We start from the raw sequence: 54789 nt of genomic DNA, 5'->3' as shown, positions 1-54789 counted from the left end.
GCGGTGTTGGAGCCGCCCTCCTCGGCCGTGGCCGAGGACTCGACGGCCTCCAGCGAGTAGAACGGCCAGAAGCTGCTCGCGCCGTACAGGATGCCGTCCTGCTCGGGCACGGACGTGATGCTCTTGATCCGGTCCTTGCGGTAGCCCTCGAGGTCGTTGGTGTAGTAGATCGCGATGACCGGGGCGTCGGTGTAGAGGCGCTCCTGCATCTGCTTGATGAGGTCGGCCCGCTTGGGCCGGTCGAGCTCCTTGAGCTGCTCCTGGTAGAGCTTCTCGAAGGTGTCGTCGCAGTAGAACGACTCGGTGCCGCCGCCCTCACCGGACGGGGTCGGCCGCCGGCTGCACAGGTGCGTCGCCAGGACCTCCTCCGGGTCGGGGTTGACCGACCAGCCGGAGATCGCGATGTCGAACAGGCCGGTGACGCCGGTCTCCTCGGTGAACTTGCTGGAGTCGAGCTTCTTGGTGGTCAGCGTGACGCCGATCTCCTTGAAGAAGCCGGTGAGGTACTCGGCGAGCTTGTCCTCGATCGGGGTGTCGGTGTGGATGCTGAAGCGGAACTCCAGCTTGCGGTCACCGTCGGGCATGGTGCGGACGCCGTCGGCGCCCTTCTTGTAGCCGGCGTCGTCGAGGATCTGGTTGGCCTTGGCCGGGTCGTAGGAGACCTTGGTGTCGCCGGCGGCCTCCCAGAAGAAGTCGGTGTACATGGGCGGCACGATCGAGCCGTGCGCCGGCTTGGCCAGGCCGTTCTGCACCTCGGCGACGAGCTTGTCCTTGTCGATGGCCTGGTGCAGCGCCTGGCGGACCTTCTGGTCCTTCAGCGCCGGGTGGCCGTCGCCCACTTCCTTGTCGTCGGTGGTCGTGGCGCCGTGGTTGATCTGCAGGTAGACGGCGCGGCGGCCCTGCTGGTTCCACTGCACGATGTTCGGGTCGCCCTTGAGCGACTCGAACTCCGGCGGGTTGAGCCGGCCGATCAGGTCGATCTCGCCGTTCTTCAGGCCGATGATGGACGCGGCCGGGTTCTCGTAGAAGACGACCTGGAGCTCGTCGATCTTCGGGGCGCCACGCCAGTAGTTCGGGTTGGCCTGCAGCTTGACGTACTGGTCCTTCTTGTGCTCGACGGCGATGTACGGGCCGCTGGTCACGGCCGGATACTGGTCGCCGGAGAAGTCCGCCAGGTTGCCGACCTTCTCCCAGACATGCTTGGGCATGATCGGGATCGGGTTCTCCAGGATCGAGGCCTGGGGGTTCTTCAGCTTGATGACCAGGTCCTGGCCGTTGGCCGTGACGCTCTCGAAGTTCTCCGCGGCCGGACCGTTGGCGGTCTTGGCCGCGTCATCCGTCATGATCTTGTTGAACGTCCAGGCGGCGTCCTCGGCGGTGACCGGCTGGCCGTCGGACCACTTGGTCTCGCGGATCTTGAAGGTCCAGGTCAGACCGTCCTCGGAGCTGCTCCACGACTCGGCCAGGTCCGGGCTCGGCTGCAGCGTCTTGCTGTCCGGAACCGTCAGGAAGCCGTACATCCAGCGGTGGATCGAGGTCGACACCAAGCGGACGGCGAGGAACGGGTTCATGGAGTCAACGGCCTGGGTAGCGCCCACGCGGATGATCTTCTTTCCCGCCGCGGGGTCCTGGGCCAGAGCCACCTGACCCTGACCGGCCACCAATAGCGCGAAGCCCAGCACTGCCAGGCGTGCGAGCCATTTCCTCATGTGTGCCTCACCTTCAGGCGGGGGGTTATCTGTGTAGAGCACGGCACACCATAGGAACTACGCATGTCAACGAGATACGGAGAATTGTTTCATCTTCGTATCTTTGTGCGGTGTAAATTTTCAGTGGGACTCGGACACGCGTCCCTGGTCCACCACGAGCCTCCTGCCGACGCTGACCGCCTCCAGCATGCGGCGGTCATGGGTGACGAGCAGGAGCGTGCCGGGATAGCCGGCCAGCGCCGACTCCAACTGCTCGATCGCGGGCAGGTCGAGGTGGTTCGTCGGCTCGTCGAGCACCAGCAGGTTGACGCCCCTGGCCTGCAGCAGGGCCAGCGCGGCGCGGGTGCGCTCGCCCGGTGAGAGCGTCGAGGCGGGCCGCAGCACGTGGTGCGCCTTCAGCCCGAACTTGGCCAGCAGCGTGCGCGCCTCACCCGGCACCAGGTCGGCGTGCGCGGTGAACGCGTCGAGCAGCGCCTCCTCCCCCTCGAACAGCCCGCGCGCCTGGTCGACCTCGCCCACCACCACGCCGGAGCCGAGCGAGGCGTGCCCCTCGTCCGGCGGGACGCGCCCGAGCAGGGCGCCGAGCAGCGTGGTCTTGCCCGAGCCGTTGGCCCCGGTGATCGCCACCCGCTCGGCCCAGCCGATCTCCAGGTCGACCGGCCCCAGCGTGAAGCCGCCCCGCCTGACGACCGCGCCGCGCAGCGTGGCCACCACCGCGCCGGAGCGGGGCGCGACGGCGATCTCCATGCGCAGCTCCCACTCCTTGCGCGGCTCCTCGACCTCCTCCAGCCGCTCCAGCAGCTTCTCCGTCTGCCGGGCCTTGGCGGCCTGCTTCTCGGTGGTCTCGACGCGGGCGTTGCGCCCGATCTTGTCGTTGTCGGGCATCTTGCGGCGGGCGTTCTTGACGCCCTTCTCCATCCACGCCCGCTGCCTGCGGGCGCGGCCCTCCAGGTCGGCGCGGGTCTCGGCGTACTCCTCGTAACGCTCCCTGGCGTGCCGCCTGGCGACCTCGCGCTCGTCCAGGTAGGCCTGGTAGCCGCCGCCGAACAGGTGGATCCGCTGCTGGGCCAGGTCGAGCTCCAGCACGTCGGTGACGGTCCTGGCCAGGAACTCGCGGTCGTGGCTGACCACGACCGTGCCCGCCCGCAGGCCCTTGACGAAGCCCTCCAGCCGGTCGAGCCCGTCGAGGTCCAGGTCGTTGGTGGGCTCGTCGAGCAGGAACAGGTCGTAGCGGCTGAGCAGCAGCGAGGCCAGCCCGGCGCGGGCCGCCTGACCGCCCGACAGCGAGGTCATCGGCTGCTCCAGCGCCACCGGCAGGCCGATCGCCTCGGCGCGCTCGTCCAGGTCGGCGCCGCCCAGCGCCAGCCAGCGCTCCAGCGCCACGCTGTAGGCGTCGTCGGCGCCGGGCGCCTGATCGGCCAGGGCCTGCGCGGTGGTGTCCAGGTCGCGCTGCGCCCGCGCCACGCCGGTGCGGCGGGCCAGGAACTCCATCACGGTCTCGCCCGGCCTGCGGTCGGGCTCCTGCGGCAGGTAGCCGACGGTGGCGGCGGCCGGGCTGAGCCGGATCTCGCCCTCCTCGGGCCGGTCGAGGCCGGCCATCATGCGCAGCAGGGTCGACTTGCCCGCGCCGTTGGCCCCCACCAGGCCGATCACGTCGCCGGGGCTCACGACCAGGTCCAGCCCCGTGAACAGCACCCGCTCCCCGTGACCGGCAGCCAGCCCCCGTACCACCATGGTCGCGCTCATGTACGGCGATGCTACTAGGCTCCGCTGAATGTCCCGTTTGCCGGTTATGGTGGCCGCCCTCGTCACGGTCGTCCTCGGACTCGGCGTCCGGCTGCTCTGGGACGGCCCGGTCCCCAAGTACGCCGGCGACGCGCTCTACACGGTGCTGATCTACCTGCTCGTCCTGCTCGTGTGGCCGCGCGTGCGCCCCTGGGCCGCCGCGCTCACCGCGGCCGGGCTGAGCTGGGCGATCGAGTTCGCCCAGCTCCTCGGCATCCCCGAGGTGCTGCGCCCGCTGCTCGGCAGCACGTTCAACCCGCCCGACCTCTTCTGGTACGCGGCCGGCGCCGCGACGGCGTGGGCCACGCACGCGCTGTGGCCGAGTAGGGTGCCGCAATGGCAACGACATGGCGGGCCGGGCTCGTCCTAGCCGCCGTCACCGGGATCACCTGCCTGGCCGTCTCCATCCGGCACCCGTGGGCGTTCTTCACCGTCCAGAGCAACGCCGTGGCCGCGCTCTACTACACCTGGCGGCTCTTCGGCCGCCGGACCTCCGGCGACCTCAAGGGCGCGGTCACCGTGTACCTCGTCGCCACCTGCGCCGTCCACGCCGTCTCCCGGGCCGGCGAGAACCCGTTGGAGCTCATCGGCGACAACCCGCGCCTGATGGGCAACCTCCTGCTGCACTACGTGACCCCGGTGATGGCGGTCGCCGACTGGCTTGCCTTCGACCGCGACCGGCCCGCCCGCTGGGCGGCCCCGGTCGCCTGGCTGGCGTTCCCGGTCGCGTACGGGATCTTCGTCCTGCTCCGGGCGCCGTGGCTGCCGGAGGGGACGGCCCGGCGGTACGTGTACCCGTACCTGAACGTCGACCGGATCGGCTGGGACGGGTTCGCGCTGATCGCGGGGGCGCTGCTGGCGGCGATCGCGGTAGCCGGGTACGCGCTGGTCTGGCTGCATCGGATGGTCGGCGCGTATAGATCGGGAACTCACGGATAGGGGGTGAGAAACCACGAAATAGGGGGTTTCATCATGCTCCAGGACAAGACCATCGCTTTCCTGGTCGCGCCCGAAGGCGTCGAGCAGGTCGAGCTCACCGAGCCGTGGAAGGCCGTCAAGCAGGCCGGTGGCACGCCGAAGCTGATCTCCACCGAGCCGGGGCAGATCAAGGCGTTCAACCACCTGGACAAGGCCGACACGTTCGCCGTGGACGGCACGGTCGAGGAGGTGTCGGCGGCCGACTTCGACGGGCTCGTGCTGCCCGGCGGCGTCGCCAACCCCGACTTCCTGCGCACCGACCCGAAGGCCGTGCGGTTCGTCCAGGACTTCTTCCAGGGCGGCAAGCCGGTCGCGGCGATCTGCCACGCGCCGTGGACGCTGATCGAGGCCGACGCCGTCCGGGACCGGCAGATGACGTCCTGGCCGAGCCTCCAGACCGACCTGCGCAACGCCGGCGCGAACTGGGTCGACGAGGAGGTCGTGGTCTGCGACGCCGGGCCGAACAAGCTGGTCACCAGCCGCAAGCCGGACGACCTCAAGGCGTTCTGCCAGGCCACGGTCGAGGTGTTCGGGGACTGACGTGACGGGGGCGGGCCGCGGCCCGCCCCGCTCGCCCGAAACTCCTTGCGCGGGCCGCGGAAATGGTCTGGACGTATACCAAAGAATGGTCTAAACCTAGACCAAAGAGAGCGTCCTCCGCGCCCCCCAGGGAGACCTCAGTGAGCACAGAAGAGGATTCCAAGCGACTCGCCGAGCTCGGCTACAAGCAGGAGCTGGCCCGGACCTGGAGCGGATTCTCCAACTTCGCCATCTCGTTCTCCATCATCTCGATCCTCGCCGGCTGCTTCACCACCTTCGGCCAGGCCTGGAACAACGGCGGCCCCATCGCCATCTCCTGGGGCTGGCCGCTGATCTCCCTCTTCATCCTGATCATCGGCTTCTGCATGTCGGAGCTGGTCTCCGCGTTCCCGACCGCGGGCGGCATCTACTGGTGGGCCGCCAAGATGGGCAAGCCGATCCACGGCTGGTTCACCGGCTGGCTCAACCTGATCGGCCTCATCGCGGTCACCGCGTCCGTCGACTACGGCTGCGCGACCTTCCTCAACATCACCCTCACCCGGCTCACCGGCGGCGCCTGGGAAGGCACGCTCTCGCAGGCGTTCCTGCTGTTCGTGATCGTGCTCGGGTTGCACGCGCTGATCAACATCTTCAGCCACCGGCTCATCTCACTGCTGCAGAACGTCTCCGTCTGGTGGCACGTCTTCGGCGCCGCCATCGTGGTCGGGATCCTGGTCTTCGGCCCGTCCGAGCACCAGTCGGTGGGCTTCGTGTTCACCGAGACGATCAACAACTCCGGCTTCGGCGACGGCTCCAACGGGCTGACGTTCTGGCTGTACGTGCTGCCGCTCGGCTTCCTGCTCACCCAGTACACGATCACCGGCTTCGACGCGTGCGCGCACGTGTCGGAGGAGACCCAGGGCGCCTCCACGGCCGCCGCCCGCGGCCTGTGGCAGTCGATCTTCTACTCGGCGATCGGCGGCTGGATCGTCCTGCTGGCGTTCCTGTTCGCGGCCACGAACGTGGACGCGATCAACGAGCAGGGCGGCTTCGTCGGCGCGATCTTCGAGACGGCGCTCAGCTCGCCGCTGGCCACCGCGATCTTCGCGATCTCCACCATCGGCCAGTTCTTCTGCGGCATGAGCTGCGTGACGTCCATGTCGCGGATGACGTACGCGTTCGCCCGCGACGGCGCGGTGCCCGGCTGGCGGCTCTGGTCGCGGGTCGACCGCAACCGCACGCCGGTCAACGCCATCCTGGCCGGTTGCGGCGCCGCCGCCTTCATCACCCTGCCCGCCCTCTACGCCCCTCCCGGCCTGACGACCCCGGTGGCCTTCTTCGCCGTGGTGTCGATCGCGGTCATCGGGCTCTATCTGGCGTTCCTCATCCCGATCTGGCTCCGGCTGCGGATGGGCGACCGCTTCGAGCCCGGCCCGTGGACGCTCGGGCGCAGGTACAAGGTGCTCGGCTGGATCGCGGTGATCGAGATCGCGGTCGTCTGCGTGTACTTCATCATGCCGTTCTCCCCTGCCGGGGTGCCCGGCGACGAGGACTTCACCTGGACGTCGGTCAACTACGCCCCGATCGCGGTGGGCGTGGTGCTGATCGGCATCGGCCTGTGGTGGTGGCTGTCGGCCCGCCACTGGTTCACCGGCCCCCGCCGCACCATCGACGAGGTCCCCATGGACGCCTGAAGGCAAGGTCTTCGCCCCGGAGGCGCTCCGCGCCGAAGAGCTCAGGCTGTGACTGCGGGGGCACGCCCCCGCACCCCCGGCGAGGGGGCGCCGCCCCCTCCCGCTCCCCCGGCCGAGGTGCACCGTCTCGGCCGGGGGAGCGGGAACTGCGAGAAGAGGCGGATCCCTTCGCCATGTCCGCTCAGGGAACAAAACCCACGGCCATGCCGCGAAATCTTGCTAGCAACTTGCTAGCATCGCCATCATGGCTACTCTCTACATTCGCGACGTGCCCGAACCGATCGCTGAACAACTCAAAGCACGTGCGGCTGAGGCCGGCCTGTCTCTTTCCGCGTACGTCGCCAGAGAACTAGCCGATATCGCCGCTCGGCCGACCAACGCCGAAATCGTCAAGCGCCTGAAGGCCCGCGATCGCTCCCAGGGGCCGTCGAGTGAGGAGATTCTGCAAGCAGTAGCCGAGGGCAGGCGATGATAGTCATCGATTCCTCCGCCATGGTGGAGGCCCTCGTGGGCCGCGACGCTGACATGGAACTTCTCAGCGCGCTGCAAGCCAGCGTCCACGCTCCACACCTCCTTGACGTGGAGGTCCTATCGACGTTGCGCGGACTGGTGCTCGGCGGCAAGCTGCCCGCCGCGATCGCCGAGCAGGCCCGGGCCGACTACCTGGCTCTCAACATCACGCGCTACGAGATGAAGGGGATAGCAGAGCGGATCTGGGAGCTGCGGCACAACTACACCGCTTACGACTCCTGTTACCTGGCCCTCGCCGAAGCACTGGAAGCGCCCCTTCACACCTGTGACGGCAAGCTCAACGGCTCCGGCCATGATGCCGGGGTGCAGGTTTTCCCGCGCGTGTGAGTCAGGACGCCTCGAAGGCCGCCGCCACCACCGGGCGGACCCGGTCCATCGAGGCGTCGCCGAGCTCCCGCTGGAGCGAGGTCATGTCGACGTCCGGCATCCCGCAAGCCACCGCCCAGTCCCACGGCATCAGGTCGCCGTCGACGTTGAGTGCGAAGCCGTGGCTGGTGACACCGCGGCTCTGCCGCATCCCGATGGAGACGATCTTGCGGCCGCTCTCGACGGTCCACACGCCGGTGAGCAGCTCCGAGCCCGGCGGGGTGTCGCGCCGCTCGGCGGGCAGGCCGAGCTCGCCGAGGGCGGCGACCAGGCGCAGCTCCACCTCGCGCACGTAGTCGACGATGCCCTCCTCCTCGCCCAGCTTGACGATCAGGTAGCCGACGAGCTGGCCGGGGCCGTGGTAGGTGAGCTGCCCGCCCCGGCCCGTCTCCACGACCGGGATGCCGCGCGACGGGTCGGGCAGGTGGGCCGACGGGGTGCGCCGGCCGACCGTGTAGACCTGCGGGTGGCTGAGCAGCCAGAGCGTGTCCGGCCGCGCGTCGCGCTGGCGCTCGTCGACCAGCTCGGCCATGCGCTCCATCGCCTTGTCGTAGTCGACGAGCTCGTCCTGGATCAGTGTCAGCGGCCTTGCCCTCATGCCTTAGAGGATAATCCTCAGTACTTCTTCGGCTCTTCGGGGACCAGGATCCACATGACGACGTAGACGACCCACATCGGGCCGGGGAAGAGCGAGAGGATCAACCAGAGGACTCGGACGAGGGTGGGCGACAGGCCGAACCTGTCGGCGAGGCCTCCGCAGACGCCGGCGAGCATCCGGTGCTGTCGTGAGCGGTACATGGTGTCCCTCCGTGTGATGACGTTCTACTGAGAAGAACGCACGAGCCTCGCTCTCTTCTCCCACTACTGACCCTGAGAAAACCCTGTAAGGGTCAGCCACTCCCGCGCGGCGGCCAGATGTCGGCTGGTCAGACCCACTCTGCCGGGCACGTGGACGAGCAGGAATTCGCCGAGACCCTGACGAGCCCTGAGGTAGTCCTCGTCCTCCTGGTAGACCTGGTCGTCGAACCAGACGAACGGCCGGTCGCCGACGTAGTCGGCCACGTGGCGGGTCTTGAACATCTCGCCGTGCCGGCTCCCGTTCTCGCCGGGCGCCATCTCGATGACGGGCAGCGGCGGCAGGCCGAGCCGGGGCGCGATCCACTCGTTGGCGTGCTGCTCCCAGGTCGTCGCCCACACCAGCTCGGAGCCGGTCTCCAGCGCGAGCTCCATCAGCCGGGTGCCGTGGCGCTGGTTGAGGTGCACGGTGTAGACGGTGCTGCCGATCGTGCACCGGTAGCGGCGGAAGTCGGGGGACGGGCGACCGGTGGGGTTGAGCACCCCGTCCACGTCCAGGAGCAGCAGCGGTTTCACCGGCCGGCCCCCACCCGGTGTTCCTGCGGGCTGACGCCGTGGGCCCGTTTGAAGGCCGCGCTGAGCGCGAACGGGCTGCCGTAGCCGACCTTCCTGGCGACCGAGGTCACGGTCGCCTCGGGCTCGCGGAGCAGGTCGGCGGCCAGGGCCAGCCGCCACCCGGTCAGGAACGCCATCGGCGGCTCGCCCGCCAGGTCCGTGAACCGCCTGGCCAGCGAGGCACGCGAGACCCCCACCTCGGCGGCCAGCGCGGCGACCGTCCACGGGTGCGCGGGGTTGTTCTGCATGATCCGCATGGCCTTGCCCACGACAGGGTCGCTCTGCGCCCGGTACCACGCCGGCGCCTCCCCGGTGGCGAACCACCCGCGCAGCGTGGCGATGAGCAGCAGGTCGAGCATCCTGTCGAGCACCGCCTCCTGCCCGGGCTCGTTCTTGACCACCTCCTCGCCCAGCATCTCGATGAGCGGCCCGCCGGGCTGGACGAGCAGCGGCGGCAGCGCCCGCAGCAGCCGCCCGCTGACCTCCCCGGCCATCAGGTAGGTGCCGACGATCATGGAGCTGGCGCCGTCGGGGTCGTTGCCCCAGGTGCGCACGCCCAGGTGCATCGCCTGGTAGAGCGACTCGCCGTCGAGGGTGGTGCACCGCTCGCCGGGATGGATGACGATCTGCGGCGGGGTGCCGGGCCGGTCGGCGACCACGTAGGGCTCCGGCCCGCACACCACGGCCACCTCGCCCGGCCCCACCCGCGTCAGGCCGTCGCGGACGATCCACGCCTCGCCGCGCACCATGGCCAGCAGCGTGAGCGGGGCCTCGTCCTGCACGCGCATCGCCCAGGGCGGGTCGAGGAGGACTCTCAGCAGGAACGCGCCACGGGCGCGCGGGCCGTCGAGCAGCGCCGCCAGGTGATCCATGGTTAGACGATCGCATATGCCATTGCGCTTCTCAACCATGGAGAGTCTCACCGGCAGACGGCTTACTAGAGGGCATGACCATCCTGGTAACGGGCGGGACCGGCAAGACCGGCCGCCGGATCGCAGACAGGCTCTTCGGACAGCCCGTACGGGTCGGCTCCCGTACCGGCACCCCGCCCTTCGACTGGGCGGACCGCGGCACCTGGAAGGCCGCCCTCCACGGGGCGCGCGCCGCGTACATCTCCTACTATCCCGACGTGGCGGTCCCGGGCGCGCTGGACGACGTGCGGGCGTTCACCGAGCACGCGGCGGCGGCCGGCGTCGAGCGGCTGGTCCTGCTGTCGGGCCGGGGCGAGCCGCTCGCCGAGGCCGCCGAGCAGGTGGTGCGCGAGTCGGGCGTCGCCTGGACGATCGTGCGGTGCGCCTGGTTCATGCAGAACTTCTCGGAGGGCTACCTGCTGGAGCCGGTACGCGACGGCGTCATCGCGCTGCCCGCCGGAGAGGTGGCCGAGCCGTTCGTGGACGTGGACGACATCGCCGACGTCGCGGTGGCCGCGCTCACCGAGGACGGGCACGCGGGCAGGCTGTACGAGCTGACGGGGCCGCGAGCGCTCACCTTCGCCGACGTGGCGGCCCAGCTGTCCAAGGCGACCGGCCGCGACATCATGTACGTGCCGATCACCACCGAGGAGTACGCGGCGGGCGCGGCCGAGCACGGCGTGCCGGAGGACGAGATCGAGATGCTGACCATGCTGTTCACGGAGACACTCGACGGCCGCAACGCCCACGTCGCCGACGGCGTGCGGGCCGCGCTGGGCCGCCCCGCCAAGGACTTCGCGGACTTCGCCCGGGACAACGCCGGAGCCTGGGTGACCAGCGGGTGAACTGCGCGCGGCGACCAGCCGCGACTGGCCTTGGCGGGCCGCCGTTTCCGCTAGCCTCACCTCGTTACATCGTGCGCTCCTATCGGGGGAAGGTGCAGGCGTGATCGGCTGGATGGAAGCCGTGGTGCTGGGATTGCTGCAGGGGCTGACGGAGTTCCTGCCGATCTCCTCCAGCGCCCACATCCGCGTCGCCTCGGCGTTCTTCGGCTGGAAGGACCCCGGTGCCGCGTTCACCGCGGTCATCCAGCTCGGCACGGAAGCGGCGGTCCTGATCTACTTCAGGAAGGACATCTGGGAGATCACCTCCACCTGGACCCGTTCCCTGTGGACCCCCGCCCTGCGCTCCCACGTCGCCGCCCGCATGGGCTGGTACGTGATCCTCGGCAGCATCCCCATCGCCCTGCTCGGCCTGCTGCTCAAGGACCAGATCGAGGGCGTCTTCCGCGACCTGCGGCTGGTCGGCACCACGCTCATCCTGTTCGGTCTCATCCTGTGGTTCGCCGACCGCACCGCGCGCAACAAGCTCACGCTTGCCAAGCACCTCAACGTGCCGCACTCCGTGGTGTACGGGTTCGCCCAGGCGGCGGCCCTCATCCCCGGCGTCTCCCGCTCGGGCGGCACCATCACGGCCGGCCTCCTGCTCGACTACCGGCGCGAGGAGGCCGCCCGCTACTCGTTCCTGCTGGCCATCCCGGCCGTCCTGGCCTCGGGCCTGTACGAGCTCTCGGAGATCGGCGGCGCCGAGACCCCGGCCTGGGGGCCCACGATCCTGGCCACGGTGATCTCCTTCATCGTGGGCTACGCCGCCGTGGCCTGGTTCCTGCGCTACATCAGCACCCACAGCTTCACGGGCTTCGTCGTCTACCGGCTCGCCCTGGGCTTCCTCGTCATCCTCGCGGTGACGCTCGGCTGGATCCCCGCCCTGGGCTGACCGCCCACCGCCGGGCGGTAGGTCGCGAGGGTGAAGAGCACCGTCGCCAGGCCGAGCCCGGTGGCCAGCGCGATCACGCCTGCTCGCCCGTACCCGTCGAGCACCAGCCCGCCGGCGACGCCCGCCAGCACGAGCCCCGTGTACTGCGCAGACGACAGCAGGCCGAGCCCGACCGGCACGTTGCCCGGCAGCGCCGCGACCACCCGATACTGCTGCGCGGGCGCCACCAGCCAGCCCAGCGCGCCCCACAGGAACGCCCAGACCAGGGCGACCGGCAGGGCCAGATTGGCGACCGGGATCAGGGCCATGAGCAGCGTGGACGCCGCCAGCCCGCCCAGCACCATGCGGCGCGGCCCGTACGCGTCGGTGAGCCGGCCGCCGAGCTGGTTGCCCACGATGGCGCCCACGCCCCACGCCCACAGCACGGCCGGCAGCGGCAGGTCGAAGAGCGCGCCGATGTAGGTGTAGGCGGCGAAGGCCGAGGCGAACATCAGCAGCTGCGTCGCCAGCACCGCGAGCACGCCCCGGTCGGCCAGCGGCGCGAACCGCTCGCCCAGCCTGCCGGAGACCGCGATCCGCACGTCGGGCACCAGGGCCGCGATCCCGGCGAAGCCGAGCACCGCCAGCCCCGCCACCAGCCAGATGGTGGCCCGCCACCCGTACGCCGCGCCCATCCACGTGCCGAGCGGCACGCCGATGGCGGTGGCCACGCTCAGCCCGCCCATCACCAGCGCCAGCGCCCGCCCCCGATGCTCGGGACCGGCCAGCGCGGCCGCCACCCCCGACGCGGTCGGCGTGAACATCGCGGCCCCCGCGGCGGCGAGCACCCGCGTGGCCACCACCAGCGGGTAACCGGGCACCACGGCGGTCAGCACGTTGCCCAGCACGAACACACCCAGCCCGAGCAGCAGCAGCGTCCGCCGCGGCATCGCCGCCGTCACGGCGGCGAGCAAGGGCGACAACACGGCGTACGCCAGCGCGAACACGGTCATCAGCTGGCCGGCGGCGGCCACGGACACGTCCAGGTCGGCGGCGATCGGGGTGAGCAGGCCCGCGGTGACGAACATGCCGGTGCCGACGGCGAAGTTCCCGGCGGCGAGGGGATAGAGCCGGCGATTCACTGGTCCTCCGATGGATCAATTGGATGCCCATCAAACTGACGCACTGTTGGATCGTTGTCAAACAATAAAACCCGGTATCTTGGGGTGCATGCGCGCCCTGCCCCATCCGGCCACCGATGACATCGAGCTCACCGAGGTGCTGCGAGCGCTGTCCGACCCCGTACGCCTGGAGGCCGTCGCCCGCCTGGCCGCGGCGGGCGAGATGACCTGCGGCGACGTGGGCCGCAACCTGGGCGTGCACAAGTCCACCGCCTCCCACCACTTCCGCGCGCTGCGCGAGGCCGGCGTGGTCATGACCAAGCAGGACGGCAGGCAGAAGCTCATGAGCCTGCGCCGCGACGACCTCGACGCCCGTTTCCCCGGCCTGCTCGACTCGGTGCTCTCCGCCGCCCATGCCACCGTCTGAGACGCCGCCTGACACGTTGCCGATTCGGCGTGTGCTGCCGGATCTGCTCGCCGCGCTGGACGCGCACGGCAGTGCCGTGCTGACCGCTCCGCCCGGTACGGGGAAGACGACGGTCGCGCCGCTCGCCCTGGCGGAGGCGGGCATGCGGGTGGTGGTGGCCGAGCCCAGGCGGCTGGCGGTGCGCGCGGCGGCCCGGCGGATGGGCGTCAGCTACGCGATCCGGGGCGAGCGCCACACCGGCGCCAACCCGATGGTGGAGGTCGTCACCACCGGCGTGCTGCTGCAACGGCTCCAGCGGGACCAGGAGCTGACCGGGGTGGACGCCGTCATGCTTGACGAATGCCACGAACGCCACCTGGACGCCGACACGGCGCTGGCGTTCCTGCTGGACGTCCGCGAGACGCTCCGGCCCGGCCTGCGGCTGATCGCCGCCTCCGCCACCGCCGACGCCGCCCCCTGGGCCCGGCTGCTCGGCGGGCCGGTGGTGGCGGCGTCCGCCGTCACGCACGCGGTCGACGTCGTGTGGGCGCCGCCGCCGCGCCCGGTCGCCCCGCCGCACGGACTGCGCGTCGACCCCGCCCTGCTGTCGCACGTCGCCGGGGTCGTCCGGCGGGCGCTCGCCGAACGGGACGGCGACGTGCTCTGTTTCCTGCCCGGCGTCGGCGAGATCGCCCGGGTGGCGGCGATGCTCGACGGCGTCGAGGTGCTCCAGGTGCACGGCCAGGCCCCGGCCCGGGTCCAGGACGCGGTGCTCTCCCCCGGCGCGTCCCGGCGCGTGGTGCTGGCCACCTCGGTCGCCGAGTCCAGCCTGACCGTGCCCGGCGTGCGGGTCGTGGTCGACTCCGGTCTGGCCCGCGAGCCGCGCACCGACCACGCCCGCGGTCTCGGCTCCCTCACCACGGTGCGGGTCTCCAGGTCCTCGGCCGGCCAGCGCGCGGGCCGCGCCGGGCGTGAGGCGCCCGGCGCCGTCTACCGCTGCTGGTCCGCCACCGACCACGACCGCCTGCCCGACCAGCCGAGCCCGGAGATCGCCCTCGCCGACCTGACGTCGTTCGCCCTCCAGGCGGCCTGCTGGGGCTCCCCCGACGGCTCCGGCCTGGCCCTTCTCGACCCACCCCCGCCCGCCGCCCTCGCCGCCGCACTCACCACCCTGCACACCCTGGGCGCCGTCCAACCCACTCCGGCCCGTACAACCACCCCAACCGGGGGAAACAGCGCACCTCAAAGGGACGTGACGCGGGCGACGCCCCCTGTCTCCCAGGGAGATGGCGCGCCTCCAACGGACGCGTCGACGCAGAGGACCTCCCCCGCCACCCAGGATGACAACGCGCCTCGAACGGACACGCCAGCACAAGGAACCGCCCAGAGAGACAGCACATCTCGAAGGAACGCGGCGCAGGCGACGTCCCCCGTCCACCAGGGAGACGGCGCGCCTGGAAAGGACGCGGTGCAGAGGGCCTCCCCCGGTGGGGCGGTCATGTCCGTGCGGGTTACTGAGCGGGGGCGGCGGATGGCGTTGGCGGGGGTGCATCCTCGGCTGGCACGGGCTCTGCTCGACGTGGGCCCCGAGGCCGCCGAGGTGATCGCCCTGTTGTCGGAGCAGCTTCCGCGCGACGCGGGCGACGATCTGGTGGAGGTCTGGCGTGCGGCCCGTCGCGGGCGTGACGCCTTCACGGCTCGCTGGCGCGCCGAGACGCGGCGCCTCTCCCGTACTGCGGGCCACCGGACCCGGGAAAGGGACGCCGCCCCCGACCGGTCCTCTCCGGACGGCAGGGGAAGGGCCCGCACGGAGGGACGGACGGCCACAGAACCCACCAAGAACGACGCACCCGCCCCGAAAACCCAGGACGAGGTGGCCGGGCTGGCCGTGGCGCTGGCGTTTCCCGAGAGGGTGGCACGGCGGCGAGGGGGCGGGTACCTCATGGCGTCCGGCACGGAAGCCCAGCTCGCGGAGGGCTCCAAGCTGGCGTCGGCGCAGTGGCTGGCCGTCGCGGTGGCCGACCGCCCGACCGGGTCGGCGTCGGCGCGGATCCGCCAGGCGGTGGTGATCGACGAGGAGATCGCCAGGCAGGCGTACCCGGTGACGGTCGGGGAGGAGGTCGCCTGGAAAGCGCCGCCCGGATCGAAGCGGGGTGACGTGACGGCGCGGCTGGTCGAGCGGCTGGGCGCCGTCGAGCTGTCCGCCACGCCGCTGCCGGACGCCGACGTGCGCGACGCTCTCCTGTACGGGCTCCGTACCGAAGAGGTGCTGACCTGGACGAAGGAGGCACGCGCGGTCAGGGACCGGCTGGCGTTCTGCCACCGCGCGGCGGGTGAGCCGTGGCCCGACGTGAGCGACCTGGTAGCCCTGGCCGACCGGTGGCTGGAGCCTGAGCTGTCCCGCGCCCGCCGCCGCGCCGACCTGGAGCGGATCGACGTGGCCGCGGCGCTGCGCCGCCTGGTGCCGTGGAGCGAGCGGCTGGAGGCGGTGGCGCCGGAGCGGGTCGAGGTGCCCACCGGTTCGCGGGTCAGGATCGACTACTCGGGCGAGCAGCCGGTGCTGGCGGTGAAGCTGCAGGAGCTGTTCGGCTGGCAGGAGGCGCCCCTGATCGCGGGCGTGCCGCTGCTGATCCACCTGCTCTCGCCCGCGGGCCGCCCGGTGGCGGTCACGGCGGACCTGGCGTCGTTCTGGCGCGACGCCTACCGGTCCGTACGCGCCGAGATGCGCGGCCGCTACCCGAAGCACCCCTGGCCCGAGGACCCCCTGACGGCCACCCCCACGAGGAGGACCCGATGACCGCCACCCAGGGCGCCAGATGATCGAGGAAGCGGCGCTGAACAACGCCGCCTGGTGCGATGCCCTGTGTCGCGCGCACGGTCTCCCCGGCGCCTTCACCCCACGGGCCTGGACGAATCCGCGCCGCACCCCGCCCTACTATCCCGACGCCGTCACCCTGTCCCCGGAGGCGACGGACGCCGACATCCTCCCCTTCATCGACGACACCCCCGGCGCCTCTGTCAAGGACAGCTTCGCCGCACTCACCCTGCCCGGCTTCGAGCTGCTCTTCGAAGCCACCTGGCTCCACGCCGGGCCGGATGCTCGTCAGGGAGCCGCACGCGACATCCGATGGCGCGTGGTGCGGGACGCGGAGACGCTGCGCGCCTGGGAGGAGGCGTGGGGGGGCCAAGGCGGCCTGTTCACCGCCGCCCTGCTCGGCGACCCGTCCGTCAAGCTCCTGTGGGCGGAAGAAGGGACGGCGTCCGGGTTCGTCCTCAACGAGACGCCGGGCGGCAGGACCGTGGGCGTGTCCAACGTGTTCGGCGACGACGCCTGGCCGCACGTCAGGACCCAGGCCGCCGCTCTCTTCCCCGGCCGCGACCTGGTCGGCTACGAGATCGACCCGGCACCGGCCGCCGAGCACGGCTTCACCCCGCTCGGCCCACTGCGGGTGTGGCTGAAAAACTAGAGGAGCACCCACGGCGTAGGGGAAACTCTCGCCTACCTAGCCAGGTTCACGAACCCGCGGGAAGGTTCGCCGCCACCTCGTCGAAGGTCGTCGCCACGGCGATGTCCGCCGACCCCACGCCGACGTCCTTGAACCCGCTGGACGTGCCCACGCACACCACAGGCCCGTCGAACACCGCCCCCAGCTTCCGGTAGCCCGCCAGCCCGGCCGCGCCGGACAGCTCCTGCCAGAGCCCTTCCCGACCGAGGTCGCGCTGGGCCGCGCGCAGTTCCTCGTCGGTGACCAGGACCGTGCCGCCGCCGCTGTCGGTGACCGCGCGCACGCCCCGGTGACCGCCGGCGGGGCAGGCGATCCCGTACGCGTCCGTCGGACCGACCTCGACGATCGCGGCCGGGGCGCCTGAGGCGACGGCCCGCGCGTGCGGGCCTCCGGCAGCGGGCTCGCAGGAGAACATCCGGGGCGCGGTCCCCGCGACCCCGAGCCGTCGCAGCTCGGTGAAGCCCTTCCACACCCCGTACAGCAGCTCGGCGTAACCGGTCGGCGCGAAGACCGCTGCGGGCGCCCGGCCGAGCTGGACGAAGAGCTCGTACGCGATCGTCTTGTAGCCCTCGGGCCCGTACGGGTGGCCGGTGTGGGTGACCGTCTGGTTGCTGACCGGGTGGTAGCCGAGCCGGTCCACGATCTCCGTCATCAGCGGCCAGCGCCGCTCGGCCGGCACGCTGAACACCGCCGCCCCGTACGCGCGGACGAAGGACTGCACGGCGGGCGGCGAGCCGGCGGAGGCGAGCACGATCGCGGGCAGCCCGGCGCGGGCGGCGTAGGCGGCGGCCGAGGCGCCGTGGTTGCCGGAGGAGGCGACGACGACGCCGGGCGCGCCTTCGGCGAGCGCGGCGCTGACGGTGACGCGGTTCAGCCGGTCCTTGTGCGACCAGGTCGGGTTGCGCGACTCGTCCTTGACGAGCACGCCGCACGCCTCCAGCAGCGGGGTGCCGCCCTCGCCGAGGGTGGGCGCGGACAGCGGCGGCAGCAGCGGCGCCCACCGCGCGATGTCGGGGCCGGGCGGCTGGTCGAACAGGCCGGCGGGCACCCGGTCGTAGGCGTAGTCGACCTCGACGGGATAGGCGATCCGGCCGGTGCTGGTGCGGGGGCAGCCGCGGGTGAGCGGCGGCCGGAGCGGATAGGCGATCGCGGGGTCTCCGAGCGAGCGCTGGCCGGTGGCGAGCGAGACGTGATCCTGATGCACGCGCATGAGCTTAGTGAGATAGCATAGTGATATCACTTAGATAGCAAGGAGACGCCATGGAACGACGTGCGTTCAGGATCAACGGGTTCGTGGTGCTGCTCGTCCTGCTGGTGCTGGGCGGCGCGGTGCTGTTCGGCCTGGGGTCGCCGGTGCTGCTGATCGTGCTCGGCTCGATCTGGGGCGTGCTGGTGCTGGTGACCGCCAGCGGCTTCACGATCGTCAACCCGAACGAGGCCAAGGTCGTGCAGTTCCTCGGCCGCTACGTCGGCTCGGTGTCCGACGCCGGGTTCCAGTGGGTGCTGCCGCTCACCACCAAGCGCAAGGTCACGCTGCGGGTGCGCAACTTCGAGACGGCCAAGCTGAAGGTGAACGACGCCGACGGCAGCCCGGTCGAGATCGCCGCGGTCGTGGTCTACAAGGTGGTCGACAGCGCCAAGGCCGTGTTCTCGGTCGACGACTACGAGGAGTACGTCGCGATCCAGTCGGAGGCGGCGGTCCGCCACCTGGCGACCACGCACCCCTACGACTCCCACGACCCCGCGCGCACCAGCCTGCGCGACGGCGCCGAGGTGGCCACCGAGCTGACCGCCGAGCTGCGCGACCGCACCGACCTGGCGGGGATCGAGATCCTGGAGGCCCGCATCACCCACCTCGCCTACGCCCCCGAGATCGCCCAGGCCATGCTGGTCCGCCAGCAGGCCGGCCAGGTGGTGGCGGCGCGCACGCGGATCGTCGAGGGCGCGGTCGGCATGGTCCAGCTCGCGCTCGACCGGCTCTCCTCGGAGGGCGTGGTCGACCTCGACGAGGAGCGGCGGGCGCAGATGGTGTCCAACCTCCTGGTCGTCCTGTGCGGCGACCGGGCGACCCAGCCGGTGGTGAACGCCGGCAGCTTGTATGCCTGAGCGGAAGAAGCTCCTGCTGCGCCTCGACCCGGCCGTCTACGACGCGATCGCGAAATGGGCGGCCGACGACCTCCGCAGCGTCAACGCGCAGATCGAGTACGCGTTGCGGCTCGCGCTCAAACAGGCGGGCAGGGAGCAGAAGCCGCGAAAAGAGCCTCGCGCAGAAGAGTAGAAACCTGCACACTCTATGCATGTCGTGGGCAGGCAGGTCCGCCACGGAGATCGCGGCGGCCGTACGTCAGGGCAAGGTAGCGGCCGCGGCGGTGGCCGAGGATCATCTGCGCGCCATCGCCGAGCGCGACCCGCGGGTGGGCGCGTTCCGCGCGGTGCGCGAGCGCGTTCTCAAGGAGGCGGAGGACGTCCAGGACCGGCGCGACCTGTCGGAGCTCCCGCTGGCCGGGGTCCCCGTCGCGGTCAAGGACAACCTGGAGGTCGCCGGCGAGCCGATGCGGGCCGGCTCGGCGGCCACGTCCGCCGAGCCGAAGACCGCCGACCACGAGACGGTCGCGCGGCTGCGGGCGGCGGGCGCGGTGGTGATCGGGCTGACGAACTTGCCCGAGCTGACGCTGGTGGGGTTCGGCGACAGCGTGTACGGCACCGTACGCAACCCGTGGGACACCGCGCGCACGGCGGGCGGGTCGTCGTCCGGCAGCGCCGCGGCCGTGGCGGCGGGCATGGTGCCGCTCGCGCTCGGCAACGACGGCATGGGCTCGCTGCGCATCCCGGCGGCGTGCTGCGGCGTGCCGGCGCTCAAGCCGGGCACCGGCCTGGTCCCGGCCCCGACGGACGACTGGCGGGGACTGTCGGAGAACGGGCCGATCGCCGCGAACATCCCCGACCTGGCGCTGATGCTGTCCGTGCTGGCCGCGGACCCGTCGCTGGCCGAGGCGTGGCGGTCCGGCCGCCGCACCGAGCCGAGCCGGCCGCCGCTCCGCTCGGTGTGGGCGGACGACGAGGCGGTGTGGGAGCCGCCGCCGCCGAAGAACGGGCCGGAGCCGTTCGACCTACGGGTGGCGTACGCGCCGCAGCCGTTACCGGTGGGGGCGCCGATGGACGGCGAGTTCCGGTCGGCGGTGCGCGGGGCCGCGGAGACGCTGCGGCAGGCCGGCCACACGGTGGTCGAGCGGACGAACCGGTTCCCCGCCTGGCTCGCCACCGCCACGATGGCCGCCTGGCTGGCCAGGGCCGCCGAGTCCGCCGCCCCGCACGACCCGCACGCGCTGGAGCGCCGCAGCCGCGCCCTGGCCAGGGCCGGGCGGGTGCTCAACCGCCTGGGCGCGAACGGCGACCGGGGCCGCGACCGGTGGCGCGGCTACGGCGCCGACCAGTGGTTCGGCGACGCCGACGTGCTCGTCACGCCCGCGCTGGCCGCGATCCCGCCGAAGGCCGAGCGGTGGGGCGAGCGCGGCTTCGTCCGCAACGCCCTGGTCAACGTCAGGTACGCGTCCGCGACCGGCGCGTGGAACATGTGCGGCTGGCCCGCGATGGCGGTGCCCGTCGCCACCCACTCCAGCGGGCTGCCGATCGCCGTGCAGCTCATCGCCCCGCCGGGCGGCGAACCCCACCTGCTCGGCCTCGCGGCCCAGCTACAGACCGCCCACCCGCCGATCCGGCCGCCGGGTTTCTCCAGCTGAGCGGCCGCCACCGGGCGGCACGCCGAAGCGGGACAGGACCTTCGTCCCGTCCGTCACGATGATCTTCACGCTGTCCTGACCGTGGGAGAGGACGAGTTCGTCGTCCCCGTCGCCGTCGAAGTCGCCCGCGGTCCGCGGCCAGGCCGGGCTCACGCCGTCGAGTGCGCCGCCGGGGCGCAGGCCGTCCGGGGCGCCGCGGAAGACCAGGACCGGCTGACGCGGGCCGTACTCGTGGCCGCCGCCGAAGGCGAGGTCGTCGCGGGCGTCGCCGTCGAAGTCGCCGGCGGCCATCGTGCCCGCGGTGCCGGTGAACGTCCAGGTGCGGCCGTTCCCGTAGTAGACGGTCACCGTGTGGTGGACGGAGGGCGGCTCGGTCTCGTAGCCGGGCTCGTTGTTGCGGCTCCCGTTGTCGCCCACGGCGACGTCCCTGGTGCCGTCGCCGTCGAAGTCGCCGAACGCGGCGGACGACCCGTCGTTGAGCTTGTGTCCCGCCTTGTCCAGGCCGCCGGGCCCGGCGCGGAGCAGCCAGGAGGCGGTCTGCTCGCCGTCGTCGGGCTCGTGCACGATCAGCCCTGTCGCGCGCTGGCCCTCGATCCTGTCGACGGTCAGCCGCCGGAACTCGTCGCCGGACGGCGACGCCTGGACGGTCTGGCGGGCCGGTGTCCCGTCACGGCGGAAGGGACCGTACAGGACGACCAGGTCGGAGTGGAACAAACTGCCTTCGGGCGTGCTCGGCATCGCCAGGTCGGCGGCGCCGTCGCCGTCGAAGTCACCGGCGACGGCGGCGTCGGCCACGACGTCCGTCTCCGCCCGCAGCCGAACCGGTTTCTTCCCCGGCGCGAGGCCGTGCGGCCCCCACAGGACACACGGGCGGCTCCCGTCCTCGCCCTCCCGCGCGGTGCCGAGGATGTCGCCGAAGCCGTCGCCGTCGAAGTCGGCCGCCCAGTTGGCCTGGTCGAGCCGCATGAAGCAGGACGTCTTCGACGTGGCGCCGGTCTGCCTTCCCGGGTCCAGACCGCGCGGCGAGCCGTGGACGACCGTGCGGAACGGCAGGCCGTCGCGGGTGCGGGCCTCGACGACCAGGTCGGCGCGGCCGTCGTCGTCGGCGTCGTCGGCGTGCCGGCCCCGCTTGCCGGCCCGGGGCTCGACGCTCGGGAGCGCGGTGGGGGTCGAGGCCGCCGAGGTGGAGGCCGCAGGAGTGGAGGGCACGGCGGCCGACGGGACCGGCGTGCGGGACGCGGGGCGGGGTTCGCCGCCGCATCCCGCGAGCAGGAGGCCCAGCGCCAGCCAGATCGTCATCCGTCTCGGCACGGCACCGACCCTAGCCCTCTCAGACCCCCATCGGGTGCCAGACCGTCTTGGTCTCCAGGAACGCGGTCATGCGTCCCAGGCCGGGGTCGCCGGACCAGTCGTCGCCGGCCGGGCCGAGCACCCGCTTGAGGTTCTCGGCCGCGTCCTGCTCGCACCGCAGCGCCAGGTCGGCGTCGGTCACCCCGGTCAGGTCGAGGGCGTTGACGTCCATGTGCGCGGCCAGCCAGGGGGCCAGCTCCGCCTGGTGGCCGGTGAGGATGTTGACCACCCCGCCCGGCAGGTCGGACGTGGCCAGGACCTCGGCCAGGGTGATCGCCGGGAGCGGGGTCCGCTCGGCGGCGACCACCACGCACGCGTTGCCGGTGACGATCACCGGGGCCACCACCGAGACCAGCCCGAGCAGCGGGTCGGCGGGCGCCACCACGGCGACCACCCCGGTGGGCTCGGGCGTGGACAGGTTGAAGTACGGACCCGCCACCGGGTTGGCGGTGCCGCGCACGGACGTGATCTTGTCGGACCAGCCCGCGTACCAGACCAGCCGGTCGATCGCCGCGTCCACCGACTCCAGCGCGGCCTTCTTGCCCAGGCCGAGCTCGTCGGCGAACTGGGCGCGGCGGCCCTCCAGCATCTCGGCGATCCGGTAGAGGATCTGGCCGCGGTTGTAGGCGGTCGCGCCGGACCAGCCGGGGAACGCCTTGCGGGCGGCCGACACCGCGTCGCGCGCGTCCTTGCGCGAGGCCCTGGACGCGTTGGCGAGGAAGTCACCCTTCGGCGAGGTCACGGGATAGGACCTCCCACTCTCCGAGCGCGGGAACGCCCCGCCGATGAACAGCTTGTAGGTCTTCCTGACGGCCAGCCTACTCATCGCCGCGCCCCCTCCACGTGATCTCCTGGGCTGTCTCGACCGGCACGAACACCTGGCCGCACCGGCTCACGCCGCAGCGATGGGCGTACCAGCCGGTGCGGACGGGACGGCCGGAACGGGCGAAGGCGTGGCCGCGGGTGGCCTGGGCGCGCGTCCGGCGCCGACGGCCGCGGCGGTGGTCACACGTCAAGGTAGGCCTCCAGACCGCGGAGCCCGCCCTCGCGCCCGTACCCCGACTCCTTGTAGCCGCCGAACGGCGAGGCCGGGTCGAACCGGTTGAAGGTGTTGGCCCACACCACGCCGGCCCTGAGCTTGTCGGCCATCCAGAGGATGCGCGAGCCCTTCTCCGTCCAGATGCCCGCCGACAGGCCGTACGGGGTGTTGTTGGCCTTCTCGACGGCCTCGGCGGGGGTGCGGAAGGTGAGGATCGACAGCACCGGGCCGAAGATCTCCTCCCGGGCGATCCGGTGGGACTGCGCCACCCCGGTGAACAGGGTGGGCGGGAACCAGTAGCCGCGCCCGGGCAGCTCGCAGGCGGGCGACCAGCGCTCGGCGCCCTCCGACTCGCCGGCCTCCGAGAGCTGCCGGATCTTGGCGAGCTGCTCGGCCGAGTTGATCGCGCCGATGTCGGTGTTCTTGTCGAGCGGATCGCCCAGCCGCAGCGTGGCCAGCCTGCGTTTGAGCGCCGCCAGCAGCTCCTCCTGGATCGACTCCTGCACCAGCAGCCGCGAGCCCGCGCAGCACACGTGGCCCTGGTTGAAGAAGATGCCGTTGACGATGCCCTCGACCGCCTGGTCGAGCGCGGCGTCCTCGAACACGATGTTGGCGGCCTTGCCGCCCAGCTCCAGCGTGAGCTTCTTGCCGGAGCCTGCGACCGTGCGGGCGATGAGGCGGCCGACGTCGGTGGAGCCGGTGAAGGCCACCTTGTTCACGTCGGGGTGCGCGACCACGGCCGCGCCGGTCTCGCCCGCGCCGGTGACGATGTTGACCACGCCCGGCGGCAGCTCGGCCTGCTGGCAGATCTCCGCGATCAGCAGCGCGGTCAGCGGCGTGGTCTCGGCGGGCTTGAGCACCACCGTGTTGCCGCACGCCAGCGCGGGCGCGATCTTCCAGGCGAGCATGAGCAGCGGGAAGTTCCACGGGATGACCTGGCCGGCCACGCCCAGCGGCCGCGGGTCGGGCCCGAACCCGGCGTGGGAGAGCTTGTCGGCCCACCCCGCGTAGTAGAAGAAGTGGGCGGCGACCAGCGGCACGTCGACGTCCCGCGACTCGCGGATCGGCTTGCCGTTGTCGAGCGACTCCAGCACGGCCAGCTCCCTGGCGCGCTCCTGGATGATGCGGGCGATCCTGAACAGATACTTGGCCCGCTCGCTGCCGGGCAGCCCGCTCCAGGCGTCGAACGCCTTGCGCGCGGCCTGGACGGCGCGGTCGACGTCGTCGGAGGACGCGGTGGCGACCTCGGCGAGCGTCTCCTCGGTGGCGGGGTTGACGGTCTTGAACGACGGTCCGGAGCCGTCGGTGAACTCGCCGCCGATGAACAGGCCGTAGGACGGCTTGATGTCGACGACGTCGCGTGACTCGGGCGCGGGGGCGTACTCGAACATCGACATCGCCATCAGTCCAGAGTGAAGTAGTCGGGGCCCGCGTAGCGGCCGGTGGCGAGCTTCTGACGCTGCATCAGCAGGTCGTTCAGCAGGGATGACGCGCCCAGGCGGAACCAGTCGGGGCTCAGCCAGTCGTCGCCCGCGGTCTCGTTGACCAGGACGAGGTTCTTGATCGCGTCCTTGGTGGTGCGGATGCCGCCGGCGGGCTTGACGCCGACCTGCCGCCCGGTGGCGTCGCGGAAGTCGCGCACCGCCTCCAGCATGATCAGCGTGACGGGGAGCGTCGCCGCAGGGGACACCTTGCCGGTGGACGTCTTGATGAAGTCGCCCCCGGCCAGCATCGCGAGCCAGGAGGCGCGGCGTACGTTGTCGTAGGTCGCCAGCTCGCCCGTCTCCAGGATCACCTTCAGGTGGGCGTCGCCGCAGGCGGCCTTCACCGCGGCGATCTCCTCGTACACCTTCAGGTGGTCGCCGGCGAGGAACGCGCCGCGGTCGATCACCATGTCGATCTCGTCGGCGCCGGCGGCGACGGCGAGCTTCGTCTCGCTCACCTTCACCTCCAGCGAGGAGCGGCCGCTGGGGAACGCGGTGGCCACCGAGGCCACCTTCACCCCCGAGCCGGCCAGCGCCCCGGCGGCGACGTGCACCAGGTCGGGGTAGACGCAGACGGCGGCCACCCGGGGCGCCCCCTCGCCGGGGTGTCGAGCCTTGGCGCAGAGCGCGCGCACCTTGCCCGGGGTGTCGGCGCCTTCGAGGGTGGTGAGGTCCACCATGGAGATCGCCAGGTCGATGGCCTGGGCCTTGGCCGTGGTCTTGATGGAACGGGTGCCGAGCATCGCCGCCCGCTGGTCAGCGCCGACCCGGTCGACGCCGGGCAGGCCGTGCAGGAATGCTCGCAGGGTGGCCCCGGAAGAGGCGACGTCCGCGAGCGAGGTCGTCACAATTGACACCCTCACAGCATCGCCGACCGGTGTCCCTACGTCCAAACCGGAGTTGAGGCGTGCCCTAGGTATACGCGGGGCGGCCGGAGATAAGGCATCCACCCGATGTGCGGGGGCGGGCCTTAGGACGAATCTTGAAGGTGTCGAGAAGAAGCGCCTTCAAGGAGTACGAGTGATGAGTCCCGAGATCGAGTACCAGCTGATGAAGAGCCACGCGAACGAGCTGCACGAGGCCGCGGCCCGCCACCGCCGGGTGCGCGAGGCCACGAAGGGGAACAAGGCCGAGCGCCGCTCGGTCTTCGGCAAGCGCCGTTCGTCATGACCATCGCACGAGAGCCCGGCCGCACCCTCCCTCGCGGCCGGGCCTCTCAACCCCCTTAATTGCGTCGATTGCATCGGATATGGCGTGACATGCTGGATGACATGCTTGGACGCTCGGTGAGCCCCGTTTTCGTCGGGCGGCAGGAGCAGCTGACCGCCCTGGCCGACGCCTTCGCCGAGGCCGGAGCGGGCAACGCCACGGCGGTGCTGCTCGGCGGCGAGGCCGGGGTCGGCAAGACCAGGCTCGTCCAGTGCTTCGCCGAGCAGGTGGCCCGCGACGGCGCGCGGGTGCTGGGCGGCGGCTGCGTGGAGCTGTCCACCGAGGGCCTGGCGTACGCGCCCTTCACCGCCGTGCTCAGGCAGCTCGTCCGGGAGCACGGCACCGGCGGGATCGCCGCCCTGCTTCCCGACGGCGCCGAACGCGACCTGGCGCGGCTGCTCCCCGAGTTCGGCGAGCCGAGCGGCGACGGCGAGACCGAGACCGGCCGGGCCAGACTGTTCGAGCAGATCCTCACGCTGCTGGAACGGCTCGCCGACGACACCCCCACCGTCCTGATCGTCGAGGACATCCACTGGGCCGACCGGTCCAGCCGCGACCTGATCGCCTTCCTCAGCCGCAACCTGCGGGTCCCGCAGGTGCTGCTGGTCATGACGTACCGCTCCGACGACCTGCACCGCCAGCATCCGCTCCGGCCCGTGCTGGCCGAGCTGGGCCGGGTCAACGGCGTGCTCAGGCTCGACCTGCCCCGGCTGTCGCGCGAGGAGGTCGCCCAGCAGATGGCCGGCATCCTCGGCAGCGCCCCCGACTACACCGACGTGGAGAAGGTCTACGAGCGCAGCGAGGGCATCCCGCTGTTCGTCGAGGCCATGCTGGAGAGCGGCGAGGACCTCGCGTTCCCCGAGTCGATGCAGGACCTGATACTCAACGCGGTCGAGCGGCTGCCCGAGGAGACCCAGCGGGTGCTGCGCGTCGCCGCCGCCGGCGGCACGCGCGTCGGCCACGCCCTGCTGTCGGCCGTGAGCGGCCTGTCCGAGCTGGAACTGGAGGCCGCGCTGCGGCCCGCCATCGCCGGCAACGTGCTGCAGATCTCCGACAACCGCGCCTACGTCTTCCGCCACTCGCTGATCCGCGAGGCCGTGCACGAGGAACTGCTGCCCGGCGAGCACCAGCGCCTGCACGCCCGCTACGCCGAGGAGATCTCCAAGAACCACCGGCTGGTCCCGCCCGGCCGCGCCCACGTCGAGCTGGCCCACCACTGGTACGGGGCGCGCGACGACGTGCACGCGCTGACGGCCGCCTGGAACGCCGCCAGGAAGTCGTTCAAGGCCTTCGCCTACACCGAGGCGGTGCCGCTGCTCGAACGCGTGCTCATGCTCTGGGACCGGGTGCCCGGCGCGGCGGAGCGGATCGGCGCCGACCACACCGCCGTGCTGGAGAAGGCGGCCGCCGCCGCGCAGGCGGGCGGCGAGGTGGACCGGGCCGTCAAGTTCGTCAAGGCCGCGCTGTCGGAGCTGGACGAGGCCCGCGAGCCGCACCGCGTGGCCGGGCTCATCGTCCGCTGGAGCAACCTGAAGATCGCCAAGGGCCAGATGGGCGTGGTGGACGACCTGCGCCACGCGCTCAAGCTGGTGCCGGAGCCGGGCGAGGCCAGGGCCGAGGTGCTGGTGCGGATGAGCCAGCACCTCATGCTGCGCGGCGAGGCCGCCGAGGGCGAGATGTACGTGGAGGAAGGGCTGCGGCTGGCCCGGGAGCTGGGCGACCGGTGCCTGGAGGCCGACCTGCTGCTCAACCTGGCGCTCGGCCACTCGATCGCGGGGAACATCGAGGCCACGATCGCCACCAACCAGCGGGCGCTCGACCTCGGCAGGCAGGAGAACTCCGGCCGCGTCATCACCCGGGCGATCGGCAACATGATCGACTCGCTGCCCGACACCGGCCGCTGGGAAGAGGCGCTGAGGCTCTCCGACGAGGGCTGGCGGGAGGCCAAGAGGTTCGGCAGGCTGCGCGCCAGCGGCCTGTTCGTGCTCAACAACAAGGCCGAGGCGCTGGAGAACATCGGCCGCTGGGACGAGGCCGTCGAGACGGTCGAGCGGGCGCTCAGCTTCGGGCCGTCCCTGCGCACCCGCCACCACCTTCTGCGGGTGCGCGCCGACATCGCGCTCGCGCGGGGCGAGGTGGAGCTGGTGGAGAACATCCTGTCGGAGATCGGCGTGCTCAAGGAGCGCCCGGAGGACTTCGTCCAGGACATCACCAACAGCGCCCGGCTGCACATCGGCTGGCACATGCTGCGAGGCGAGCCCGGCTACGCGCTGGCGGTGGCCGAGCGGATGCTGGCCAGGCCCGCGCAGTCCAGCAAGGCCATGCTCGGCTGGCGGCTGCTCGCCCTGCTGCGCACCGTCTGCGACGCGGCCGAGGACGTCGACCCCGACCGGGTCCGCGCGGTGCGCGAGCAGGCCGCCGACGTGGCCGCGCACCTGTCGGTGACGAGCCCGGTCGCCGAGGCCTACCGGCTGACGTACTCGGGCGACTTCGACGCCGCGGCCGCCGCGTGGGAACGGCTCAACCGGCCGCACAACCAGGCCAGGGCCCTGCTGCGGGCGGCCACCGTGGCGGCGCGGGCCGGCGACAGGGACGGCGCCGCGGCCCGGCTGGCGACGGCGCTCCCCCGGGCCACCGCGCTGGGCGCGGCCCCGCTCGTGGCCGAGATCGAGGCGCTCTCGCGCCGCGTCGGCGGCGCCCAGCGCCCGCAGGAGCCGTCGGAGCTGCTCACCCCGCGCGAGCTGGAGGTGCTCCGCCTGGTCGCGCTGGGCCGGACGAACCGGGACATCGCCAAGGAGCTGTTCATCTCCGCCAAGACGGTCAGCGTGCACGTCTCCAACATCCTGGCCAAGCTCTGCGTCACCACCCGGGGCGAGGCGGCCGCCGCCGCGCACCGACTTTCTCTGCTTTCACGGTAGTTGTAGCCACCTCGTTACCGTTAGTCAGCTTCGTATGTGGTTGGGTAGTCATCTGACTTGATCACGAGGTGAAGTGGAGCGAGGCTTGTCAAGGTTCGGCTGGTGTCACCCGGCGTTCGCGCCCGTGATGGGCACGATGGTCGCGATGCTGTGTCACGTCGCGGGACTCGTCGGCGCGCTGCTGGAGTCGGTGGGCGCCACCACGGTCCCGGCGGCGGCGGAGCTGGTGGTCACGCTCATCATCGCGGTGTTCCTGACCACCGTGCTCCGCATCGCCAGGGTCGTGCCGGACATCCGCCGGGAGAGCGCCGCGACCGCCCGCGCGGTCACCTCCGTGCAGGCGGTCCATCCGGGCGACGACACCCTCGTGGCGCGGCGGCTCAAGCTGTTCAGGGAGGCCGCCGAGGCGGGGAACGACGCCGAGGCGGTGCTCGGCGCCCGCTCCGCGCTCGACGAGAGCGAGATGGCCAACAAGCACCACCTCGACCACGCGCTGATCTGGGCGCTGCCGGTGTTCGGGTTCATCGGCACCGCGCTGACCATGGCCGCCATGGTCACCGCGTTCGGCGACGCGCTCGACCGCCAGGGCGACGCCGCCGCCCTGATGGCCGCGCTCAAGCAGCACGTGCTGCCCGAGCTGGCGTCCGCGTTCGGCGTCACCCTGATCGCGCTGTTCCTGAGCGTGCTCGCGTTCGGCGCGATGGCGCTCGCCGAGCGGGCCGAGCGGGCGAACGTGGCCGCCGCCGACGAGTTGTTCCTGCTCCACCTGGCTCGCCTGCCCGCCAAGCGGACCGCCCCCGCGCTGAACGGGCTGGCCCAGGAGCTGGCCCAGTCCAGGGGCAGGACGGAAGAGCTGATCAAGGGCCTGGACGCGCTGCGCACCGCCGTGGAAACGCTGGCCGAGTCCGGCGGCCGCCCGCAGCGCTACACGCTGGTGAGGGAGCAGTGAGGAGGCGGCCCGCCCGGTCCTTCGCGCCGCCCCTCGACCTGCGGTTCATCGACCTGTTCATGGCCATCGTGCTGGTGCTGGCGTTCATCGCGATCATGCTGACCGTGGTGGCCAGGATGCTTCCGTCGGACACCACCCCGCAGCCCCGCCAGCAGGTGGTCGCCGAGCTGAAGGAGCAGCGCGACGCCGCCGTGGCCGCGCAGCGCCTGGCCGAGGCCGAGCTGCGCGCCACGCGGGCGGCGATCGCCGAGCGGGCCACGTTCGCCCTGCCCTGGTGGCTGATCGGGTTCTGCGCCCTGCTCGGCGTGCTCGTGGTCTACCTGGAGTGGCGGATCCGGCTGTGGCGGCGGGGCGACCTGCCGCGCCTGCGCACCTGGCTGCTGGTCACCGCGGTGGTGGCCGTGGTCACCTGGGCGCTGCGCACGCGCAGCGACAGCGACGGCTACCTGCTGCTCGCCGAGATCCCCTGGTGGGCGGCCGAGGCGCTCTGCCTCGGCCTGCTGCTCGTCGCGTACGTGCTGATCTCCGACATCAGGGCCGGCCGCCGGACGCTCGGCGCGATGAGGTCACGCTAGAGGAAGGCGTCGGCCAGCATCACGACACCGAAGATCGCGAAGGCGGCGGCGGCGCCGTAGCGGACGGCCTTCTCCGGAAGGTTCCTGCCCAGCATGCGGCCCACCACGATGGCCAGCGCGTCGGCGGCCACCATGCCGACGGTGGAGCCGATCCAGGTGCCGACCCAGCCGTACTGGGTGGCCAGCGTGATCGTGGCGAGCATCGTCTTGTCGCCCAGCTCGCTGAGGAAGAACGCCACCGTCACCGCGATCAGCGCGCTGCGGGTGGCCCGCTGGGCCTTGCGCGACTCCTCCTCGGTCAGCTCGTCGCCGCGCAGCGTCCAGGCGGCGAAGCCGATGAAGGCCAGGCCCGCCACGATCGAGATGGCGGTGGTGGGCAGCGCGTCGCCGATGAGCCCGCCGATGGCCACGCTGCCCAGGTGGACGACGGTGGTGGCGACCGTGATGCCGGTCAGCACCACCCAGGCCTTGTAGCGGGTGGCGAAGGTCATGGCCATGAGCTGGCTCTTGTCGCCGAGCTCGGCGAGGAAGATCGCGCCCAGGCTGATCCAGAAAGCTTCCACGGTCCCTCTCTCGTGCGGCCGGACCGTGGGCATGGCACCCGGGGAGAATTTCGGGCACGGCTTCGGCCCGGCAGCGATTCGTACACGACTGCCAGGCCGAAGGTCTCGTCCGCCCGTGAGGCCCGCGCGACCGGGCGCGCGCACGCGCGCGCCAGTATGTCGATCTACGCGATTGGGACTACTCCCCTTCGGTGTTTCGACTTACCTTAACAGCGGCCCGCGCGCGGGCATTCCCCGGGTCAAATCTCGCAGCCGACCAGCACCGGCTCGTTGACCAGCGTGACGCCGAACTTCTCGCGCACCCCGTCGCGCACCTCCCTGGCCAGGGCCAGCAGGTCGCCGGTGGTGCCGGCGCCGTCCGGGTTGGTCAGCGCGAGCGTGTGCTTGGTGGAGATGCGCACCGGGCCGCGGGCGTAGCCCTTGGGGAAGCCCGCCTGCTCGATCAGCCACGCCGCCGGCACCTTGACCAGGCCGCCGGGCAGCTCCCAGCTCGGATGGCCGGGCGCGCGGGCGGCCAGCTCCGCCGCCTGCTCCGCGGTCAGGACCGGGTTGGTGAAGAACGAACCGGCGCTGCGGGTGTCGGGGTCGCCGGGGTCGAGCACCATGCCCTTGCCGCGGCGCAGCTCCAGCACCGCCTCGCGGGCGCGGGCCAGCGGCACGCGGGCGCCGGGCTCGACGCCCAGCCGGGTGGCCAGCTCCTGGTAGGCGACCGGCCCGGACATGTCGGTGAGCTCCAGCGCGTACGTCACCGACAGCACGACGTAGCGCGACAGGTCGCGCTTGAACATGCTGGTGCGGTAGGCGAACCCGCACTGGCGGGCCTCCAGATCCTCGACCTGCTGGGTGCGGCGGTCGTAGGCGCGCACGCACCGGACGGTCTGCGCGATCTCCTGGCCGTAGGCGCCGACGTTCTGGATCGGGGTGGAGCCCACCAGGCCGGGGATGCCGGCCATGCACTCGACGCCGGACCAGCCCTCCGCGACCGTGCGGGCCACCAGCGGGTCCCAGTCTTCGCCCGCCTCGACCGTCACGAGCACCTGCTCGCCGTCGCGGGACACCCGCACGCCCTTGGTCTCCACCCGGACGACGAGCCCGTCGAAGCCCGCGTCGGACACCACGAGGTTGCTGCCGCCGCCGAGGACCAGCGTCGGCCGCGCGGCGCGGTCGGCCTCGGCCACCAGGGAGACCAGTCGCTCGGCCGTGTCGGCTTGGACGAAGTCGAGGGCGGGACCGCCCAACCCCAGCGTGGTGTACGGCGCGAGCATCTCCATAGGGGTCTAGCTTAGGAGGGTTCCAGCATCCTGAGCACCCGGCCGTGGTTACGGTGTGACTCCTCCAGCCGGTAGTCGTCGGCCACGGCGTGCACGCGCTCCTGCCGTACGGGAAGGCGCGTGCGGGGCACCACCAGCTCGCCGCGCAGGCGCAGAGACAGCTCCAGGTCGGCGTCGGCTCCGTAGCGGGCCTGTTCGGGCAGGGCCGCTACGGCGGCCGAGCGGCGCACCGCCATCAGGTCACCGGTCAGCGCGGGCACCTTGCCCGGCCCGGCCTCCAGCCACTCGGCTCCGCTGTCCGGCCTCTCGGCGCCCGGCGGCTTGCGGCCCTTCCACCCGGCGGCCACCGCGCCTTCCTGCACGGCGGCGATCAGCGGCGTGAGGGCGTCGCCCACCAGGACCACCGAGGTGTCCATGAACACGTGCACCTCGGCGGTGTCCAGCTGGAGCAGCTTGGCCCTGGCCGCGCCCCAGGTCGCGGTGCCGCCGAGCCAGTGCGGCGTCTCGGCGACGTGCCACACCCGCACCCGGTCAGGCTCGCGCCCGGCCAGCACGTCCAGCACGTCGCCGGCGCCTTCCACGTTGCCCAGGTCGAGCGCCAGCACCGTGCAGCCGGTGTACGCCAGCACCGACTCCACGCAGGCGCGCACGTCACCCGGCCAGCCGTCCACCAGGAGACCGACCGAGGCCGTCACGTCCTTGGTCTCCACCCGCTGCCGCTCGGCGTTGACGCCCAGGTCGTCCATCCGGTTGGTGGCCAGCGTGCCGTCCCACACCCGCTGCGCGTGCAGCATGTCGTCGCCCGGGTCGCCGTGCTGGCCGGGGTCGCCGGAGAAGCCGAACTCGGCCGCGGGGTTGCCGCGGGCGCCTTCGCGGCGGCGGCCCTTGGTGCCGGCCGTGCCCACGCCCGTGGCGCGTGCGGGCGTGGGCACGGCGGCGCCGCCGGCGGTGTCGCGGCCGGTGCCGCTCGCGCCGGCGATCTCGTCGGTCCTGGCGGGTCTCAGGTGGGCGGGCGGCCGGTCGTCCGTGACGGCCGAGACCGGGATCGACTCCACAGTTGGCCATGCTTTCTCACTCATGACCGTCACGCGTACCCGAGAATCGGCCGCCTAGGCGAGCCGCACCACGGCCCTCGCCTTGGACAGCACCCGGGCGTCCCCCGATCGGGCGGTCAGCGCCACGACGACCTTGCCGTCGTCGAGCTTCTCCTCCACGACGCCGCTCACCGTGATCGTCGCGCCCTCGTCGTCGTCGGGCACGACCACCATCGACGAGAACCGCACCCCGAAGTCGACGACCGCGCCCGGGTCGCCGGCCCAGTCGGTGACGAACCGGCCCGCCTGCGCCATCGTGTACATGCCGTGCGCGATGACGTCGGGCAGGCCCACCATCTTGGCGAACCGCTCGTTCCAGTGGATCTGGTTGAAGTCGCCGGACGCCCCCGCGTACATGACCAGGTTGACCCGGCGCACGCGGTAGTCGACCGGCGGGATCTCCTGGCCCACCTCGACCTCGTCGTACTTCACCGTCGCCGTCATGTCAGGCCGCCCCTCCGCGCTCGACGATCGTGTTGTACGTGGTGCAGACCGGCTCGCCGGAGACCGTCGTGACGTCGCTCCTGACCGTCAGCAGCTCGTTGCGCCCGGCGGTGCGGATGTCGGTGATGGTGGCGGTGGTGACCAGCTCGTCGCCCGCGTAGACCGGGCGGAGATACTCGAAACGCTGCTCACCGTGGACGACCATGGCGAAGTTGAGCCCCAGGTCGGGGTCGGCGAGCGCCTCGCCGCCGCCCCGCAGGCTGAAGACGATCGGGAAGGTGGGCGGGGCCACCACGTCGGGGTGGCCGGCGGCCCTGGCGGCCTCCCTGTCGTGGTAGATCGGGTTGTCGTCGCCGATCGCCGCCGCGAACTCTCGGATCTTCACCCGGCTGACTTCGTATGGGGTGCTGGATGGGTAACTGCGCCCCACGAAGTCACGGTTCAAGGCCATCGATGCTCCCTCGCATGTCTCACCGGACGCGCTGTTGAGCAGAAGGTAACAGAACAAGGTTCGGCTGTCGCTGCCGATGGCCTGCTTTTTGCCGCCCTCCCGGACATGACAAACCGGCGCCCGGAGGGGACGCCGGTTGTGCGCTCTATGGAGGCCGGGAGTGACCGCCCCTGACGAGAACTAGCGGGTCTCGCGGTGCGCGCGGTGGCAGCGGCAGTTGGGGCAGTACTTCTTCAGCTCAAGCCGATCCGGGTCGTTGCGCCGGTTCTTCCGCGTGATGTAGTTGCGGTGCTTGCACTCCTGGCAGGCCAGCGTGATCTTCGGCCTAACGTCGGTGGCAGCCACTTGGGAGTGCCTTTCTACGTTCGGGACATGGACATGCCCGGACCCAGGCCGGGTGACCTGGGTGAGGGCAGTAGCGGAGGCCGGACTTGAACCGGCGACACAACGATTATGAGCCGTTTGCTCTGCCTGACTGAGCTACTCCGCCTTTGAAGCCGGAAACGACCCGGCCCCGTAGAGGATACCCGACCCCGCGAGCGTCTACGTCACTCGCCTGGTCAGGCGGGGTGATGCAAGTATGCCAAAAGCACCCCCGGCGACACAAAGCAAAAACCCCACCGTGGTGGGGTCTGTCGCGGGTGGAGCCCCCAAACGGAATCGAACCGTTGACCTTCTCCTTACCATGGAGACGCTCTGCCGACTGAGCTATAGGGGCCTGTCCGGCGCTGCGGACAGGTGTAACCATACACGGCACTCAACGATGATGCGAACTCGTTCGGGCCGTCTCCCGCCCGGTTTTCCGGGGCCGCGTGGGCAGCGCGATGACCTCGCAGAGATCGGCCAGATCGACGTGGCGCGCGACCTCGGAGACCGACGCGCACTCGGCGACGAGCCGGCCGTTGCGGCGCACCCTCAGCACCTGACGCCCGGCCCGCATGCCGAGCACGATCTCGTACCCGTCGCTCCCGACCCATCGCCTGTCCATAGCGGCACACATTAGCCTTCGGGTCTCTCAATTTCCCGCGAGGCGACAGGCGTAACGGGATCAGTAGCGGTAGAACCCGAGGAATCCGGGCACCTTCGCGATGTCGTCCACCCGGACGATCGCGCCGGTCTCGGGGGCGTTCATCATCCGCCCGAGGCCCAGATAGATGCCGACGTGCCGGGTCCTGAGCCGTTTCTTCCTGCGTTCGCCGAAGAAGACGAGGTCACCCGGCACCGGCGACCGGACCTGGCGCATCCGCCGTACGTGGTCGTCGGTGTTGCCCGGCCCGAGCACGTCCGCGCCGTGCGCGAGCGCGTACACCCAGCGCGTGAGCCCGGAGCAGTCCAGCCCTCGCGTCCGGGTGGCGGGGCAGGGCTTGATCCGGCCCGTGTAGCCGGCGCAGGTGCCCGTGGAGGGGCCGGGGCGTTCGGCGTGGCCGCCGCCCCAGGAGTAGACGATGCCGTGGCGCTCGATCTCGTACGCGACCGCGACGATCCGGGGTAAGACGTAGTGCTTGATCGGGGCGGAGGCGGTGACGACGAGCAGGACGAGCGCCATGGCGAGCAGAGCTCCGCGCCTCCCCGACACCCGTGCCTCCCTCGTGATGCCGGTTCAATCCTGCCTTATGGGGCTATCTGGCGCTTAGCTTGACCGCCACGGTTCCGACGGTGAACCGGATGCCGACCGTGCCCTTCTTCTTGCGGGGCTTGGTGGTGAAGGCGAACGTCCTCTTCTGGCCGCGCCGGAGCTCGTCGATCGAGCAGCGGATCGCGGTGCCGCTGAACGTGCAGCCGGTGGGCGCCTTGACCACCCGCTGCCCGCCGAACGTCCGCCCGGAGACCTTGACGTCCGTGACCGGATGCGGCCCGGTGTTGGCCACGGTCAGCCGGTAGGTCGTGCGGCTGACCGTCTTGCCGGAGATGGTCACCTCGGCCGGCGGGTTGGCCATCGCGGCCAGTTCGGACTCGGAGCCGTTGAACGCGTTCTGCCCGCCGGGCAGCGGGCCCTTGTCGGCCGACTGCCAGAACGTGTGCTTCTGCCATGCCTTGGGCAGCTCGCCCGGGTCGGCGCCCCACCGGGCGATCCACAGCGGGCTGGACTTGGCCGCGGTGCTGTCGCCCGTGCAGGTCCGCCACCAGCTCGTGGTGGTGTAGACGATCGCCTGACGCCCGGTCCTGGCCCGGTAGGTCCTGGTGAAGTCCTTGATCCAGGCGACCATGTCCTTGGCCGACAGGCCGTAGCAGGCGTTCTTGCCGTTCCTGTCCTGGTACGGGTTGTCTTCGAGGTCGAGCACGCCGGGCAGCGTCCGCCCGTCGGTGAGCCAGTTGCCGCCGTTGCGCACGAAGTGCTCGGCCTGCGCGGCCCCGCCCGACTCGTGCGGCTGCGCGAAGTGGTAGGCGCCGCGGACCAGCCCGGCCGCCGCCGCGCCGTCGAACTGCGCGGTGAAGCGCGGGTTGACGTAGTCGCCGCCCTCGGTGGCGTGCACGAAGGCGAACTTGGCGCCGCCCGACGCCGCCGCCGACCAGTCGACCTCGCCGGTCCAGTTGCTGACGTCCACCCCCGCGACCCCGTCCGCCGCCTGGGCGCTCTGCGCGCCCAGACCGACTGCCGCCACCACCGCGATGAGCACCAGACGCTTCACATGGGTGATAGTCGCAAAAAATCTTTACATGTACGGAGAAATCGCACTTCAGAGGCCGAAAAGTTATCCGTCATCGCCATCCGAACCACGTGGCGTTTCCGCAGGTCAGAGCCGTATATGAACGTGATGTTCACGTTTGCCAGGACCGCTTTCCCGGGCTGACACTTGAGCCGCTCCCATCCGACACCCCCCACCACCAGGGGTTTCTTCGCCATGCCCGGAGGAAGGCACCATGATCCACACCCGGGGTCTGACCCGCGTGTTCTCCCTGAAGAAGAAACAGACCGTCGAGGCCGTACGCGGCATCGACCTGGACGTCGAGCCCGGACAGCTCGTCGCGTTCCTCGGCCCGAACGGCGCGGGCAAGTCCACCACGCTGCGGATGCTCACCACGCTGCTGCCGCCGACGTCCGGCACCGCCACCGTCGCCGGCCGCGACGTGGCGCGCGACCCCGCCGGGGTGCGCGCCAGGATCGGCTACGTCGGCCAGCGGAACAGCGCCGGAGAGAACTTCCGCGTCGGCGACGAGCTCGTCACCCAGGGCCGCTGCTACGGCCTGACCAGCGCCGAGGCCCGCCGCCGGGCCGGCGAGATGCTGGAACTGCTCGACCTGGGGCCGCTGGCCGCGCGCAAGCCCGGCACGCTCTCCGGCGGCCAGCGCCGCCGCCTCGACATCGCCCTCGGCCTCGTCCACCGCCCCGGCCTGCTGTTCCTGGACGAGCCCTCGACCGGGCTCGACCCGAAGAGCCGCGCCGAGATCTGGTCACACATCCTGCGCCTGCGCGAGACGTACGGGACCACGCTCTTCCTCACCACCCACTACCTCGAAGAGGCCGACAGCATGGCCGAGCGGGTGATCATCATCGACGACGGCCGGATCATCGCCGTCGGCACGGCCGAGCAGCTCAAGAACGACCTGGCCGGCGACCGCGTCACGCTCACCACGCACACCGCCCAGGACGCCGGGCGGGCCGCCGCGCTCCTCGGCGGCGCCGCCGAGGGCGTCACCGTGCGGCTGCGCGCGGCCTCCGCGACCGCCGCCCTGCCCGAGCACCTGCGCACGCTGGAGGCGGCGGGCGTCAAGGTCGCCACCGCCGAGACCGTCCGCCCGACCCTCGACGACGTGTTCCTCACCCTGACCGGGAGAAGCCTCAGCGATGACGACCTTCCTGCGTGACACCGTGACCGTGTTCCGCCGCGAGTTCACTCCCGCGTGGCGGGAGCCGGTGGGGCTGATGTTCGAGATGGGGCAGCCGCTGCTGTTCCTGTTCCTGTTCGGGGCCCTGCTGGACGGCGCCGTCGGGGCGTCCTGGCAGTGGTTCGTGCCGGGCATCCTGGTGATGATGTGCCTGACCGGGCCGATGGCGGCCGGCTACTACGTGCTGATGGAGCTGGTCGGCGGCTCGATGGAGCGGATGATGGTGACGCCGCTGAACCGGACCGCGATGCTGGTCGGCAGGACGATGAAGGAGATGGCCGTGCTGTTCGCCCAGGCCGTCCTGATCATCGTGCTGGCGCTGCCGCTCGGGTTCGAGCTGCATTGGACGGGGGTGGTCGCCGGGCTGGCGCTGCTGATCGTGTTCGGGGTGGGGCTGGGCGCGCTCTCGTTCGTCCTGGCCGTCAAGTCGGCGCCCGACGGCACCCTGTTCTACACGGTCACGCAGGTGCTGCTGTTCCCGATGCTGCTGCTGTCGGGGGTGCTGCTGCCGCTCGACTCCGGTCCGGACTGGCTGCGGGTGGCCGGCGGGCTCAACCCGATCACCTACATCGTCGACGCCGAGCGCGCGCTCTTCTCCGGCCAGGTGCTCGGCCTGCCGGTCCTGTACGGGGCCGCGACGGCGGTGGCGGTGGCCGCGCTCGGCCTGTTCCTGGGCAACCGGACCCTGCGCCGGGGCGTCTGACCGGTGCAGCTCACACGGCGCGGGCCCTCTCGATGTCCGGCCCCCGGTAGGCGTGCTCCGGGATGCGGGCCAGCGTCGAGTCGTGCACCTGCGGCCCGAGCCCGTACAGCTTCTGGAAGCTCATGATCAGGGGCCGCCACCGGTCCGGGTCCACGTGGTCGTCGGCGCCTTCCTTGCGGATCTCGTCGTGCACCCACACGCGCTGCACCCGCACCTCGAAGGTGACGATCCCGCCGTCGCCCACCGGGTGCTCGACGACCACCACCGCTTCCATGCTCACCGGGCACTCGGCCACCCGGGGCGGCGCCACGGTCTCGCTCGCCACCGGCGTCAGCCCCGCCCGCTCGAACTTGGCGGGCACGTACCGGTAGCCGCGCTCGCGCTTCCCCGGCGGCACCGGGTCGGCGCCGGTGGTCAGGGCGAGCCGGTCGACGGCGGGGGCGAGCTCGTCCGAGGGCAGGTTCAGCACGCACTCGCGGGTCCGCGTCATGTTGCGCGCGGTCTTGGACCGCCTGCCCAGCCCCAGCACGCCCCGCCAGCCGAGCCAGAACGCCGACGACATCGGGGCCAGATTGGGCGTGCCGTCCTCGTTCACGGTGGAGATCAGCACGACAGGGGTGCCGAAGTAGAGGATCGACGGTTCGATACGGGTGTGCTTGGTCACGAACCACACTTTCGCGCCTGCCGGGGTCCCGGCACCGGCGGCAATCGGACCTGTCGACCGGCCTTGACCGGTGTAATGTCACCCCCATACACCATGGAGGCCGCTGGATGCATGCACCGTTCGCCATCACCAGTGAATACTTCGGTGACACGGCGGTCATCAGCCTGATCGGCGAGCTGGACACCACCCGGTGCCCCCAGCTGGACGAGGCGCTCGGCGCCAGCCTGTCCGGGGGGCGGATCCATCTCGTCGTCGACACCGCCGAGCTGACCTTCTGCGACTCGATGGGCCTGCGCACCTTCCTCGACTACGTGGAGAGGGCCAGGCAGGCGGGCGGCTGGCTGCGGATGGCGGGCGTGCGGGGGGTGCTGCGGCGGCTGCTCGACGTGACGGGCGTCTCCGTCGTCGTCCCCATCGACCCCGACGTCCCCACCGCGCTGCGCGCCCGCCTGCCCGGCGGCGACGCCCTCGGCCTCTGACGGCTCACGAGAGGTCCGCCCAGAACGCGTCGTGGTCGCTGTACGACCCCATGCTGATCGTCCCGGTCCTGACGAAGCCGTGGCCGCTGTCACGGGCGATCACGTGCTGGCGGTTGCCGTCGCTCTTGCGCGTGTAGCCGCTGCCCAGGCAGCGCTTCAGCGCCGCCTGCTCGGCCGGCCTGTTCCAGCGCAGGTTCAGATCGCCGGAGACGATCAGCGGGCCCCTGCCCGCCAGTTTCCCGCCGCCGCTCATCAGCTCGCGGCACTGCGCCTCGGCGACCGCCACCGTGCTGACCGACAGGTGGCCCGTGCAGACGGTGAAGGCGGGCTCCTTCCGGCAGCCCATCACCCGCCGCTCGCTGCTGCCGTCCTGCTTGGTGAACCGCTTCTCCAGCCGGTACGCGCTGTACGGCTTGCGCAGCGGCGCCTCGGTCAGGATCGCCGAACCGTAGGAGCCGCCGCCGTTCCTGGAACCACCGCACGTGTACTTGGCGGAGTTCTTGTACACGGTGAAGAACGAGTCGCCGTCGAGGCCGAGCCGGATCTTCATGGAGGCGAGGTCGGAGGAGCACACCTCGTTCATCACGACGACGGACGGTCGCGGGTTCAGCGATTTGAACACCGACACGACCTTGCTCATCGTCCTGGCGGCCCGGGTGCCGTCGGGGCCCGGCTTCTCGCCCCAGCAGGGTGCGTGCCCGCTGTTGCACAGGTTGAACTGGAGCACGCGCACCGGCCGGGCCGCGGCCTCGGCCGACGCCGGACCGGCAAAGCAGGTCGCGGCCAGCAGACCGGCGGCGAGGATCCTCAGGCTGGCGTGACGTGGCAAGGCGCACCCCTCTCATCCGGTGGAAGTTTCCAGGCACGTTAGTGAGCCGGGTTATCGAATCCCTAAGGGAAACGGCGCTAAGGGAATCGATAACCCGCCGCCCTAACGTCTCCGGGGCACCTATCACCCCTGATGGAGGAGGACTCCTCTTGCGTCGCACAGCCGTGTCCGTCGCCGCGCTCGTCGCCATGACGGGCCTTCCGGCTCCGGCCCACGCCGCCACCGAGGCGCTCGCCTCGCGGCCGTTCTTCCAGCTCCCGTTCGCGTGCGGCACCAAGGTCTTCACGGACTCCGCCGGATCCCACGCCGGTTACGTGGACAAGGCGCTCGACATGTATCCGAACACCGGCAACCCCTACTCGGGCGGTTACAGCGCCGACGGCTGGGAGGTGCGCCCCGCGGTCGGCGGGACGGTGCGGTATCTGTCCGGCAGCACGACCAACACGATGTACGTCGAGCACAACAGCACCTGGCGCACCATGTACGCGCACATGAAGAACCGCGTCAAGAACGGCTCCAAGGTCACCCGGTCCACCGTCATCGGCCGCATCGGCAGCGTGGGAACCGGCAAACCCCACCTGCACTACGAACAGCAGCAGAAGGTGAACGGGACCTGGCAGCTGGTCAAGCCCTACTTCAACGGCAAGAACCGCTCGCTCGGCAGCGGCGGGCGGCAGATCCTCACCAGCCACAGCTGCACGCATCCGAAGCCGACGGTCTGGTGCCGGTACCGGGCCGAGAAGGCCGTCAACAAGCGTTCCTGGGCGGGCACGAAGTACGAGTCCGAGGGCAAGCTGACCAAGGGCACCGTGTACGTCTTCGGCTACAACGGCTACCGCAAGCCCGGTTCCACGGTCTGGCGCAGGTTGAAGAGCAGCGGCGGCGCCGACGGCCAGGGCCCCTTCGTGAGCGGGAACCACCTGAAGTACCTCGGCGGCGGGACGTCCTGCCCCACCTGATCTCCGGGCGTTTAGCGGATCGATAAGGGGGTTCCTCTACGATCGATCGGGGGTTTCGGTTCGGCGAGCGGGTGTGCCCTGCCGTCGTCGCCTGCAAGACCGATCTCGATCATGGCTCAGCTGCAGTTTCTCGTCCTCGGACCGCTGGAGGCCGGCGTCGCCGGGCACCCTGTCCGGCTCGGCGGGTCGCGGCGCCGTGCGCTGCTGGCCGCCCTGCTGCTGGAGACCGGCCAGGCGGTGCCGGTGGACCGGCTGGCGCGCACGGTCTGGGAGGACCGCCGGCCCACGTCGGTACGCACCCAGATCTCCATCCACGTCGCCGCTCTCCGCAAGGCCGTCAAGGCGGCCGGAGGCGATCCCGGGGTGATCGTCACCGAGCCGCACGGCTACCGGCTCGACGCCGAAGGGGTACGGGTCGACGCGCACGAAGCCGAGCGGCGGATCGCCGAAGGGCGCGAACTCGCCGCGGCCGGGCAGCCTGACCAGGCGGCCGACCTGCTCGGACAGGCGCTGGCCCTGTGGCGCGGGCCCGTGCTGGCCGGGCTCGACACCACGGCGATCACGGCCTGGGCGCGCCGCCTGGACGCGGTCCGGCTCACGGCGGTCGAGGAGTGGGCCGGGCTGGAGCTGGCGTGCGGCCGGCCGCGCGAGGTCGTGGAGCAACTGACCGGGCTGGTCGACGACCATCCCCTGTACGAAGGGCTGCGCGAGAAACTGGTGCTCGCCCTGTCGCACGCCGGCCGCCAGGCCGACGCCCTCGCCTGCTACCACCGAGGCCGCGACCTGCTACTACAGGAACTGGGCCTGGAACCCGGCCCAGGACTGCGCCAGGCCCAGCACAAGGTCCTCCGCGGCCACCCCGCCCCACCGACGCACTTACCGCGACCCGCCCCAGCGCGGCAGGCGCAACCGCCTTACAGACCACCCGCCACGCAAACCGAACTGGCGTGGCGCGAGCAGCCGCCGCACGACCAGCCGCAGGCCAAGCCTGCGCAGCCCACGCAACCTCCGCACAACAGACAACCCACCGAGCCAGCGTGGCGCGAGGGGGCGCCGTACGGCCGGTTGTTGGCCCATCCGACGGGGGCGGTATGGCCGGCTTGTGATCTGCCGCAGGGCGCGGTGGTGCGGCCTGCGCAGTTGCCGCCGCCCGTGCGGGGGTTTGTCGGGCGGGCGCCGGAGTTGCGGGCGCTGGATCGGCTGCTCGCCCAGGAGGGGCCGCGGGTGGCGGTGGTGAGCGGGATGGCGGGGGTGGGGAAGACGGCGCTGGTGTTGCGGTGGGCTCATCAGATGGCCGGCCGGTTCCCGGACGGCCAGCTCTTCGCCGACCTGCGGGGGTATGACGCGGGCGGGGAGCCGGTGCCGCCGGGAAGCGTCCTGGAACGGTTCCTGCGCGCGCTCGGCGTGGGGGTGCCGCGGAATCCGGCGGAACAGGCCGCGGCGTTCCGGGAGGCGCTGGCCGGGCGGCGGGCGCTCGTGGTCCTGGACGACGCCGGATCGGCCGAGCAGGTGCGGCCCCTGCTGGTGGACGCGCCCGGCTGCCGCATGATCATCACCGCCCGCCGCCGTCTCGGCGAAACAGCCCTGACCGTGCCGATCAGTACGCCCGTCGACACGCCCGTGCCCGCCGCCGCGCCCGCCGCCGTGCCCGTAGCCACCGCCGACCCCGCCCCCGTGCCCATCGATGTCCCCGTCGATGTGCTTCCCGTACCGGAGTGCGTGGAGTTGGTCGGTCGGGTGGCCGGGAGCAGGCGTGTGGCGGACGAGCGGGAGGCGGCCGAGCGGCTGGCCGGTCTGTGCGGGGGGTTGCCGCTCGCGGTGCGGATCGCGGCGGCGAAGCTGGCGCGGCAGCCGCGGTGGCCGCTGTCCGGCCTGGTCGGGTTGCTCGCCGACGAGCGCCACCGGCTGGACGAGCTGGTCTGCGACGGCCTGAGCGTACGGGACAGCATCGCGTTGTCGTACCGCGAGCTGCCGCCCGAGGCGGCGCGGCTGTTCGACCGGCTGGGGCTGGTCGAACAGCCCGCGGGCTTCGGCCCTGACCTGCCCGGCGTGCGGGAGCAGGACGACCGTACGGGCGCGCGACCCGGGAACGCCGCCGAGCTGCTGCGGCAGCTCGCCCACGCGCAGCTGCTGCGCCCGCCGGGCGGGCCGAGCCGGCCGCACTACCGGTTCCACGAGCTGGTGCGGCTGTTCGCCAGGGAACGCGCCGCGACCGCCGTTCGATGACGTCTTGAACGCTTGCCGCCTCCGGCACCCCTCCCGTTACGATCCATCAAGGGAGGAGTCGATGTCCGGCCCAGTCGCTTTCCAGATCCTCGGCCCCCTGCGCGTCGAGGTCGCCGGCCGCGCCGTCGCCCCCATCGGGTCGCGCGCCCGTACGGTCCTGAGCGTCCTGCTGCTGCACGCCGGGCAGAGCGTCACCGCCGAGCAGCTGGTCGCGGCGCTCTGGACGGACGGCGCCCCGCCCCCGACCGCCCGCACCCAGCTCCACATGCTGCTCTCCCGGCTGCGCAAGACGCTGCTCGGCCACCCGGTGATCGAGACCCGGCCGGGCGCCTACCGCATCGACACGCGGGTGGCGCGGCTCGACTCCCATCACGCTGAGCGGCTCATCGAGGAGGGCCGCCGGCTGGGCGATCCCGCACTCTACGGCCGGGCGCTCGCACTGTGGCGCGGGCCCGTACTGGACGGTTTCGACCACGCGGAGGTGCGGCGGCTCGAAGAGCTCAGGCTGACCGCCGTCGGCGAGTGGGCCGCGCTGGAGTTGGGCCGGGGCTGCCCGTCGCGGGTGGCCGAACGGCTCGCGCCGATGGTCGCCGACCTGCCGTACCACGAATCGCTCCGCGCCCAGCTCGTACTCGCGCTCGACCGGCTGAACCGCCGTCAGGAGGCGCTCCACGTCCTGCGCGAGGGCACGCGGCTGCTGGACCGCGAGCTCGGCCTCGAACCGGGGCCGGAGCTGCGCCGCGCCGGACAGCTCGTACGGGGGCGCACCCCGGCGCAGCTTCCTCCGGCGGTGGCGGCGTTCACGGGCCGGGACGGCGAGGTCGAGCGGCTGTGCGGGCTGCTGACGGACGGCGGCGAGCACGTCGTGGCCGTCTCGGGCCCGGCGGGCATCGGCAAGTCCGCGCTGGCCGTCCAGGTGGCGCACCGCCTGGCCGGTCTCTTCCCCGACGGGCAGCTCTACGTAAACCTGCACGGGTCCACCCCGGACACCGAGCCGGCGGCCACCGCGGAGGTGCTCGGCAGGTTCCTGCGCGCGCTGGGCGCGACGGTGCCCGCCGACCAGGAGGAGGCCGCCGCGGCGTTCCGCTCGATGACGCACGGCAAGCGGCTGCTCGTCCTGCTCGACAACGCCGCCGGTCCGGAGCAGGTGCGCGACCTGCTGCCGGGCAGCGCCACCTGCGGCGTGCTCATCACCAGCAGGCGGCTGCTCGGCTCCGTCGACGCCGCCCGCCATCACCCGGTCGAGGGCCTGCCGCCGGACGAGGCGGTCGCCCTGCTCGGCAGGCTGGCCGGGACCGCCCGCGTCGGGAGCGAGCCCGAGGCGGCGGCCGAGATCGCCGAGCTGTGCGGGCGGCTCCCGCTGGCGCTCACCATCGCGGGGGCGAAGCTGGCCGGGCAGCCCGGCCTGAGCGTGCGGGCGCTGGCCGGGCGGCTCGCCGTCGAGCAGCGCAGGCTGGCCGAGCTGGCGCTGCACGACCAGGCCGTGCGCACCAGCTTCATGGTCAGCTACCAGGACCTCGGCGACGCCGCGGCGGCCCGGCTGTTCCGGCTGCTCGGCCTCCTGGACGTGCCCGACGTCGGCGTCCCGGTCGCCGCCGCGCTGGCCGGCCTGCCGGAACAGCGCGCGGCGGTGCTGCTGGATCGGCTGGCGGAGAACCAGCTCGTACGGTCCGACGTGCCCGGCCGGTTCCACCTGCACGACCTGCTGCGGCTGTTCGCCAGGGAACGCGCCGCCGAGGAGGAGACCGGGGCCGACCGCACCGGCGCCGTGCGCCGCGCCCTGCACTGCTACGTGGCCACGGCCCGGCACGCCACGCTGGCCGTCGAGCCGACGATCGGCTGGCGGATCGACTTCCTGCCCGGTTCGCTCGACCACCCCGGCGTCCCGCTCGGCTCGCGCGACGAGGTCGACGAGTGGATCGACGCCGAGACGGACAACCTCGTCGCCGCGGCCCGGCAGGCCGCCTCCGGCATCGCCCCCGAGGTCGCGCCCTACCTGTCGGCGTGCCTGAACGCCCCGCTCGAAGGCCGGGGCCGCCGGCGCGAGCAGCTGACGCTCGCGTACATCACGCTCACGGCCGCGCGTCTCACCGGCGACCGCCGCCACGCCGGGCTGGCCGACAACGACCTCGGCTGGGCGCTGCACTGGCTGAGCAGGGCGGAGGAGTCGCTCGCCTGCTTCGACCGCGCCCTGCGCGCCTGGGCCGGCTACGACGCCGGGACCGCCCTGGCCCTGCACGGCCGCGGCGTCGTGCTCCGCGTGCTCGAACGGTACGAGGAGTCGCTCGAATCCCTGGAGCGGGCCCGCGCCGCCTGGCACCGGCTCGGCCACGCCCGTCAGGAGGCCGGCTGCCTGACCGGCATCGGGCTCACTTGTCAGCGGCTCGGCCGCCATGACGACGCGGTCGCCGCGCACGAGGCCGCCATCGGCCTGGCCCGCGACTCCGCCGCCCGCGTCACCGAGGTCATGGCGCTGGGCAACCTCGGCGAGGCGCACCGCCTCGCCGGCCGGCGCGAGGCCGCCGCCGCCTGCTTCACCGAAGCCCTCCGCCTCGACCGGCTGCGCGGCCTGTCGGGCACCTACTGGGAGGCCGAACACCTGTGGGGCCTCGGCCGCGTCCGCGGCGACCGCGCCCTCCTGAACCGCTCGGCCGCGATCCTGCGCGACCTCGACCTCATCGACGACGCCGAGGCCGGAGCCATCGCCACCGGCCCCGCGCCGCGAACCCCGGCCGCCATCGCCGACCAGCTGTGACCAGCCGGATGCAAGATCACTCCAAGTGGCGTCCCCTAGCGTCCCTGCCATGAAGAAGACCTATGTCATCGGTGGGGTCCTGGCCTTCCTGATCGCCGCGGGCGGGCCGGCCCAGGCGTCCGCCGGGATCCACTGGGGGCCCGTCAAGTCGGCGGCGGGACATTCCGGTCACGCCACGGCCGACGTCTGGATCACCGACTTCAGCGCCGAGACGTTCGTCGTGCGCGGCACGCTGTCCGATCGCGACAGGCACTCCGGTCACTGCGCCTACGTCCGCGCCCGTTTCCACTACGCGGGCGGCGGCACCGGATGGAGCCGGCCCCGGTCGACCTGCGCGGCCAAGACGCCCTTCCGGCTCTCCTCCGACGGCGAGATCAAGCGCGTGGACGTGCGGGTCTGCCTGTACGACCGCGCCCTGCGCAAGACCTTCAAGTGTCACGCCGACGCGATCAAGCCCGAGATCATCGCGAACTGGCCCCGGTGACGGGCGGTTCGTCGAGCAACGGGGTGAGCGTCTCCCAGTTGGCGCGGGTGGCCGCGGCCGCCCCGGCCACGTCGCCGGCCGCGCACAACTCGATGATCCGGTCATGCTGAGCGACCGACTCCCGGCCGCTCAGTGAGGAGAAGCGGAGCCGCTCCAGGCGGCGCAGCACCGGCGTGAACCGTTCGAGGACGTCGCGGAGCGCGTCGTTGGCGCTGGCGGTGACCAGCACGCCGTGGAATTCGTCGTCGGCGGCGAGCGCCGCGTCCACGTCGTCGCGGCGCAGGGCGTCGGCGAACCGCGCGTTGGCCGTGCTCATGGCTTCGAGCTCGGTGGCGGAGAGGTTCGGCAGCGCCTCGCGGACGGCGAGTTCGTGCATGGCGGCCGTGACCGACTGGGCGTCACGGCAGGCGCGGGCGTCGAGAGGGCTGACGATCGTGTAGCGGCCGGGTTTGGTCCTGACCAGGCCCGCCTGCTCCAGTCGCGCGAGGGCCTCGCGCACCGGGGTCCGGCTGACGCCCAGCCACTCGACCAGGTCGGTGTCGTTGAGTCGCTCACCGGGGGCCAGCGTGCCGTCGACGATCGCGTCCCGGATCGCCCGGTAGGCGTCTTCCCGAAGCAGCGACCTGGAGACGAGTCCGCGACCCTGTGGCACCGGCATGCAACATATTGCACAGGCACGCTGCGATCACTGTCAAACAGGGTCAGCGGGACAGGGGTGCGCAGTCGTGCCGCGCACGCCGATCGTCAGGGCTTGCCCATCACGCATCGATCATCCGTTCGAGAAGGGAGCGGACGGCGTCGAGGTCCACCGCCGGTGCTGGCGGCCACCGCCTGGGCGGACGTCGCCGGCTGGGTGGATCGGGGGATGTGGGCGGCGGTCCCGCTCCTCGCGGACGGCCCTGCGGTCGAGTCCCTGCGGAACAAGGTCACCTTCTGGGGCGGCCCGGGAAGCTTCGGCGTGCCCCTGATCCTCCTGGGATCACTGACCTGGCGCCTCGCCCGGCGCGGGGTGGCCGTGCCCGCTGGGATCGGCTGGGCCCTGGCCCTGTGGTGCGCGCTGGGCGGCGTCCTCCTCGTACCGTCACCGTTCTTCGCCGGGATCGTCCCCGGGGTCCTGATCGTTCTGGCGGCGAGAAAGACGGGCTCCCCGGACGCTAGGAAGGCAGGTTGAGCGGGGTGGTGAGGATCAGGTCCCAGTCGTGCTCGGAATGGTCGATCCAGCCGATCACCGGTCGGCCGCGCGCGTCCAGGGTCATGGCGAGGGCGTCGCCGAGGGCGTACCGGCCCTTCGCCACCGGCGTGTGCGTGCAGCGGGTTCCCTCACAGGTGGCCACGACGATCCGGTTGTCGTCGACGTCCTGGTAGGCCACCAGCGCCCGTCCTTCCCCGTCCACCACCAGCGCCGGGGGCACGCGGAAGCGGCCGGGGCCGGCCAGGACGACGGGGTCGGACTGGGAGCAGCTCAGGTTGCGGCAGTCGAGCATCCTGATCGATCCATCGGCCGAGTCGCGGTAGGCGATCAGCGGCCGGCCGTCGTCCCTGACCACCATGGTGGCGCCGGCTTCCCCGCCGACGTCGTCGAACCCCCAGGTCCAGCCCCCGTGGACCAGCCGTTCGACGTGCACCTCGGCACAGTCGGACTCCTCGCAGGTGATCAGGGAGAGAGAGCCCGCGTGCTCGTCGAAGCGGAGGACGACCGGGCGGTTCGTCGGTCCAGCCCCGACGACGAGGCCGTGCTCCTGGTACGCGGAGGTCCTGGATGGAAGCCTGGCCAGCTCCTTCGTCCACGGGTCGGCGCAGACCGGGTCTTCGCAGAAGGTGACGGACAGGACCTCACCGTCGCGCCCCGGCAGCTCCCGGACCTGGGCGATCATCAGGCCGTCGTAGCGCCCCGGCGCCAGCGCGACGCTCCTGCCCTCGTAGACCGACATCTCCTCACCGATCGGCCGGGGGCCCGGGACGCAGCCGCGGGCGTCGCAGAGCATCAGCCCGAGCCGGACGCGCCGGTCATCGCCCTGCCCTCGCTGCGACCAGGTGCTCACGGCGATCCGGCCTTCGTGGAGCCGGGCGCTGGACGACGCGATGTCCTCGTCGGCGCCGGCGGGCTCGGCCCAGCGGAACCCGGTACGCGGGCAGCCAGTCGCGGTGCAGGTCAGCAGCCTCGCCAGGCCGAAACTGTCCATGAACATGATCAGTTCGTCGCCCCGGCCCGCGTACATGGCCTTCAGATCCGTCTCCCGCAGCCCGGGTCTCGGCTGAGGAGGGACGTCGTCGCTCGTCCAGGTGGCCGTGACGACCGTCTGGGTCACCTCCAGCCAGCCGAACGGGTTGACCAGCAGCGTGGCCGCGAACAGCGACCCCGGCAGCAGCAGCGCCGCGAGCACCGGCACCGGCTTGGCCGGGCTCGCCGCCCCGCTCCCCGGCAGGTTCTCGACGACCCGCTCGAACGCCTCGGCCGTGCTCCGGTGTGCCAGCCTGCTCAGGTACAGGCGCGCCATAACCGTCGCCTGGAACGCGGGGATGACCAGGGTGAGGGCGGAGGTCGCCACCCCGTACCCGAGCACGCTGCCCGACGCGGCCCACTCCACCGCCCGCTGGGCCGCCGCGGGGAAGACCAGCACGCCGAAGGCCAGGGTCAGCGTGCACGACCAGAAGCCGCCTGCCGTCGGCTCGCCCCTGCCCGCCAGCCGGTAGGCGCCGGCGAGCGCGCGCCCGGGGCTCCGGCCCCCCAGCGTCACGATCGCCACGGCCAGCAGGCCCGGCAGCGCGAGCACCGCCAGGGACGCCATCACGAGAACGGCCCACAGCAGCTGTCCGGTCCACATCAGCATGCCGAACCCGGCCACCGCGGTCGCCGTGAACACCACGACGCCCAGCAGCGCGAGGAGCAGCATCGCGGGCAGGTTCCGCAGCGCGGCGCGCATCGCGTCCGGCGTGGCGACGGGCCTGCCGGTCAGCAGGCCGACCGCGATCACGACGGTGGCGGGCAGGACCACGGCCTGGCCGGCCAGCGAGGCGAGGATCACCGCCGCCGCCCACACCAGCAGCGGCCTTCCCGGCGTACCGAGCAGCTCGAACGAGCCGTCGACCAGCACCGCCGACTCGTCCACCACCAGCGCCAGCCCGAGCAGCGCGACCAGGCTGATCGGCAGGAACACCAGCGCGGCGGGCGCCGCCAGCCTGATCAGGTGCCGCGCCGCGGTGCCGTAGGCCCGCCAGATCACCCCGTCCCGCCGGGCGACTGTCATGGCCTGGACGTGGCGGGCGGGCGCCTCTTGAACAGCCTCGGGCATGGACGCCTCCAGCGAGCAGCGGGGGTCGCTTGACGGCCATGAGCGTAGGATCCGCGGCCCGCCCATTCAGGGCATCCAGCCCATTCGGCATCAGTCCAGGCAGAACTCGTTGCCCTCGGGGTCGGTCATCACGATGGTGCCGGCGGTCAGCGGAAGATCGGGCTCGTCACGCCGTACCCTCTTCGCGCCCAGCGCGACGAGCCGGTCGCACTCGGCCTCCAGCGCCGCCATCCGCTCCTCCCCCTGCAGCCCGGGAGCGGCGCGCACGTCGAGGTGCACGCGGTTCTTGACGACCTTGTCCTCGGGCACCTGCTGGAAGAACAGCCGGGGGCCGTGGCCGTCCGGGTCCTCGACGGCCGACCTGGTGTTGCGCTGGTCCTCCGGGACGCCGGCCCGCGCGAGGAAGTCGTCCCACGCGGCCAGCGGGTCGGCGCCCTCGGGCAGGTCGACGCCGGGCGGGCCGGGGTGGACGTAGCCCAGGACGTCGCGCCAGAAGGACGACAGCGCCCGCGGGTCGTGGGCGTCGAAGGTGACCTGGATATGGCGGCTCATCGGATCGCTCCGTTCGTCGTGGTGGTTCGGGTCCATGCTGTCATCCTCTGGAGGACAGGATCGGTCCGCTATCTGACAGGGTGGGCGACATGGCCGGTGACGAGCGGAGCACGACGGAGCGGGTGCTCGCCCTGCTCGGCCTGCTGCAGCAGCGCCGGGTCTGGACCGGCCCCGAGCTCGCCGACCGGCTCGGGGTCACCTCGCGGACGGTACGGCGGGACGTCGGGCGGTTGCGTGCCCTCGGCTACCCCGTGCACGCCGGGCAGGGCGTCGGGGGCGGCTACCGGCTCGGCCCCGGGCAGGACCTGCCGCCGCTCCTCCTCGACGACGAGGAGGCGATCGCCACCGTCGTCTCGCTGCTGGCCGGCGCGGGCGGCGCGGTCGCCGGCGACGCCGCGCTGCGCGCTCTGACCAAGCTCGACCGGGTGCTGCCCACCCGGCTGCGGCACGAGGTGCGCGCGCTCTCCGGGTCGGTGGAGTCCTTCGCCGCGGGCCGCGCGCCGGTCGACCCCCAGGTGCTCATGACGCTGGCCGGAGCCTGCCGCGACGAGGTCGAGGCCGGCTTCGGCTATCCGTCCGGGGACGAGGTGCGCCGGCGGCGGGTCGAGCCCTACCGCCTGGTCGCCTCCGAGCGGCGCTGGTATCTCCTGGCCTACGACCTCGATCGCGACGGCTGGCGCAGCTTCCGTCTCGACCGGATGACCGACGTGTCCGCCCGCACCTGGCGCTTCCGCCCGCGCCCCGCGCCGGACGCGGCCTCGTACGTGCAGGAAGGCGTGGCGAGCCGGGTCTACCCGCACCGGGGGCGCTTCCTCGTCCACGCGCCCGCCGGTACGGTGCGCGCCCAGGTCCCGGCGTCGGCCGCCGTCGTACGGCGGCGAGGGAGCGGGCGCTGCGAGGTGATCAGCGGCGCCGGCAGCCTCGACGCGGTGCTCATGCACGTGCTGCTGCTCGGGCACGACTTCGAGGTGCTCGACCCGCCGGAGCTGGCGAGCCGCTGTCGCGTGCTCGCGGAGAAACTGCTGTCCGCCGGCGCACCGGTGTCGGACCACTAGGGAGGAGCGCGCGGTGACGAACGCGAGGGAGCCCGACTGGGCGTACGTGGGCAGGTCGCTGCTCAAGGTCCTGGCCGTCACCGCGGCGCTCTGGCTGGCCCTCGTCGTGGCCGACCGGGCCTTACCGCTGTTCGTCGACACCGGCGACGAACAGATCGCCCAGGTGTACGGCACGGCGGCGCGCGTCGCGAACCCGGACGAGCGCATGCACGGCTACCTCGACCGCGGCAGCCTCCTGACGACGACCTACACGCTGTGGGGAGAGCCGCGCGGGGCCGGCCCCGGCGAGGGCGGCACCGATTACGAGATCGTAGAGGACGTCTTCGGAACAGTCCGGGCGCCCCTGCTCGGCGGGCCCTCCGGCAGCCTGGCCGACGCGATCGACTCCGTGGAGGCGGACCCCGACGGCGTCTCGGGGACGGCGGCGGAGACGTCCCGCGACATCATCGACGGGCTGCCGCGGACGCTCGACGCCGTGGCGGTCGTGGACTTCGCCGACTCGGTGACCGCCGGGCGACTCGTCGCCTTCAACCGGCGCCACAAGATCTGCGGAGGAGAGGACGTCTCCTACATCTACTCGCCGTCCTACTTCGACGACTCCGGTGATCCGCCCTCACTCAACGCGGTCGTCTGGAACCGCGACATGGCCAACCACAGCTGGGAGGCCACCACCTATCAGTGCGAGACCGAACCCGAGGCTGCGCTGGCCGCGTACCGCGAGTGGGTGGGGATCCTCGACGAGGATGACGACCTGCACGGGTTCGGACTGGCCCGCGGGCGGCTCGCGATGGCGGCCGAGGAGGGCGTCGTCTACGGGCTCGTCGTCGACCGCTGGAAACTCGCCGACCTGCACGAGCTCCTCGACGACCCGGTGGTCGAGGCGGTCCATCTCGCCGACGTCGCCTTCGACCTCGGCGCGGAGTGACCACATCACCCGCGGTTTCTCGGGTAGGGCTGGGTTCCAGGGCTCTGTGTGCATCCGGGGGGAACACATGGTGACAGGGCAGAAGCCGGCGAGCCGGCTCCGGGCGGTGCCGCCGCGCCTGTGGATGGCGCTCGTCCTGCTGATCCTGGCGGTGGTGTTCATCGTGCAGAACCAGCAGGACGCGACCATCCAGCTCTTCATGATCGTGCTGGTCGCCCCGTTGTGGATCACTCTGGTGGTCTGCACCGCGATCGGGATGGTCATCGGCGCGCTGATGGGCCGCCGGGGCGGATGAAACAGGTCACAGGCGTCGGCCGACGGTGAGGACGGCTGACCAGTGGCGGGTGAGCCGTCCGTCAGGGCGGGCGGCGAGGAGGCGGCGGATCTGCCGGTAGAGATGTTCGCGCTTGTCCGGCTCCATGGCGATGTGGCCGGAGAACGTGTCGAGCAGGGCGAGATACTCGTCCGCCGTGTAACGCAACGCCCATACGTAGAGCTTCGTCCCGACCACCGTGAAATGTCCGGAGGCGTCGAACTCGGCGGCCATGGGGTCGTCCTGCTCCTCGGGCGTCGGCCCGGGCCACGGGCCGTCGTGGCCTTCGCCGATCTCTTCGTAGGTCTTCTGGATCTCGGTGAAGAACGGGTCGAAGTCCGACGGCATCGCGTGGTCGGCGTTCCACACGGCCAGGTGACCGCCGGGGGTGAGGAGGGCGGCCGCCTTGGCGTACTTGACCTCCGGGTCCACCCACTTCCAGGCCGTGGCCGCGTACACGAGGTCGAAGCGGTCCCGCGGCTCCCAGTCCTCGAACGACGACGTGATGACGGAGACGCCGGAGAATCCGGCGAGCCGGCGTCGCGCCTCGGCGGCCAGGGCGGCGCCGAGTTCGACGGCGGTGATCCGGAACCCCATCCGGGCCGGCGGCAGCGTGGCCTTCCCCGGGCCGCAGCCGACTTCGAGCAGGTGGGCGGAGGGGGTGACCCCGGTGACGTCCAGCAGATCGGCGTAGAGCTCGGCGGGGTAGTCGGGGCGTGCGTCCTGGTAGGTGGCGGCCGCCCGGTCGAAGGTGGCTCGGAGATCGCGGGACATGCTCCCCATCCTGGCAGCGCCGCGCCGGTGACCGCGTCAGGTCACCAGCCCGTCGCGGTCACACAGGTCGAGCTTGGTGAGGATGCGCGACACGTACATCCTGACGGTTTCCTGGCTGATCACCGGTCGAGGGCGGCGCGAACGGGAGATTCCGGACCGTCACACCGCCGGAGATCGATCACCCGGGAGTGGCCGGGTGGCCCTCGCCTGGCGCGGTCGGAAAAATCCTGAGGTGAGCTGTAGTGGAGAGCCTCTCCCGTTCGTCAATCCGACGAAAGACAGCGAAACGACCGAACACACGACAGGAGCAGCCCGATGAAGTACCTCATGCTGGTGTGCACCGATCCCGACTACAAGCCCGGCCAGGACGAGGGGGCCCCGGACGTGGAGGACTGGGTCAAGGAGATGGACGGCAAGGGCATCCGGCTGATGGGCGAGCGCGTCCGCCCGGTGAGCGACGCGACCACCGTCCGCGTCCGCAACCGTGAGGTGCTGCTGACCGACGGTCCGTACGCGGAGACCAAGGACCAGATCGCCGGCTTCGACGTCATCGACTGCGCCGACCTCGACGAGGCCATCGAGGTCGCGTCCAAGCACCCGATGGCGTGGGCCGGGATGATCGAGCTGCGTCCGTTCTGGACGGACGGCGAGGACTAACCGCAGGTGAAGGACGAGATCGCCGGGATCTACGCCGACGGGTGGAGCCGGATCGTGGCCACCATGATCCGGTTCACCGGCGGCGACTGGGACCTGGCCGAGGAGTGCGCGCAGGACGCGTTCACCAAGGCGCTCCAGAAATGGCCGGAGTCCGGGGTGCCCGACCAGCCGCTGGCGTGGCTGACCACCACGGCCCGTCACCGCGCGATCGACCGGATGCGCCGCGCGGCCGGCGAGGCGGCGAAGCTGCGGGAGGCGGCCGCCATGGAACCACCGCCCTACCTGCGCGACAGCGAGATCCCCGACGAGCGCCTTGAGCTCATGTTCACCTGCTGCCATCCGTCGCTGAACCTCGATGCCCAGGTGGCGCTGACCCTGCGGAGCCTGACCGGCATGAGCACCGCCGAGATCGCGCGGGCGTTCCTGGTGCCCGAACGCACCATGGGCCAGCGCATCTTCCGCGCCAAGCAGAAGGTCGCGCACGCGGCCATCCCCTTCAGGGTGCCGCCCGCGCA

At 71.9% G+C, this 54789-nt stretch carries 58 protein-coding genes and 2 tRNA genes (2 of these 60 only partly in view); 31 read left to right on the top strand and 29 right to left on the bottom strand.

All coding sequences use genetic code 11. The annotated features are described in order from the left end of the window. On the bottom strand, positions 1 to 1709 hold the 5' portion of the coding sequence (locus KME79_RS27360) for an ABC transporter substrate-binding protein (protein ID WP_219546952.1). The gene continues 97 nt to the left of window position 1, outside the view; only the first 1709 of its 1806 coding nucleotides appear in the window; the start codon lies at positions 1707 to 1709; the stop codon falls past the left edge of the window. Between the two features lie 120 nt (positions 1710 to 1829). Next, positions 1830 to 3455 (bottom strand): ABC-F family ATP-binding cassette domain-containing protein, encoded by a 1626-nt coding sequence (locus tag KME79_RS27355; protein WP_219546950.1) that lies wholly within the window; start codon positions 3453 to 3455, stop codon positions 1830 to 1832. 28 nt (positions 3456 to 3483) lie between these two features. On the opposite strand from KME79_RS27355, the gene KME79_RS27350 reads away from it, so the two are divergent. The 6 genes from KME79_RS27350 (at position 3484) to KME79_RS27325 (ending at position 7543) form a co-directional block, all read left to right on the top strand. Further along, a complete protein-coding gene (locus KME79_RS27350; RefSeq protein ID WP_219546949.1) occupies positions 3484 to 3864 on the top strand; it encodes a DUF2809 domain-containing protein in 381 nt (126 codons plus the stop codon). Further along, entirely contained in the window at positions 3831 to 4433 is a 603-nt protein-coding gene (locus KME79_RS27345; protein ID WP_219546947.1) for a Pr6Pr family membrane protein, read from the top strand. Before KME79_RS27350 ends, KME79_RS27345 begins: the two co-directional genes overlap by 34 nt. A 33-nt stretch (positions 4434 to 4466) precedes the next feature. Beyond that, positions 4467 to 5012, top strand: a complete 546-nt coding sequence (locus KME79_RS27340) for a type 1 glutamine amidotransferase domain-containing protein (protein WP_148036575.1) — start codon at positions 4467 to 4469, stop codon at positions 5010 to 5012. 140 nt (positions 5013 to 5152) lie between these two features. Next, entirely contained in the window at positions 5153 to 6685 is a 1533-nt protein-coding gene (locus KME79_RS27335; RefSeq protein WP_219546946.1) for an amino acid permease, read from the top strand. A 244-nt stretch (positions 6686 to 6929) separates the two neighbouring features. Further along, positions 6930 to 7157, top strand: a complete 228-nt coding sequence (locus KME79_RS27330; protein WP_219546945.1) for a FitA-like ribbon-helix-helix domain-containing protein — start codon at positions 6930 to 6932, stop codon at positions 7155 to 7157. After that, entirely contained in the window at positions 7154 to 7543 is a 390-nt protein-coding gene (locus tag KME79_RS27325; protein WP_219546944.1) for a type II toxin-antitoxin system VapC family toxin, read from the top strand. The genes KME79_RS27330 and KME79_RS27325 overlap by 4 nt, the downstream gene beginning before the upstream one ends. A 1-nt stretch (position 7544) precedes the next feature. Here the strand turns inward: KME79_RS27325 and lipB are convergent, their stop codons facing one another. The 4 genes from lipB to KME79_RS27305 all read right to left on the bottom strand — a co-directional run bounded on the left by lipB (position 7545) and on the right by KME79_RS27305 (position 9864). Then, positions 7545 to 8180, bottom strand: a complete 636-nt coding sequence (gene lipB / locus KME79_RS27320; protein ID WP_219546943.1) for a lipoyl(octanoyl) transferase LipB — start codon at positions 8178 to 8180, stop codon at positions 7545 to 7547. Positions 8181 to 8197: 17 nt separating this feature from the next. Further along, positions 8198 to 8380, bottom strand: coding sequence for a PspC domain-containing protein (locus KME79_RS27315; protein WP_148036569.1), 183 nt, complete (start codon positions 8378 to 8380; stop codon positions 8198 to 8200). 63 nt (positions 8381 to 8443) lie between these two features. Continuing rightward, positions 8444 to 8953 (bottom strand): HAD domain-containing protein, encoded by a 510-nt coding sequence (locus KME79_RS27310; RefSeq protein WP_148036568.1) that lies wholly within the window; start codon positions 8951 to 8953, stop codon positions 8444 to 8446. Further along, positions 8950 to 9864: an AraC family transcriptional regulator gene (locus KME79_RS27305; protein ID WP_148036567.1), complete on the bottom strand. Its 915-nt coding sequence runs from the start codon at positions 9862 to 9864 to the stop codon at positions 8950 to 8952. The genes KME79_RS27310 and KME79_RS27305 overlap by 4 nt, the downstream gene beginning before the upstream one ends. 74 nt (positions 9865 to 9938) lie before the next feature. Here KME79_RS27305 and KME79_RS27300 point away from each other — a divergent pair, with 74 nt between their 5' ends. Together KME79_RS27300 and KME79_RS27295 are read left to right on the top strand one after the other, a co-directional pair. Then, complete coding sequence (locus KME79_RS27300) at positions 9939 to 10748, top strand: NAD(P)H-binding protein (RefSeq protein ID WP_219546942.1); 810 nt, start codon at positions 9939 to 9941, stop codon at positions 10746 to 10748. A gap of 100 nt (positions 10749 to 10848) precedes the next feature. After that, on the top strand, positions 10849 to 11679 hold the full coding sequence (locus KME79_RS27295; protein ID WP_308249068.1) for an undecaprenyl-diphosphate phosphatase: 831 nt from the start codon (positions 10849 to 10851) through the stop codon (positions 11677 to 11679). Here the strand turns inward: KME79_RS27295 and KME79_RS27290 are convergent. Next, positions 11610 to 12800, bottom strand: a complete 1191-nt coding sequence (locus KME79_RS27290) for an MFS transporter (RefSeq protein ID WP_219546940.1) — start codon at positions 12798 to 12800, stop codon at positions 11610 to 11612. The two genes, KME79_RS27295 and KME79_RS27290, sit on opposite strands and share 70 nt — an antisense overlap. 88 nt (positions 12801 to 12888) lie before the next feature. Between KME79_RS27290 and KME79_RS27285 the strand changes: the two genes are divergently transcribed. Genes KME79_RS27285 through KME79_RS27275 form a run of 3 tightly spaced genes read left to right on the top strand, consistent with a single transcriptional unit; the run spans position 12889 to position 16652 of the window. Further along, the gene (locus tag KME79_RS27285) at positions 12889 to 13206 is read left to right on the top strand and encodes an ArsR/SmtB family transcription factor (RefSeq protein WP_219546938.1); all 318 of its coding nucleotides are present in this window, start codon (positions 12889 to 12891) and stop codon (positions 13204 to 13206) included. Beyond that, positions 13193 to 15982: an ATP-dependent RNA helicase gene (locus tag KME79_RS27280; RefSeq protein ID WP_219546936.1), complete on the top strand. Its 2790-nt coding sequence runs from the start codon at positions 13193 to 13195 to the stop codon at positions 15980 to 15982. The genes KME79_RS27285 and KME79_RS27280 overlap by 14 nt, the downstream gene beginning before the upstream one ends. A gap of 19 nt (positions 15983 to 16001) precedes the next feature. After that, positions 16002 to 16652 (top strand): hypothetical protein, encoded by a 651-nt coding sequence (locus KME79_RS27275; protein ID WP_219546934.1) that lies wholly within the window; start codon positions 16002 to 16004, stop codon positions 16650 to 16652. 46 nt (positions 16653 to 16698) lie between these two features. On the opposite strand, the gene KME79_RS27270 is transcribed toward KME79_RS27275, so the two are convergent. Further along, positions 16699 to 17895, bottom strand: a complete 1197-nt coding sequence (locus KME79_RS27270; protein WP_308249067.1) for a threonine synthase — start codon at positions 17893 to 17895, stop codon at positions 16699 to 16701. A 56-nt stretch (positions 17896 to 17951) separates the two neighbouring features. On the opposite strand from KME79_RS27270, the gene KME79_RS27265 reads away from it, so the two are divergent. Genes KME79_RS27265 through KME79_RS27255 form a run of 3 tightly spaced genes read left to right on the top strand, consistent with a single transcriptional unit; the run spans position 17952 to position 20431 of the window. Then, positions 17952 to 18797, top strand: a complete 846-nt coding sequence (locus tag KME79_RS27265; protein WP_219546930.1) for an SPFH domain-containing protein — start codon at positions 17952 to 17954, stop codon at positions 18795 to 18797. After that, positions 18790 to 18969: a type II toxin-antitoxin system antitoxin gene (locus KME79_RS27260; protein WP_148036559.1), complete on the top strand. Its 180-nt coding sequence runs from the start codon at positions 18790 to 18792 to the stop codon at positions 18967 to 18969. The genes KME79_RS27265 and KME79_RS27260 overlap by 8 nt, the downstream gene beginning before the upstream one ends. A gap of 19 nt (positions 18970 to 18988) precedes the next feature. After that, positions 18989 to 20431, top strand: a complete 1443-nt coding sequence (locus KME79_RS27255) for an amidase (RefSeq protein WP_219546929.1) — start codon at positions 18989 to 18991, stop codon at positions 20429 to 20431. Here KME79_RS27255 and KME79_RS47125 read toward each other — a convergent pair. From KME79_RS47125 to deoC, 4 genes are all read right to left on the bottom strand, one after another. Beyond that, positions 20384 to 21742 (bottom strand): FG-GAP repeat domain-containing protein, encoded by a 1359-nt coding sequence (locus KME79_RS47125; protein ID WP_219546928.1) that lies wholly within the window; start codon positions 21740 to 21742, stop codon positions 20384 to 20386. The genes KME79_RS27255 and KME79_RS47125 overlap by 48 nt on opposite strands. Before the next feature lie 19 nt (positions 21743 to 21761). Further along, entirely contained in the window at positions 21762 to 22607 is an 846-nt protein-coding gene (locus tag KME79_RS27245) for an aldehyde dehydrogenase family protein (RefSeq protein WP_219546927.1), read from the bottom strand. A 179-nt stretch (positions 22608 to 22786) separates the two neighbouring features. After that, a complete protein-coding gene (locus KME79_RS27240) occupies positions 22787 to 24223 on the bottom strand; it encodes an aldehyde dehydrogenase family protein (RefSeq protein ID WP_246640500.1) in 1437 nt (478 codons plus the stop codon). Next, complete coding sequence (deoC, locus tag KME79_RS27235) at positions 24223 to 25152, bottom strand: deoxyribose-phosphate aldolase (RefSeq protein ID WP_148036554.1); 930 nt, start codon at positions 25150 to 25152, stop codon at positions 24223 to 24225. Before deoC ends, KME79_RS27240 begins: the two co-directional genes overlap by 1 nt. Before the next feature lie 175 nt (positions 25153 to 25327). On the opposite strand from deoC, the gene KME79_RS27230 reads away from it, so the two are divergent. From KME79_RS27230 to KME79_RS27215, 4 genes are all read left to right on the top strand, one after another. Beyond that, positions 25328 to 25474: a hypothetical protein gene (locus KME79_RS27230; protein WP_219546921.1), complete on the top strand. Its 147-nt coding sequence runs from the start codon at positions 25328 to 25330 to the stop codon at positions 25472 to 25474. A gap of 101 nt (positions 25475 to 25575) precedes the next feature. After that, positions 25576 to 28431: a helix-turn-helix transcriptional regulator gene (locus tag KME79_RS46545; protein ID WP_281429505.1), complete on the top strand. Its 2856-nt coding sequence runs from the start codon at positions 25576 to 25578 to the stop codon at positions 28429 to 28431. Between the two features lie 85 nt (positions 28432 to 28516). Further along, entirely contained in the window at positions 28517 to 29380 is an 864-nt protein-coding gene (locus KME79_RS27220; protein WP_219546919.1) for a hypothetical protein, read from the top strand. Further along, the gene (locus KME79_RS27215; RefSeq protein ID WP_219546918.1) at positions 29377 to 29955 is read left to right on the top strand and encodes a hypothetical protein; all 579 of its coding nucleotides are present in this window, start codon (positions 29377 to 29379) and stop codon (positions 29953 to 29955) included. Before KME79_RS27220 ends, KME79_RS27215 begins: the two co-directional genes overlap by 4 nt. Here KME79_RS27215 and KME79_RS27210 read toward each other — a convergent pair. The 11 genes from KME79_RS27210 to KME79_RS27160 form a co-directional block, all read right to left on the bottom strand. Beyond that, positions 29952 to 30518 carry a TMEM165/GDT1 family protein gene (locus KME79_RS27210; protein WP_219546917.1) on the bottom strand — a complete coding sequence of 189 codons (567 nt, stop codon included), beginning with the start codon at positions 30516 to 30518 and terminating at the stop codon, positions 29952 to 29954. The genes KME79_RS27215 and KME79_RS27210 overlap by 4 nt on opposite strands. Positions 30519 to 30757: 239 nt before the next feature. Further along, on the bottom strand, positions 30758 to 31789 hold the full coding sequence (locus KME79_RS27205) for a UDP-N-acetylmuramate dehydrogenase (protein ID WP_148036549.1): 1032 nt from the start codon (positions 31787 to 31789) through the stop codon (positions 30758 to 30760). A gap of 11 nt (positions 31790 to 31800) precedes the next feature. After that, positions 31801 to 32868 carry a hypothetical protein gene (locus KME79_RS27200; RefSeq protein ID WP_219546916.1) on the bottom strand — a complete coding sequence of 356 codons (1068 nt, stop codon included), beginning with the start codon at positions 32866 to 32868 and terminating at the stop codon, positions 31801 to 31803. Between the two features lie 30 nt (positions 32869 to 32898). After that, positions 32899 to 33327: a MaoC family dehydratase gene (locus tag KME79_RS27195; RefSeq protein WP_148036547.1), complete on the bottom strand. Its 429-nt coding sequence runs from the start codon at positions 33325 to 33327 to the stop codon at positions 32899 to 32901. A gap of 1 nt (position 33328) precedes the next feature. Then, complete coding sequence (locus KME79_RS27190) at positions 33329 to 33778, bottom strand: MaoC family dehydratase N-terminal domain-containing protein (protein WP_148036546.1); 450 nt, start codon at positions 33776 to 33778, stop codon at positions 33329 to 33331. Between the two features lie 180 nt (positions 33779 to 33958). Further along, positions 33959 to 34123: a 50S ribosomal protein L33 gene (gene rpmG / locus KME79_RS27185; protein WP_019632658.1), complete on the bottom strand. Its 165-nt coding sequence runs from the start codon at positions 34121 to 34123 to the stop codon at positions 33959 to 33961. A 71-nt stretch (positions 34124 to 34194) separates the two neighbouring features. Continuing rightward, positions 34195 to 34268: transfer RNA gene (locus tag KME79_RS27180), tRNA-Met, on the bottom strand. Between the two features lie 152 nt (positions 34269 to 34420). Continuing rightward, positions 34421 to 34496, bottom strand: a tRNA-Thr gene (locus tag KME79_RS27175). Between the two features lie 39 nt (positions 34497 to 34535). After that, positions 34536 to 34766 (bottom strand): transposase, encoded by a 231-nt coding sequence (locus tag KME79_RS27170; RefSeq protein WP_219546914.1) that lies wholly within the window; start codon positions 34764 to 34766, stop codon positions 34536 to 34538. A gap of 60 nt (positions 34767 to 34826) precedes the next feature. Then, positions 34827 to 35354: a C40 family peptidase gene (locus KME79_RS27165; protein ID WP_219546912.1), complete on the bottom strand. Its 528-nt coding sequence runs from the start codon at positions 35352 to 35354 to the stop codon at positions 34827 to 34829. A gap of 43 nt (positions 35355 to 35397) precedes the next feature. Then, the gene (locus tag KME79_RS27160) at positions 35398 to 36408 is read right to left on the bottom strand and encodes a GH25 family lysozyme (protein ID WP_219546910.1); all 1011 of its coding nucleotides are present in this window, start codon (positions 36406 to 36408) and stop codon (positions 35398 to 35400) included. Positions 36409 to 36640: 232 nt separating this feature from the next. On the opposite strand from KME79_RS27160, the gene KME79_RS27155 reads away from it, so the two are divergent. Further along, positions 36641 to 37585, top strand: a complete 945-nt coding sequence (locus tag KME79_RS27155; protein ID WP_219546909.1) for an ATP-binding cassette domain-containing protein — start codon at positions 36641 to 36643, stop codon at positions 37583 to 37585. Then, a complete protein-coding gene (locus tag KME79_RS27150; protein ID WP_219546908.1) occupies positions 37566 to 38309 on the top strand; it encodes an ABC transporter permease in 744 nt (247 codons plus the stop codon). The genes KME79_RS27155 and KME79_RS27150 overlap by 20 nt, the downstream gene beginning before the upstream one ends. Positions 38310 to 38319: 10 nt before the next feature. Here KME79_RS27150 and KME79_RS27145 read toward each other — a convergent pair whose 3' ends face one another. Beyond that, entirely contained in the window at positions 38320 to 38973 is a 654-nt protein-coding gene (locus KME79_RS27145) for a flavin reductase family protein (protein WP_308249066.1), read from the bottom strand. A 107-nt stretch (positions 38974 to 39080) separates the two neighbouring features. On the opposite strand from KME79_RS27145, the gene KME79_RS27140 reads away from it, so the two are divergent. After that, a complete protein-coding gene (locus KME79_RS27140) occupies positions 39081 to 39452 on the top strand; it encodes an STAS domain-containing protein (protein ID WP_219546906.1) in 372 nt (123 codons plus the stop codon). Positions 39453 to 39456: 4 nt separating this feature from the next. Here KME79_RS27140 and KME79_RS27135 read toward each other — a convergent pair whose 3' ends face one another. Then, a complete protein-coding gene (locus KME79_RS27135; protein WP_219546905.1) occupies positions 39457 to 40281 on the bottom strand; it encodes an endonuclease/exonuclease/phosphatase family protein in 825 nt (274 codons plus the stop codon). Between the two features lie 149 nt (positions 40282 to 40430). Here KME79_RS27135 and KME79_RS27130 point away from each other — a divergent pair, with 149 nt between their 5' ends. From KME79_RS27130 to KME79_RS27115, 4 genes are all read left to right on the top strand, one after another. Then, positions 40431 to 41240, top strand: a complete 810-nt coding sequence (locus KME79_RS27130) for a M23 family metallopeptidase (protein WP_219546904.1) — start codon at positions 40431 to 40433, stop codon at positions 41238 to 41240. Positions 41241 to 41351: 111 nt separating this feature from the next. Continuing rightward, the gene (locus KME79_RS27125) at positions 41352 to 43466 is read left to right on the top strand and encodes an AfsR/SARP family transcriptional regulator (protein WP_219546903.1); all 2115 of its coding nucleotides are present in this window, start codon (positions 41352 to 41354) and stop codon (positions 43464 to 43466) included. A 61-nt stretch (positions 43467 to 43527) separates the two neighbouring features. Then, complete coding sequence (locus tag KME79_RS27120; protein WP_219546902.1) at positions 43528 to 46221, top strand: AfsR/SARP family transcriptional regulator; 2694 nt, start codon at positions 43528 to 43530, stop codon at positions 46219 to 46221. Positions 46222 to 46270: 49 nt separating this feature from the next. Next, positions 46271 to 46705, top strand: coding sequence for a hypothetical protein (locus KME79_RS27115; protein WP_148036534.1), 435 nt, complete (start codon positions 46271 to 46273; stop codon positions 46703 to 46705). Here the strand turns inward: KME79_RS27115 and KME79_RS27110 are convergent. Continuing rightward, on the bottom strand, positions 46683 to 47363 hold the full coding sequence (locus KME79_RS27110; protein WP_219546901.1) for a GntR family transcriptional regulator: 681 nt from the start codon (positions 47361 to 47363) through the stop codon (positions 46683 to 46685). The genes KME79_RS27115 and KME79_RS27110 overlap by 23 nt on opposite strands. A gap of 156 nt (positions 47364 to 47519) precedes the next feature. Between KME79_RS27110 and KME79_RS27105 the strand changes: the two genes are divergently transcribed. Further along, positions 47520 to 47876 (top strand): DUF6463 family protein, encoded by a 357-nt coding sequence (locus tag KME79_RS27105; protein ID WP_219546900.1) that lies wholly within the window; start codon positions 47520 to 47522, stop codon positions 47874 to 47876. On the opposite strand, the gene KME79_RS27100 is transcribed toward KME79_RS27105, so the two are convergent. Further along, entirely contained in the window at positions 47860 to 49998 is a 2139-nt protein-coding gene (locus KME79_RS27100; protein WP_219546899.1) for a hypothetical protein, read from the bottom strand. The genes KME79_RS27105 and KME79_RS27100 overlap by 17 nt on opposite strands. 90 nt (positions 49999 to 50088) lie before the next feature. Further along, positions 50089 to 50550 carry a VOC family protein gene (locus KME79_RS27095; RefSeq protein ID WP_148037262.1) on the bottom strand — a complete coding sequence of 154 codons (462 nt, stop codon included), beginning with the start codon at positions 50548 to 50550 and terminating at the stop codon, positions 50089 to 50091. A gap of 89 nt (positions 50551 to 50639) precedes the next feature. Here KME79_RS27095 and KME79_RS27090 point away from each other — a divergent pair, with 89 nt between their 5' ends. The 3 genes from KME79_RS27090 to KME79_RS27080 all read left to right on the top strand — a co-directional run bounded on the left by KME79_RS27090 (position 50640) and on the right by KME79_RS27080 (position 52825). Continuing rightward, positions 50640 to 51605, top strand: coding sequence for a helix-turn-helix transcriptional regulator (locus KME79_RS27090; protein ID WP_219546898.1), 966 nt, complete (start codon positions 50640 to 50642; stop codon positions 51603 to 51605). A 13-nt stretch (positions 51606 to 51618) separates the two neighbouring features. Beyond that, positions 51619 to 52530, top strand: a complete 912-nt coding sequence (locus tag KME79_RS27085) for a hypothetical protein (protein WP_219546897.1) — start codon at positions 51619 to 51621, stop codon at positions 52528 to 52530. A 67-nt stretch (positions 52531 to 52597) separates the two neighbouring features. Further along, positions 52598 to 52825, top strand: a complete 228-nt coding sequence (locus KME79_RS27080) for a LapA family protein (RefSeq protein ID WP_148036527.1) — start codon at positions 52598 to 52600, stop codon at positions 52823 to 52825. A gap of 6 nt (positions 52826 to 52831) precedes the next feature. Here KME79_RS27080 and KME79_RS27075 read toward each other — a convergent pair whose 3' ends face one another. Next, entirely contained in the window at positions 52832 to 53617 is a 786-nt protein-coding gene (locus KME79_RS27075) for a class I SAM-dependent methyltransferase (RefSeq protein ID WP_219546896.1), read from the bottom strand. 315 nt (positions 53618 to 53932) lie between these two features. Here KME79_RS27075 and KME79_RS27070 point away from each other — a divergent pair, with 315 nt between their 5' ends. Further along, a complete protein-coding gene (locus KME79_RS27070; RefSeq protein WP_148036525.1) occupies positions 53933 to 54274 on the top strand; it encodes a YciI family protein in 342 nt (113 codons plus the stop codon). 6 nt (positions 54275 to 54280) lie between these two features. After that, positions 54281 to 54789, top strand: partial view of an RNA polymerase sigma factor gene (locus tag KME79_RS27065; RefSeq protein WP_261809051.1) — the start only. The gene runs 682 nt beyond the window's last position; the window shows 509 of its 1191 coding nt (coding positions 1-509); its start codon is at positions 54281 to 54283; its stop codon lies off the right edge, out of view.

This window comes from Nonomuraea harbinensis (assembly GCF_019396385.1).
Taxonomy (GTDB): Bacteria; Actinomycetota; Actinomycetes; order Streptosporangiales; family Streptosporangiaceae; genus Nonomuraea; species Nonomuraea ferruginea.
This window is presented reverse-complemented; position numbering and strand designations above follow the sequence as displayed.

Excerpts from the sequence above, each read along its gene's own strand:
- KME79_RS27355 (WP_219546950.1), bottom strand. The coding sequence starts at position 3,455 with ATGAGCGCGACCATGGTGGTACGGGGGCTGGCTGCCGGTCACGGGGAG.
- KME79_RS27350 (WP_219546949.1), top strand. The coding sequence starts at position 3,484 with ATGTCCCGTTTGCCGGTTATGGTGGCCGCCCTCGTCACGGTCGTCCTC.
- KME79_RS27345 (WP_219546947.1), top strand. The coding sequence starts at position 3,831 with ATGGCAACGACATGGCGGGCCGGGCTCGTCCTAGCCGCCGTCACCGGG.
- KME79_RS27340 (WP_148036575.1), top strand. The coding sequence starts at position 4,467 with ATGCTCCAGGACAAGACCATCGCTTTCCTGGTCGCGCCCGAAGGCGTC.
- KME79_RS27330 (WP_219546945.1), top strand. The coding sequence starts at position 6,930 with ATGGCTACTCTCTACATTCGCGACGTGCCCGAACCGATCGCTGAACAA.
- KME79_RS27325 (WP_219546944.1), top strand. The coding sequence starts at position 7,154 with ATGATAGTCATCGATTCCTCCGCCATGGTGGAGGCCCTCGTGGGCCGC.
- lipB (WP_219546943.1), bottom strand. The coding sequence starts at position 8,180 with ATGAGGGCAAGGCCGCTGACACTGATCCAGGACGAGCTCGTCGACTAC.
- KME79_RS27315 (WP_148036569.1), bottom strand. The coding sequence starts at position 8,380 with ATGTACCGCTCACGACAGCACCGGATGCTCGCCGGCGTCTGCGGAGGC.
- KME79_RS27305 (WP_148036567.1), bottom strand. The coding sequence starts at position 9,864 with ATGGATCACCTGGCGGCGCTGCTCGACGGCCCGCGCGCCCGTGGCGCG.
- KME79_RS27300 (WP_219546942.1), top strand. The coding sequence starts at position 9,939 with ATGACCATCCTGGTAACGGGCGGGACCGGCAAGACCGGCCGCCGGATC.
- KME79_RS27285 (WP_219546938.1), top strand. The coding sequence starts at position 12,889 with ATGCGCGCCCTGCCCCATCCGGCCACCGATGACATCGAGCTCACCGAG.
- KME79_RS27280 (WP_219546936.1), top strand. The coding sequence starts at position 13,193 with ATGCCACCGTCTGAGACGCCGCCTGACACGTTGCCGATTCGGCGTGTG.
- KME79_RS27275 (WP_219546934.1), top strand. The coding sequence starts at position 16,002 with ATGATCGAGGAAGCGGCGCTGAACAACGCCGCCTGGTGCGATGCCCTG.
- KME79_RS27265 (WP_219546930.1), top strand. The coding sequence starts at position 17,952 with ATGGAACGACGTGCGTTCAGGATCAACGGGTTCGTGGTGCTGCTCGTC.
- KME79_RS27260 (WP_148036559.1), top strand. The coding sequence starts at position 18,790 with ATGCCTGAGCGGAAGAAGCTCCTGCTGCGCCTCGACCCGGCCGTCTAC.
- KME79_RS27255 (WP_219546929.1), top strand. The coding sequence starts at position 18,989 with ATGTCGTGGGCAGGCAGGTCCGCCACGGAGATCGCGGCGGCCGTACGT.
- KME79_RS27245 (WP_219546927.1), bottom strand. The coding sequence starts at position 22,607 with ATGAGTAGGCTGGCCGTCAGGAAGACCTACAAGCTGTTCATCGGCGGG.
- KME79_RS27240 (WP_246640500.1), bottom strand. The coding sequence starts at position 24,223 with ATGGCGATGTCGATGTTCGAGTACGCCCCCGCGCCCGAGTCACGCGAC.
- KME79_RS27230 (WP_219546921.1), top strand. The coding sequence starts at position 25,328 with ATGAGTCCCGAGATCGAGTACCAGCTGATGAAGAGCCACGCGAACGAG.
- KME79_RS46545 (WP_281429505.1), top strand. The coding sequence starts at position 25,576 with ATGCTTGGACGCTCGGTGAGCCCCGTTTTCGTCGGGCGGCAGGAGCAG.
- KME79_RS27205 (WP_148036549.1), bottom strand. The coding sequence starts at position 31,789 with ATGGAGATGCTCGCGCCGTACACCACGCTGGGGTTGGGCGGTCCCGCC.
- KME79_RS27200 (WP_219546916.1), bottom strand. The coding sequence starts at position 32,868 with ATGAGTGAGAAAGCATGGCCAACTGTGGAGTCGATCCCGGTCTCGGCC.
- KME79_RS27195 (WP_148036547.1), bottom strand. The coding sequence starts at position 33,327 with ATGACGGCGACGGTGAAGTACGACGAGGTCGAGGTGGGCCAGGAGATC.
- KME79_RS27190 (WP_148036546.1), bottom strand. The coding sequence starts at position 33,778 with ATGGCCTTGAACCGTGACTTCGTGGGGCGCAGTTACCCATCCAGCACC.
- KME79_RS27170 (WP_219546914.1), bottom strand. The coding sequence starts at position 34,766 with ATGGACAGGCGATGGGTCGGGAGCGACGGGTACGAGATCGTGCTCGGC.
- KME79_RS27155 (WP_219546909.1), top strand. The coding sequence starts at position 36,641 with ATGATCCACACCCGGGGTCTGACCCGCGTGTTCTCCCTGAAGAAGAAA.
- KME79_RS27150 (WP_219546908.1), top strand. The coding sequence starts at position 37,566 with ATGACGACCTTCCTGCGTGACACCGTGACCGTGTTCCGCCGCGAGTTC.
- KME79_RS27140 (WP_219546906.1), top strand. The coding sequence starts at position 39,081 with ATGCATGCACCGTTCGCCATCACCAGTGAATACTTCGGTGACACGGCG.
- KME79_RS27125 (WP_219546903.1), top strand. The coding sequence starts at position 41,352 with ATGGCTCAGCTGCAGTTTCTCGTCCTCGGACCGCTGGAGGCCGGCGTC.
- KME79_RS27120 (WP_219546902.1), top strand. The coding sequence starts at position 43,528 with ATGTCCGGCCCAGTCGCTTTCCAGATCCTCGGCCCCCTGCGCGTCGAG.
- KME79_RS27115 (WP_148036534.1), top strand. The coding sequence starts at position 46,271 with ATGAAGAAGACCTATGTCATCGGTGGGGTCCTGGCCTTCCTGATCGCC.
- KME79_RS27110 (WP_219546901.1), bottom strand. The coding sequence starts at position 47,363 with ATGCCGGTGCCACAGGGTCGCGGACTCGTCTCCAGGTCGCTGCTTCGG.
- KME79_RS27100 (WP_219546899.1), bottom strand. The coding sequence starts at position 49,998 with ATGCCCGAGGCTGTTCAAGAGGCGCCCGCCCGCCACGTCCAGGCCATG.
- KME79_RS27095 (WP_148037262.1), bottom strand. The coding sequence starts at position 50,550 with ATGAGCCGCCATATCCAGGTCACCTTCGACGCCCACGACCCGCGGGCG.
- KME79_RS27090 (WP_219546898.1), top strand. The coding sequence starts at position 50,640 with ATGGCCGGTGACGAGCGGAGCACGACGGAGCGGGTGCTCGCCCTGCTC.
- KME79_RS27080 (WP_148036527.1), top strand. The coding sequence starts at position 52,598 with ATGGTGACAGGGCAGAAGCCGGCGAGCCGGCTCCGGGCGGTGCCGCCG.
- KME79_RS27075 (WP_219546896.1), bottom strand. The coding sequence starts at position 53,617 with ATGTCCCGCGATCTCCGAGCCACCTTCGACCGGGCGGCCGCCACCTAC.
- KME79_RS27070 (WP_148036525.1), top strand. The coding sequence starts at position 53,933 with ATGAAGTACCTCATGCTGGTGTGCACCGATCCCGACTACAAGCCCGGC.